Origin of the sequence: Microcoleus sp. w2-18bC1, assembly GCF_036700365.1 — a bacterium.
In the GTDB taxonomy this organism is placed as follows: domain Bacteria; phylum Cyanobacteriota; class Cyanobacteriia; order Cyanobacteriales; family Microcoleaceae; genus Microcoleus.
The window spans coordinates 1-57,671 of sequence record NZ_JAUBOS010000007.1 but is presented as its reverse complement, the minus strand read 5'-3'; the positions used below and the strand labels follow the sequence as shown (position 1 = coordinate 57,671).

The 57,671-nt window shown below is 46.2% G+C and carries 50 protein-coding genes and 3 pseudogenes (1 of these 53 running past the window's edge); 30 read left to right on the top strand and 23 right to left on the bottom strand.

What is annotated here, in order from left to right; genetic code table 11:
* The 4 genes from QT979_RS06850 to QT979_RS28985 form a co-directional block, all read left to right on the top strand.
* Positions 1-2,107 carry the 3' portion of an amino acid adenylation domain-containing protein gene (locus QT979_RS06850; RefSeq protein ID WP_333308854.1) on the top strand. It extends 1,700 nt beyond the left edge of the window, so 2,107 of the gene's 3,807 nt are visible here — the last part of the coding sequence; its start codon lies beyond the left edge, outside the window; it ends in the stop codon at positions 2,105-2,107.
* Between the two features lie 68 nt (positions 2,108-2,175).
* The gene (gene panD / locus QT979_RS06845) at positions 2,176-2,676 is read left to right on the top strand and encodes an aspartate 1-decarboxylase (protein WP_333308852.1); all 501 of its coding nucleotides are present in this window, start codon (positions 2,176-2,178) and stop codon (positions 2,674-2,676) included.
* A gap of 115 nt (positions 2,677-2,791) precedes the next feature.
* Positions 2,792-5,365 carry an ATP-grasp domain-containing protein gene (locus tag QT979_RS06840; RefSeq protein ID WP_333308850.1) on the top strand — a complete coding sequence of 858 codons (2,574 nt, stop codon included), beginning with the start codon at positions 2,792-2,794 and terminating at the stop codon, positions 5,363-5,365.
* 72 nt (positions 5,366-5,437) lie between these two features.
* Positions 5,438-5,695, top strand: a complete 258-nt coding sequence (locus QT979_RS28985; protein ID WP_445304755.1) for a phytochelatin synthase family protein — start codon at positions 5,438-5,440, stop codon at positions 5,693-5,695.
* A 120-nt stretch (positions 5,696-5,815) separates the two neighbouring features.
* Here QT979_RS28985 and QT979_RS06835 read toward each other — a convergent pair whose 3' ends face one another.
* Entirely contained in the window at positions 5,816-6,355 is a 540-nt protein-coding gene (locus QT979_RS06835) for a hypothetical protein (protein WP_333308848.1), read from the bottom strand.
* A gap of 71 nt (positions 6,356-6,426) precedes the next feature.
* Here QT979_RS06835 and ruvB point away from each other — a divergent pair, with 71 nt between their 5' ends.
* The 7 genes and pseudogenes from ruvB to QT979_RS06800 all read left to right on the top strand — a co-directional run bounded on the left by ruvB (position 6,427) and on the right by QT979_RS06800 (position 17,903).
* Positions 6,427-7,524: a Holliday junction branch migration DNA helicase RuvB gene (ruvB, locus tag QT979_RS06830; RefSeq protein ID WP_333308846.1), complete on the top strand. Its 1,098-nt coding sequence runs from the start codon at positions 6,427-6,429 to the stop codon at positions 7,522-7,524.
* 3 nt (positions 7,525-7,527) lie between these two features.
* Positions 7,528-8,094 (top strand): annotated as a pseudogene (locus tag QT979_RS06825) (Uma2 family endonuclease).
* 154 nt (positions 8,095-8,248) lie between these two features.
* Positions 8,249-10,003: a DNA repair protein RecN gene (gene recN / locus QT979_RS06820; RefSeq protein WP_333212319.1), complete on the top strand. Its 1,755-nt coding sequence runs from the start codon at positions 8,249-8,251 to the stop codon at positions 10,001-10,003.
* 596 nt (positions 10,004-10,599) lie between these two features.
* Positions 10,600-13,785, top strand: a complete 3,186-nt coding sequence (locus QT979_RS06815) for a GAF domain-containing protein (protein WP_333308844.1) — start codon at positions 10,600-10,602, stop codon at positions 13,783-13,785.
* 453 nt (positions 13,786-14,238) lie between these two features.
* Entirely contained in the window at positions 14,239-14,787 is a 549-nt protein-coding gene (locus tag QT979_RS06810; RefSeq protein ID WP_333212323.1) for an inorganic pyrophosphatase, read from the top strand.
* 160 nt (positions 14,788-14,947) lie between these two features.
* A complete protein-coding gene (locus QT979_RS06805; protein ID WP_333308842.1) occupies positions 14,948-16,255 on the top strand; it encodes a serine/threonine-protein kinase in 1,308 nt (435 codons plus the stop codon).
* A gap of 142 nt (positions 16,256-16,397) precedes the next feature.
* The gene (locus tag QT979_RS06800) at positions 16,398-17,903 is read left to right on the top strand and encodes a serine/threonine-protein kinase (RefSeq protein ID WP_333308840.1); all 1,506 of its coding nucleotides are present in this window, start codon (positions 16,398-16,400) and stop codon (positions 17,901-17,903) included.
* A 35-nt stretch (positions 17,904-17,938) separates the two neighbouring features.
* On the opposite strand, the gene QT979_RS06795 is transcribed toward QT979_RS06800, so the two are convergent.
* Positions 17,939-18,118: a hypothetical protein gene (locus QT979_RS06795; protein WP_333308838.1), complete on the bottom strand. Its 180-nt coding sequence runs from the start codon at positions 18,116-18,118 to the stop codon at positions 17,939-17,941.
* A gap of 31 nt (positions 18,119-18,149) precedes the next feature.
* Here QT979_RS06795 and QT979_RS06790 point away from each other — a divergent pair, with 31 nt between their 5' ends.
* From QT979_RS06790 to QT979_RS06780, 3 genes are all read left to right on the top strand, one after another.
* The gene (locus QT979_RS06790; RefSeq protein ID WP_333308836.1) at positions 18,150-18,662 is read left to right on the top strand and encodes an inorganic diphosphatase; all 513 of its coding nucleotides are present in this window, start codon (positions 18,150-18,152) and stop codon (positions 18,660-18,662) included.
* A gap of 513 nt (positions 18,663-19,175) precedes the next feature.
* Complete coding sequence (locus QT979_RS06785) at positions 19,176-20,084, top strand: MBL fold metallo-hydrolase (RefSeq protein WP_333212328.1); 909 nt, start codon at positions 19,176-19,178, stop codon at positions 20,082-20,084.
* A 20-nt stretch (positions 20,085-20,104) separates the two neighbouring features.
* Entirely contained in the window at positions 20,105-20,671 is a 567-nt protein-coding gene (locus tag QT979_RS06780; protein WP_333308834.1) for a diheme cytochrome C, read from the top strand.
* A 112-nt stretch (positions 20,672-20,783) separates the two neighbouring features.
* On the opposite strand, the gene QT979_RS06775 is transcribed toward QT979_RS06780, so the two are convergent.
* The 5 genes from QT979_RS06775 to QT979_RS06755 form a co-directional block, all read right to left on the bottom strand.
* Positions 20,784-22,097: a hypothetical protein gene (locus QT979_RS06775; protein ID WP_333212332.1), complete on the bottom strand. Its 1,314-nt coding sequence runs from the start codon at positions 22,095-22,097 to the stop codon at positions 20,784-20,786.
* A 40-nt stretch (positions 22,098-22,137) separates the two neighbouring features.
* Positions 22,138-22,293, bottom strand: a complete 156-nt coding sequence (locus tag QT979_RS06770; RefSeq protein ID WP_333308832.1) for a hypothetical protein — start codon at positions 22,291-22,293, stop codon at positions 22,138-22,140.
* A 217-nt stretch (positions 22,294-22,510) separates the two neighbouring features.
* A complete protein-coding gene (locus QT979_RS06765; RefSeq protein ID WP_333308830.1) occupies positions 22,511-23,071 on the bottom strand; it encodes a Uma2 family endonuclease in 561 nt (186 codons plus the stop codon).
* Between the two features lie 46 nt (positions 23,072-23,117).
* On the bottom strand, positions 23,118-23,312 hold the full coding sequence (locus QT979_RS06760) for a hypothetical protein (protein WP_333308829.1): 195 nt from the start codon (positions 23,310-23,312) through the stop codon (positions 23,118-23,120).
* Entirely contained in the window at positions 23,309-23,530 is a 222-nt protein-coding gene (locus QT979_RS06755) for a hypothetical protein (RefSeq protein ID WP_333212338.1), read from the bottom strand. The genes QT979_RS06760 and QT979_RS06755 overlap by 4 nt, the downstream gene beginning before the upstream one ends.
* 462 nt (positions 23,531-23,992) lie before the next feature.
* Here QT979_RS06755 and QT979_RS06750 point away from each other — a divergent pair, with 462 nt between their 5' ends.
* Positions 23,993-24,550: an HPP family protein gene (locus QT979_RS06750; protein ID WP_333308827.1), complete on the top strand. Its 558-nt coding sequence runs from the start codon at positions 23,993-23,995 to the stop codon at positions 24,548-24,550.
* Between the two features lie 142 nt (positions 24,551-24,692).
* On the opposite strand, the gene QT979_RS06745 is transcribed toward QT979_RS06750, so the two are convergent.
* The 4 genes from QT979_RS06745 to QT979_RS06730 form a co-directional block, all read right to left on the bottom strand.
* The gene (locus QT979_RS06745) at positions 24,693-25,100 is read right to left on the bottom strand and encodes a phosphodiester glycosidase family protein (protein WP_333308825.1); all 408 of its coding nucleotides are present in this window, start codon (positions 25,098-25,100) and stop codon (positions 24,693-24,695) included.
* Between the two features lie 20 nt (positions 25,101-25,120).
* Complete coding sequence (locus tag QT979_RS06740) at positions 25,121-25,972, bottom strand: hypothetical protein (RefSeq protein ID WP_333212344.1); 852 nt, start codon at positions 25,970-25,972, stop codon at positions 25,121-25,123.
* Positions 25,973-26,106: 134 nt separating this feature from the next.
* Positions 26,107-29,232 (bottom strand): phosphoenolpyruvate carboxylase, encoded by a 3,126-nt coding sequence (gene ppc, locus QT979_RS06735; RefSeq protein WP_333308823.1) that lies wholly within the window; start codon positions 29,230-29,232, stop codon positions 26,107-26,109.
* A 419-nt stretch (positions 29,233-29,651) separates the two neighbouring features.
* Positions 29,652-29,894, bottom strand: coding sequence for a hypothetical protein (locus QT979_RS06730; protein ID WP_333212348.1), 243 nt, complete (start codon positions 29,892-29,894; stop codon positions 29,652-29,654).
* A 318-nt stretch (positions 29,895-30,212) separates the two neighbouring features.
* Between QT979_RS06730 and QT979_RS06725 the strand changes: the two genes are divergently transcribed.
* On the top strand, positions 30,213-33,737 hold the full coding sequence (locus QT979_RS06725; RefSeq protein WP_333308821.1) for a hypothetical protein: 3,525 nt from the start codon (positions 30,213-30,215) through the stop codon (positions 33,735-33,737).
* A 106-nt stretch (positions 33,738-33,843) separates the two neighbouring features.
* Positions 33,844-36,717 (top strand): zinc-dependent metalloprotease, encoded by a 2,874-nt coding sequence (locus tag QT979_RS06720; protein WP_445304757.1) that lies wholly within the window; start codon positions 33,844-33,846, stop codon positions 36,715-36,717.
* Positions 36,718-36,962: 245 nt separating this feature from the next.
* Here QT979_RS06720 and QT979_RS06715 read toward each other — a convergent pair whose 3' ends face one another.
* From QT979_RS06715 to QT979_RS06705, 3 genes are all read right to left on the bottom strand, one after another.
* Positions 36,963-37,397: an HNH endonuclease gene (locus QT979_RS06715; RefSeq protein ID WP_333212353.1), complete on the bottom strand. Its 435-nt coding sequence runs from the start codon at positions 37,395-37,397 to the stop codon at positions 36,963-36,965.
* Positions 37,390-37,803 carry a hypothetical protein gene (locus QT979_RS06710; RefSeq protein WP_333212356.1) on the bottom strand — a complete coding sequence of 138 codons (414 nt, stop codon included), beginning with the start codon at positions 37,801-37,803 and terminating at the stop codon, positions 37,390-37,392. The genes QT979_RS06715 and QT979_RS06710 overlap by 8 nt, the downstream gene beginning before the upstream one ends.
* A 122-nt stretch (positions 37,804-37,925) precedes the next feature.
* On the bottom strand, positions 37,926-38,126 hold the full coding sequence (locus QT979_RS06705) for a hypothetical protein (RefSeq protein ID WP_333212358.1): 201 nt from the start codon (positions 38,124-38,126) through the stop codon (positions 37,926-37,928).
* On the opposite strand from QT979_RS06705, the gene QT979_RS06700 reads away from it, so the two are divergent.
* Positions 38,125-38,304 (top strand): hypothetical protein, encoded by a 180-nt coding sequence (locus QT979_RS06700; protein ID WP_333212360.1) that lies wholly within the window; start codon positions 38,125-38,127, stop codon positions 38,302-38,304. The two genes, QT979_RS06705 and QT979_RS06700, sit on opposite strands and share 2 nt — an antisense overlap.
* A 2-nt stretch (positions 38,305-38,306) precedes the next feature.
* Here QT979_RS06700 and QT979_RS06695 read toward each other — a convergent pair whose 3' ends face one another.
* The 5 genes from QT979_RS06695 to QT979_RS06675 form a co-directional block, all read right to left on the bottom strand.
* Positions 38,307-39,053, bottom strand: a complete 747-nt coding sequence (locus tag QT979_RS06695; protein WP_333212362.1) for a uracil-DNA glycosylase family protein — start codon at positions 39,051-39,053, stop codon at positions 38,307-38,309.
* Between the two features lie 186 nt (positions 39,054-39,239).
* Positions 39,240-39,476 (bottom strand): DUF433 domain-containing protein, encoded by a 237-nt coding sequence (locus QT979_RS06690; protein ID WP_333308817.1) that lies wholly within the window; start codon positions 39,474-39,476, stop codon positions 39,240-39,242.
* Positions 39,477-39,599: 123 nt separating this feature from the next.
* Positions 39,600-39,839: a DUF4926 domain-containing protein gene (locus QT979_RS06685; protein ID WP_333212366.1), complete on the bottom strand. Its 240-nt coding sequence runs from the start codon at positions 39,837-39,839 to the stop codon at positions 39,600-39,602.
* 10 nt (positions 39,840-39,849) lie between these two features.
* Positions 39,850-40,185, bottom strand: coding sequence for a DUF6883 domain-containing protein (locus QT979_RS06680; RefSeq protein ID WP_333212368.1), 336 nt, complete (start codon positions 40,183-40,185; stop codon positions 39,850-39,852).
* Between the two features lie 165 nt (positions 40,186-40,350).
* Positions 40,351-40,485, bottom strand: a complete 135-nt coding sequence (locus tag QT979_RS06675) for a DUF433 domain-containing protein (protein WP_333212370.1) — start codon at positions 40,483-40,485, stop codon at positions 40,351-40,353.
* Positions 40,486-40,518: 33 nt separating this feature from the next.
* On the opposite strand from QT979_RS06675, the gene QT979_RS06670 reads away from it, so the two are divergent.
* A complete protein-coding gene (locus QT979_RS06670; protein ID WP_333212371.1) occupies positions 40,519-40,857 on the top strand; it encodes a DUF433 domain-containing protein in 339 nt (112 codons plus the stop codon).
* Positions 40,858-40,995: 138 nt separating this feature from the next.
* Here QT979_RS06670 and QT979_RS28980 read toward each other — a convergent pair.
* A pseudogene (locus tag QT979_RS28980) lies at positions 40,996-41,163 on the bottom strand (GNAT family N-acetyltransferase); the annotation flags it as partial.
* A 60-nt stretch (positions 41,164-41,223) separates the two neighbouring features.
* Between QT979_RS28980 and QT979_RS06665 the strand changes: the two are divergent.
* Both QT979_RS06665 and QT979_RS06660 read left to right on the top strand, forming a co-directional pair.
* Positions 41,224-41,994, top strand: coding sequence for a CPBP family intramembrane glutamic endopeptidase (locus tag QT979_RS06665; RefSeq protein WP_333212373.1), 771 nt, complete (start codon positions 41,224-41,226; stop codon positions 41,992-41,994).
* A gap of 6 nt (positions 41,995-42,000) precedes the next feature.
* Positions 42,001-42,549: a DUF1349 domain-containing protein gene (locus QT979_RS06660; RefSeq protein WP_333308814.1), complete on the top strand. Its 549-nt coding sequence runs from the start codon at positions 42,001-42,003 to the stop codon at positions 42,547-42,549.
* A gap of 151 nt (positions 42,550-42,700) precedes the next feature.
* Here the strand turns inward: QT979_RS06660 and QT979_RS06655 are convergent, their stop codons facing one another.
* Together QT979_RS06655 and QT979_RS06650 are read right to left on the bottom strand one after the other, a co-directional pair.
* Positions 42,701-42,979: a Photosystem I reaction center subunit PsaK gene (locus tag QT979_RS06655; RefSeq protein WP_333212376.1), complete on the bottom strand. Its 279-nt coding sequence runs from the start codon at positions 42,977-42,979 to the stop codon at positions 42,701-42,703.
* Between the two features lie 299 nt (positions 42,980-43,278).
* The gene (locus tag QT979_RS06650) at positions 43,279-43,491 is read right to left on the bottom strand and encodes a chlorophyll a/b-binding protein (RefSeq protein ID WP_333308812.1); all 213 of its coding nucleotides are present in this window, start codon (positions 43,489-43,491) and stop codon (positions 43,279-43,281) included.
* Positions 43,492-44,069: 578 nt separating this feature from the next.
* Here QT979_RS06650 and hflX point away from each other — a divergent pair.
* Positions 44,070-45,665, top strand: a complete 1,596-nt coding sequence (hflX, locus tag QT979_RS06645; RefSeq protein ID WP_333212377.1) for a GTPase HflX — start codon at positions 44,070-44,072, stop codon at positions 45,663-45,665.
* A gap of 580 nt (positions 45,666-46,245) precedes the next feature.
* Here the strand turns inward: hflX and QT979_RS06640 are convergent.
* Entirely contained in the window at positions 46,246-46,440 is a 195-nt protein-coding gene (locus tag QT979_RS06640) for a hypothetical protein (protein ID WP_333227966.1), read from the bottom strand.
* A gap of 518 nt (positions 46,441-46,958) precedes the next feature.
* On the opposite strand from QT979_RS06640, the gene grxC reads away from it, so the two are divergent.
* The 8 genes and pseudogenes from grxC to QT979_RS06600 form a co-directional block, all read left to right on the top strand.
* Complete coding sequence (grxC, locus tag QT979_RS06635; protein ID WP_333308809.1) at positions 46,959-47,222, top strand: glutaredoxin 3; 264 nt, start codon at positions 46,959-46,961, stop codon at positions 47,220-47,222.
* 67 nt (positions 47,223-47,289) lie between these two features.
* Positions 47,290-48,249: a glutathione synthase gene (gene gshB, locus QT979_RS06630; protein ID WP_333308807.1), complete on the top strand. Its 960-nt coding sequence runs from the start codon at positions 47,290-47,292 to the stop codon at positions 48,247-48,249.
* 222 nt (positions 48,250-48,471) lie between these two features.
* Positions 48,472-49,611 carry a Gfo/Idh/MocA family oxidoreductase gene (locus QT979_RS06625; protein ID WP_333212384.1) on the top strand — a complete coding sequence of 380 codons (1,140 nt, stop codon included), beginning with the start codon at positions 48,472-48,474 and terminating at the stop codon, positions 49,609-49,611.
* 108 nt (positions 49,612-49,719) lie between these two features.
* Entirely contained in the window at positions 49,720-51,558 is a 1,839-nt protein-coding gene (locus QT979_RS06620) for a CHAT domain-containing protein (RefSeq protein ID WP_333308805.1), read from the top strand.
* Between the two features lie 166 nt (positions 51,559-51,724).
* The gene (locus QT979_RS06615) at positions 51,725-52,321 is read left to right on the top strand and encodes a hypothetical protein (RefSeq protein WP_333308803.1); all 597 of its coding nucleotides are present in this window, start codon (positions 51,725-51,727) and stop codon (positions 52,319-52,321) included.
* 902 nt (positions 52,322-53,223) lie between these two features.
* On the top strand, positions 53,224-55,725 hold the full coding sequence (locus QT979_RS06610; protein WP_333308801.1) for a glycosyltransferase family 2 protein: 2,502 nt from the start codon (positions 53,224-53,226) through the stop codon (positions 55,723-55,725).
* Between the two features lie 457 nt (positions 55,726-56,182).
* Positions 56,183-57,173, top strand: a pseudogene (locus tag QT979_RS06605) (IS701 family transposase).
* 111 nt (positions 57,174-57,284) lie between these two features.
* The coding region (locus QT979_RS06600; RefSeq protein ID WP_333308800.1) for a transposase at positions 57,285-57,671 on the top strand (387 nt) is incomplete at its 3' end.

Below are 57,671 nucleotides of genomic sequence, written 5' to 3'. Positions count from 1 at the left end.
ATCGGTAATTCATGGGGATGCCACCCAAGTGCAACTCCCGGAAAAAGTCGATCTGTGTGTTTCAGAACTGATTGGCGCGATCGGTAATTCAGAAGGAGCGGTTTCGATTCTCAATGATGCCAGAAGGTTTCTCAAGGAAGATGGAATGATGATTCCCCAGCGCTGCGTGACTAACATCGCTGCTGTTCATCTTCCTGAAACGTTTGCCAGTCAGCCCCACTTTTCGGAACTATCGGGTTATTACACTCAGCAGATTTTTAACCAGCTCGGAGGGAAAATACCCTTAAGGGTATCTTTCCGAAATTTTCCTCAATCAAACATCATCTCCACTGTAGATGTTTTTGAGTACCTGGATTTCAATCAAGTCTCTAATCCCGAATATGACCGACAGATAAGCCTTACCATCAATCAAAGTGGCCAAATTGATGGGTTTTTGTTATGGCTTAATTTACACACGGTTGAGAATGAAGTCATTGACAGTCTAGCTTATGTCGGTAGCTGGCTACCTGTTTATTTTCCAGTGTTTTATCCGGGTATTGAAGTGGCGGCTGGAGACAAAATTGAAGCCGTTTGTAGCGCTCGGTTGAGTGAAGACCAGTTAAGTCCTGACTATCACATTCGAGGCTATTTGCTCAAACAGAGTGGAGAACGCCTTGAATTTGAATACGATTCTTTTCTCTACAAAACTCCCTCAAAGAGCAACTTGTTTTACGATCGCCTATTCGCTCAAGAGTTGGTGTTAAACGAGCAACCGACTTCCGGAGAGCTATGCGATAAAAGCCTGAGCACCTACTTGAAAGAGCGCTTACCAGCTTATATGCTCCCGGGAGGGTTTACGTTCTTGGAGTCCCTGCCACTGAATTCTAATGGGAAAGTTGACCGCAAAGCACTACCCACTCCAAGGGACAGCAGACGCATTGAACCAACTGCATTTATAGCTCCCCGTGACACTTGGGAACTTCAGTTGGCTCATATTTGGGAAAAGGTGCTGGGTATTCACCCCATTAGCGTGAAAGACGACTTCTTTAACCTGGGCGGTGACTCTCTATCGGCAGTACGCCTGATGCTGGAGATTGAGCAGCATTTTGGACAAAAGTTATCGCTAGCGACGCTTTTTCCCAGTTCGACGATTGAGCATCTGGCAAGCATTCTGCGTCAGGCGACGGGTTCTCTCTTGAGTTCTCCTTTAGTAGCGATTCAGCCAGATGGCACAAAACCTCCCTTTTTCTGCGTTCATCCCATCGGGGGCAATGTGCTTTGTTACCTGGATTTAGCTCGTCATTTGGGTGAAGACCAACCTTTTTACGGTTTGCAAGCGTCGGGGATTGATGGGCAAGGGGAGCCAAAGAGACAGGTTGAAGATATGGCTAGTTATTATATCGAGGCAATCCGCGAGATTCAACCGCAAGGTCCGTATTTGCTGGGAGGTTGGTCTTTTGGTGGAGTGGTAGCGTTTGAGATGGCTCAACAGTTGCATTCGTCAGGTGAGCAAGTGGCGCTGCTTGCTTTGATAGATAGTTCAGCACCCCAGCGTAACAGTCAACCGATGGAGGTTGATACTGCTGCCACACTAGCTTGGTTTGCGAAGGATTTGGGCAGTTATTTTGGAAAGGAGCTTACTGTATCGGTTAGCGCTCTCCAGTCTCTTGCGCCGGATGAGCAGTTGAGCTACGTGCTGGAACGGGCAAGGGCGGTTAACGTTGTGCTTCCTGATGCTGGAGTGGTTGAAATTGGCCGTCTGCTAGAGGTTGTTTTGGCAAATCGTCAAGCTGAGCGCAGCTACACGCCAGTTGTTTATCCAAACCAGATTATGGTATTTCGTGCGGAGGAATTGATTGAGCCAGGAAAATCAGACCCCACAATGGGCTGGAAGCAGTTAACGGACGGTGGAGTAGAGATTCACACAATTTCTGGCGATCACTACACCATTGTCAAGGAACCTCATGTACGAGTTTTAGCGGAACGGCTAAGGAATTTTCTTGAGCAGGCACAGAGCGATCACTCCTTGAGCCAGTTTCCCCATACTCGTCCTCGCGCAACAGGTTCAGGGATAGCTGCACTATCTTCGTGCAGTTCCTATCTGAAAGACGATCACTCCTCAGCCTAATTGGATTCAGGAGTCAGGGGAGCGATCGCAATAACTAAGGACTAACTATGACTACCAAAAGGAGTAATATGGCTACAATCAGACTGATGCACGCTAAACTTCATCGAGTACGTGTGACCGATGCTAAGCGCGATTATGTGGGCAGTATCACCATTGACCAAGAGTTGTTGGAGAAAGTCGGAATACTGCCTCTCGAAGAAGTGGAGATAGTCAACATCAGCAACGGCAACCGTTGGTCAACCTATGCTCTGCCAGGAGAGGCAGGAACGGGTTGCGTCTGTCCCAATGGCGGGGGAGCGCTTATGTGCCAGCCTGGAGACATCCTGATTATATTCTCCTACGAGTGGTGCGATCGCACTGATGTTTTACGCACAGGGCATACAGCGCGAGTTATTGTTGCAGATGAGCAAAATCGCTGTAAAGAATTTTTCCACCAAACCTTAACCCCTAGCGATAACAAACTCCTATTCGACCCTTCGCAAGCCCTTACAGTTAAGAGTGATAGTCAAAGCGCCAGCTTTGATTTGAAGAACTGCTTTCAGCATAGCATCGGCAGTCCGAAACAATAGAATTAGCAACTCTGGAATCTGGAATAATCTAGGGAGTTTTAACAAGCTTTTTAAAATTCCCAAGAATTCCTCGGTTTGATTAGCTAACAGCCACTTCATAAAAGTATAGTCAAATATGTTTGAGACACTCAACTCAGTTCTCCAAGCTTATAAGCTGAAGTCGATTAAGGAAGCTCCGGCGGAACTAGAATCCGATGAAAGCAAACCCTGTCTTGTTTTCTTTACTTTAGCGGACGAAAGGCTTACATTACTCCTGGCTGCAAGTAGAATTTTACCTGAAAGTGCTTTTATAGTAACTGAACCGACTTGGGTAAAAGTTCTGCAAGAAGGGAATAAATCTGTATTATACCTCCTTGAAGGGATTACCATGAACGAATTTGGTCAATGTTTTCACACCAAATTCAAAACTCCTCAGAGGATAACTTTTTTATGTAATTTTTGTACCGAAGCAGCTTTCAGTTTTTATGAACCAGTCCACCAAGAGAAGGCTCAAAAATTTCAGTTCTATGAAGGACTGACGGACTGCCCGATGTCAAGTGGTATAGAACTAGAAGAATATACCAATGACAAACTGCATACTCGCTTACTTGCTGCTGCAAAAAATGTCAATGTACCCCAAACGATGGTTTTTGGCTTTTCTTTGGAAAAATATAGCCATCATCCCGTCACTCCAAAAATTCAATTGATTTCCCTATCTAGAAATCTTTCTAATGATGAAATCCAAGAATATCTGACGGTATTTCCGGCTTCTCAATTTGTGATTAAGCCTTCGGGAGTAAGGTGGATGGGAAGCAGACTCTGCACTATTGAGTCAAAAGATAATCTGGATAGGGCTGTTGAAAACTTTAAGAAATGTATGGATTCACTCCAGGACAATGATTGTCTGCTTGTGGAGGAATTTATCGATTCAAGTATTACTGATAACTGCAACCTGGGAGCGAGACTGAGAGTGTTGGTAACCCGCCGCCCCAATAATGTTGCCGAAACTTCTGGTATTATCTGCACTTTAGGCTACCTTGACAAACCAATCAATGGAGATACTTCCGAAAGTTTTTCAATTGACTATCTGTGTAACTTGCTTCAGTTGACGAACGAGGATAAGAATCAACTAATTGATAAGATTAAGCAATTAGGTGAAGCGGTACTAGAGTCTATTATTGGCTACGAAACACAATATTTAACCCATATTCCCCAAAACAAACAAACTGATTTTATTGGTTTAGATGTTTTTTTGAGAAATCATAAGAGTCCATTAGAACCGTTTCTAATTGAAGTCAACGATCATGATTGCATTAGCACCTTACAGATATACGAAGTGCAACATTCCCCTAACAGGTCTGACTTCCTAGATAAATGGGTGGAAACGATGTTGTACCGCTCCTATCAATATATGCTAAAAGGCAAGAATATATTGATGATTGGAGGTGGAGGATACTCAAAGCTGAATATTTTTGAGTTTGCCAATCAAGTAGGTATCAATATTATTTTAGTTGATAGCGACTCTCAACATTTCGCTACCAGTTACAGTAGCCAGGTTTTCACTATTGACATTGACGACCATACCAAAGATATTGAAAATGCCCTAGCAATTGTGGAAGTTGTCCGCAATTCTTGCATCACTGTGGACGGTGTAGTTACGTTTTGGGAAGATAATGTACCTTTGTCCTCTTTAGTAGCTAGCTTTTTAGGTAAACCAGCCAACAATTATCAAAGTGCAAGCATCGCTAAAAGCAAATTGTTGACTCATAAAAAAATTATAGCTGATGAGTACAATAAACTCGCTTGTGAATGTCGAGACTTCTCCAATGGCGTAGATTTTAGGGTTTTAAATAATGTAGCTGATGTCCATAATATTCCACGACATTACTATCCTTTAGTAATTAAGTTAGATACTGGAAGTGCTTCCTTTGGTGTAGAGGTAATTCAAACAGAAGAAGAATTATTAGCTAAGTTTGAAGACTATAAAAGCTATATTCAAGCCGCCACACAGTATGGTGCTGGGTTAAGTTTTAAGTATCAAATATTTGTCACGCCATACCTGCAAGGGTCTGAACATGATGTTGACCTAATCATGTTTGATGATGAGTTGGTAGCTGGTTATGTAACTGATAATGGACCCACTCTGCCTACTCTTTGTAAGGAAATGACGGCTATTATGCCTAGTTTACTGGACAAAGAAAAGCAAGAGAATTTGATTCATGCCGCCTGGAAAGCCTGCCGCAGCGTTGGCTTAAAACAGGGTGTTTTTAATGTAGAGGCAATCTACACACCACTGGGAGTGAAAATTTTAGAAATCAATGCGAGGATGGCTGGTTTTTATTTTCCTAAATGGGTATTTAATGTATGGGATATTAACCTGATCCTGTATTCCTACCTGATTGCTTGCGGTATCAAACCGTTTGTTAATAAAAACAGCTTACCCCGCATATACCACAATGGTTTTCTCTGTTACGCCTCATTGCATAAGCATACGATAGATGCCGCAAAGCTGAAAGAGTTGTCATCCGAGTCAGATTTCTATGTAATTGTTCTAGAGAAAGAAATACCTGCTGAAGAAAAATATGAAGTTCCCTATGCTTCTGTAGCGATTTGCTCTCAAAATATTGCAGAGGGAAAGCAGAAAATGAAGAGGTTTTTAGAGGAGCATTCTCTTATAAGGGAAGAATATAGGTTTATATGTGAGGACTAAATTATTGGCTCTACAACTAGGAGCTAGGAATCTATTTACTTGCAAGCGCCGAGAAGCAAGGAAATCTGACAAATGAGACAGCCAGCGATGATCGCAGGTACATTACACTCTGTCAATGGTTTTTCTGATAAAGACCACAGCTACGCTCGCCAGACCAAGAGCCCACAGGATTTTCAACCGCTTAGCGCTCACATTGAAACCCCAAAGCGTCCCGCCTATTGTGGCGCGGCTAGCAGTGTAATGGTTCTGAATGCGCTCCACCGCCTGTACGGCCGAAGCGTGCAGCTTGAAAGTCATCGGGCGTTGCTGATTTACGGTATGAAACGTTAAATATGCCCCTCATAGAAACCAGTATCCACAAAGCTTTTGGATTTTAAAGTTATTTTTTTCATACCCTGATTAAGCAACGCCCTTCCTTCTTTCTTCTTTCCTCTTCCTTCGGAGGTTATTTTAGCCGATCGCACCCCGCACTGCCGAACCGATCGCCCGTTTTTGCTCGTCGTCGTAGCCCCACCGCCGGAAAAATTTTTCATACTCGCCGTTGGCACTGTGCAAACTTTCTAGCATTTGCGACGCTATAGTTTGACACGCTGCCATTTGCAGCATTTGAATTAAATTGCGCGATCGCTCCTGCACTCTAGCAGAATCGGCCGCCATTTCCTCCTTTTGCTGGCGCGAATGATGTACAACCATTGCCGCCGACATCGCCAAATTTTTCACCAGCAGTTCTGCTACGATCTCAGGAGCCGATCGCAGTGCCTCGACTACTCCGGGTGACGGGTGATCTGCCTCCGGTCGATCGTCCGTTAGATAGGTGACAAAAAACCCCCTAGCACCGTTCTGTGTTTTCACCAGAGATGTAACAGCTTGCTGGATGTCGGCTTGTAAAAGTCGATCGGCCTCAATGAACGACAGTAAAGATTGAGTCAGCTCGATCGCTCCCTCAAAAGTTATGCTTTCCGATGCTAACAAAGAAGATGGAATACTCATAACGAACTCAATAATTGTCAAGATTCTGCCAATAATTGTAAACAATTCCCGCTGCCCGATCGCAGATAAATATGGCTATTATCTCCTCCAAACAACAGCCCTCCGACCAAAATCTACCCGAAGACATAGCCCCAGCCCGTCGCAAAAAAGCCGCCAAACCCCAGGCGGAATCTCTGGTAGAAGCGCAAGAACTACCCGACGAAATCAATAGCAAACAAGACGACAAAATCCGACCCCAGCGCTTAGCTGAATACATCGGGCAAAAAGACTTGAGAGAAGTTTTGGCGATCGCAATTGCAGCAGCCAAATCTCGCGGCGAACCTATGGATCACCTGTTACTCTACGGGCCTCCAGGGTTAGGAAAAACCACAATGTCGCTAATTTTAGCAGCAGAAATGGAAGTTGAATGCAAAATCACCACCGCCCCAGCCTTAGAAAAACCGCGAGATATTGTCGGATTGCTGATCAACCTCAAAGCAGGCGACGTGCTGTTTATCGACGAAATTCACCGCTTATCTAAAGTTACAGAAGAAATCCTCTATCCGGCGATGGAAGACTGTCGGTTAGATATTACGATCGGTCAAGGCAAAAGTGCCAAAATCCGCAGCATTCCCCTAAAACCATTTACCTTAGTAGGAGCAACCACAAAAGTCGGATCGCTGACATCTCCATTGCGCGATCGCTTCGGCTTGATCCAAAGATTACGCTACTACGAAATAGACGAACTTAGTCTAATTGTCCAAAGAACCGCCCAAGTTCTTGACACTCAAATCACCCCAGAAGGAGCCACAGAAATTGCCCGCCGAGCGCGCGGAACCCCCCGGATCGCTAACCGCTTGCTGCGACGAGTTAGGGACTACAGCGAAGTCAAAAATTTAAAGCCAATTGATGCCGAAGTTGCCTCACTCGCCCTGGAATTATTCAACGTCGATCCGCTAGGTTTAGATTGGACAGATCGGCGGATTTTGACAGCAATGATTGAGAACTTTAACGGCGGCCCAGTGGGCTTAGAAACCCTCGCAGCTTCCACAGGAGAAGACACTCAAACAATTGAGGATGTGTACGAACCGTACTTAATGCAAATCGGATTTTTGCAGCGGACAAATCGCGGGAGAATGGTAACGGTTGCTGCTAGAAAACACTTAGGTTTACTCGATGAAAAGGAGTAAAAAATGGTACAGATCCAACAAGCAAAAATACTAACTTTGTCAGAGTTTCTAAAACTGCCAGAAACAGAACCGGCTAGCGAATATATCAACGGTCAAATCATCCAAAAGCCTATACCACAAGGAAAACATAGCCGGATTCAATGTGAATTAGTCCCCGCCATCAATGTCGCAGTTAAAAATCAGAAAATTGCTTTAGCTTTTCCTGAATTGCGGTGTACTTTTGGCGGCAGATCAATCGTGCCAGATGTCACAGTATTTACTTGGGAAAGAATACCACTTGATGAAAATGGGGATGTTGCGAATGTATTTGAAACTTACCCTGATTGGACAATTGAAATTCTGTCTCCTGGCTAGAGTCAAACTAAAGTAACAGGGAATATTTTACACTGTCTGAAAAACGGCACTAAAATGGGTTGGCTGATCGATCCGATGGTGCGATCTATATTAATTTATCCCCCTGGAAAGCAACCGGAAATTTTAGCAAAACCAGAAGAATTGTTGCCGGTTCCAGATTGGGCAGCAGAATTGCGGGTGACGGTAGGAGATTTGTTTGGGTGGTTGAAACTATAGCAGAAGTCAGTTGACAGTTGACAGTTGACAGTTGACAGTTGTTATTGGAGACCAATAATTTTCCGGGCTGTGCCTCCAATTAAAAAGTAAAAATTAAAAAGTAAAAATTCCAATTACCAATTACCAATTAACAATTCCCTATTCCCCATTCCCCATGTTAATATCCCTCAGAATAGAAAACTTTGCCTTAATTGACTGTCTGGATCTAGAATTTGGCCCGAGTTTGAACGTATTTACAGGGGAAACCGGCGCTGGTAAATCGATTATCCTAGATGCGATCGATGCAGTTTTGGGCGGGAAAGTCGATCGCCGATCGATTCGCACCGGAGCAACGCGGGCAATACTGGAAGCTACCTTTGAATTGGACAAAGCCGCAGCTTTGTGGCTGGGCGAGCAAGAAATTGAACCCATAGACGGAAATTTAGCCGTTTGCAGCCGGGAAATTAACGCATCAAGCGGTGCTCTACGCACCAGATCCCGGTTGAACGGAATTCTCGTCAACCGCCAGTTAATGGACCAACTGCGCGATCGGCTTGTCGAAATTACTGCCCAAGGCCAAACCGTCCACCTCGGACAAGAAACCCTCCAGCGAGAATGGCTCGATTTATACGGCGGCAAAAAGCTCACTGAAGCCCGATCGATCATCGCCTCCGCGTGGCTGGGAGCCAACAGCGCAAAAACCGCCCTCAAACGCAGGCGTCAGTCGGAACAGCAGCGACTGCAAAGACTTGATTTGTTAGAATACCAAGTCCGAGAACTCGGCGAAGCCCAGATCGAAGACGCCGACGAACTCGAACAGCTAGAACACGAATCAATCCGGCTGGGCCACGTAGTCGAATTGCAGCAGCAGAGTTACCAAGTCCACCAAGCCCTGTACCAAAACGAGGGCGACAGCGCATCAGCCGCCGACTTGTTGAGCAAAGCCGAAGGAATTTTAAGCGACATGGCGGTTTACGATGTGCAGTTGCAACCAATCCTAGAAATGGTCAGCGATGCTTTAGCTCAAGCCACAGAAGCCAGTCGGCAAATTAGCAGCTACGGCGAACAATTAGAAGCAGATCCCGAAAGACTCGAAGAAGTAGAAGATCGGATTCGCGAACTCAAACAAATTTGTCGCAAATACGGGCCGCTCAAAGAAGCGATCGCCTACTACCAAAGCATTCAAAACGAACTAAATGAACTTTTAGAAGGAGGCGAGTCAATGGAAGCCTTAGAACTCGCATATCAGAACGCTTTAGAGCAATTAAAAGATGCTTGCAGCCACCTCACCACCCTGCGACGCGAAGCAGCCCTCAAACTAGAAACGCACCTCGTAGGAGAACTTAAGCCGTTAGCAATGGAAAAAGTGCAATTTCAAGTCGAGATATCGCCTTGTACCCCAACCGCTACTGGTGCCGACCAAATCGCCTTTTGTTTCAGCCCGAATCCGGGGGAACCTTTGCAACCCCTGGGGGCGATCGCCTCCGGGGGAGAAATGAGCCGCTTTCTACTCGCTATCAAAGCCTGTTTTTCCCAAATAGAAAGTGCCGGTACGCTGATTTTTGACGAAATCGACGCCGGAGTCTCCGGGAGAGTCGCCGGGGCGATCGCCAAAAAACTCTACCAACTCTCGGACAAACACCAAGTTCTCTGTGTCACCCACCAGCCGCTGATCGCCGCGATGGCTGATTTTCATTTTCGCGTCAACAAACAAACGATCGAAGCAGAAGCAAGTATCGGCGAACCCGCAGTCAACTCCGAACCAATGGAACGCACAGTAGTCAGAGTTGCCGCCCTCAACAGTGAGCAGCGGCGGGAAGAACTCGCCCAACTCGCCAGTGGCCGCTCAGCAACAGAAGCCATCGCCTTCGCCGAATCCCTGCTTGTAGAAGCCGCCGGATTGCGCCAAACTCAGTCCGCCAAACCCTGATGACACACTTGAGCCGATCGGGGGGTTAAAAGGCGGAGTTTTTTCATAGTCGAAGGTTACACTAAAAATATCAACCGCAAATTTTACAAAAAAAAGCTGAAAACCCCGTGAATTTAGTGGGATGAAAGCTAACAGCAGCAAAATAGAGAGAAATTCTAGTTAAAAACCACAATTGTGTAGAGAAGGGCACACATCACTAGCAACTGGTAGTGTCACAATTGCGGCTAGTCCCACAAGGCCACCCCTCTTTCAGCAGTCCTTCCGCCAGTACGCATTCTTCTGCGGGCGATCGGCTCAAAGCTCGGTAGAACATACTTAAACCAGGCACGCACAATGTCAAAATCAGTTAATAAACCTTTTAAACAAGATTGGCGCTCTGTAAAAAGATTGCAGCACTCCCACCGCCTCGTTACTCTCCCACCCTCCGTTCAGCAACAAGGTCAACTGAATTTCCCTTGTCTTGTGGCCGGAGTTCTGTAAACTGGGAAATACTTTCACACATACTTGAGTCTTGTGCGACAAGTGACTCACTAATCAACTTCCCCGCTCTCTTGGCTTAGAGACTAACCCTTACACTTAAGCTTCTGTAAAGGTCTATGAAATCTGCATCTTCCACCAATTACTCTTCTCTGGACAACGTGATTGATGTCGCTGTTGTCGGCGGTGAAAATCATCATCAGGAACATTATTCTCCCCCGGAAATTAGGAGCAGTGCAATTATCCCGCGCCAAGGAAACCTCTCTGGCATTCTTGACCTTCTAAATAAGCAAAGTTTCACAGTAGTAGTTAAGGAAGTAGAAGACAAACTTAAGGTTGTCAATCAAACGCTGGGAATGCTCGACAATATCCTGGAGAGCGAGGGATTTGATGCCATACTCAACGAGATGTTGCAGTCGATTACCCTCAAAACAGGGGAATTGCTGAATGCCGATCGCACCACGATATTTTTATTAGACGACGAAAAAAATGAACTCTGGGCGATCGTTGCTAAAGACGAAAATGGCAAAAACCTAGAAATCAGAGTTCCCGCCCATGTAGGCATTGCCGGAGAAGTAGCCACGTTCCAAAAAGTGGTTAATATCCCTTACGATTTTTACAACGACGAACGATCGGCTAATGCCAAAAAATTTGACGAAAAAACGGGCTACCGCACTTATACAATGCTGGCAATGCCCCTGATTAATGAAGACACAAAAGAGTTAGTAGCAGTTGTTCAACTGATTAATAAATTAAGACCAAATCACGAAAAATACCCAACTTTAGACGAACAAATAGACAGGCACGGATTTACTAAAGAAGACGAACAAGTTTTTAAAGAATTTGCTCCCTCGATTCGCTTAATTCTAGAATCGTCCAAATCTTTCTACGCAGCAACTCAGAGACAACGAGCAGCAACGGCGCTGATGAATGCCGTAAACGCTCTTTCTCAGAGCAGTTTAGACTTAGAAGATACCCTAAAAAGGGTGATGGATCAGGCCCAAGAACTCATGAACGCCGATCGCAGCACCCTGTGGCTGATCGACGAAGAGAAAGACGAACTGTGGACGAAAATCCCGATGGCGGGCAACTTGAAAGAAATTCGCATACCCAGAACCGCCGGTTTTGCAGGCATCGTCGCCCAATCTAGCGAACCGCTGCTGATTCCCTTTGACGTGTACGACGACCCCCGCGCAGCCACTTCCAAAGAAGTAGATCAAAAGTCGGGCTACCGCACTTGCAGTATGCTTTGTATGCCAGTCTTTAACTCGGACAAAAAATTGATTGGCGTCACCCAATTAGTTAATAAAAAACGACAAGGAGAATTCCCCCCCTACAACCCCCAAGATTGGCCTCACGCCCCCGAACAGTGGAAAGCGAGTTTCAATCGCAATGACATGGAATTTATGAAGGCGTTTAACATCCAAGCAGGAGTCGCGCTGCAAAACGCCAAACTGTTTGCCGAAGTCAAACAGCAAGAACAAAGACAAAAAGATATGCTCCACGCCTTGACTAACGGTGTGATTTCTACAGATAAAAAAGGCAATATAGTAGCGACAAATCCCAGTGCCAAAAAATTACTGGGTGTCAGCGATGCTGAATTAGCCGAAGGTCAATCTTTGCGCGAGTTAATTAAGTTAGAAAAAGGTGATTTTGCCAAGTGGTTTGATGCGTCTTTGTCTCCAGAAGACGATAACGACCGCCAGCAGTATTACCCAGATCAAGTTTTGCTTTCCTTTGAAGGAGAATCGCAGAGTATCAATCTCTCGATTAATTCAATGACTGACGCTACCGACCCCAACAAGGTCAACGGTGCGTTAGTTGTCATGGAAGATATTAGCAGTGCCAAGCAAGTCAAAAACTTGATGTACCGTTACATGACTCCAGAAGTAGCCGAAGCTTTGTTAGCTTCAGGGGATACTGGATTGGGCGGTAAGCGCAAAAACGTTTCGGTGCTGTTCTCAGATATTCGCAGCTATACCACACTTACGGAAAAATTGCAAGCCGAAGAAGTGGTAGTGATGCTGAATAAATATTTTGAAGTGATGGTAGATGTCGTATTCGAGTACGGAGGGACTCTCGACAAATACATCGGCGACGCTCTGATGGCAGTTTTTGGCTCTCCAGCGCCCCTAGAGGATCATGCTTGGTGCGCCATGCAAACGGCGGTGAAAATGCGGGAAAAACTGGCTGAGTTTAATCGAGAGCGTATGGCACATGGCGAACTGCCGATCGGCATCGGTATGGGCGTACATTCCGATGAAGTTGTTAGCGGCAACATCGGTAGTAGCAAACGCATGGAATTGACTTCGATCGGAGACGGCGTAAACCTCGCCTCTCGCTTAGAAGGCGCCAGCAAGCAGTACGGCACCGACTTGATCATCAGCGACAATACTTACAGAGATTATGCCGATCGGCTGTACGTGCGAGAACTCGATTTTATTACTGTCAAAGGCAAAAGCGAACCCGTAATCGTTTACGAACTCGTCGGCATCCGCGAGGGATACTCCCCAGTGGGCAAGTCACTAACCGAAACACAGCAACAAGTTATAGAACATTACACCAAGGGGCGCGAACATTACAAAACTCCAGTCCACCAAAGACTCTCTGAGAGTGAGGTGAAAAATATCTTAGATAATGTCGCCGAAATGCCGGAGGCAGAGATTAAGAACCTCTCCAATTACAAGTTAGAGCAACAGTTGGAACACGAACTCAAGAACCTGTTACATCAACTGAAAAAGCTGTCAGAGTACGACCCGAAAAACCTGTCCGAAGCAGACAAACTCATCGTACTGTTGCAGCCAGAAATCCAACTGCTGAAATTGGAAGGCATCAAAAACCTCTCCGAAGACGAAGCCAAAATGCTGCTGCAAGCAAAAATCAAGCCCTTATCAGCAGATGATATTAAATACTTGCAAGAAGGCGATGTCAAAAAGCTGTTGGAAGCAGACATCTTAGAACCATCAAATCCTCAAATCAAACGGCTGAAACCAGCAGAGATCAGGCAGCTATTGCAGGCGAAAATTAAAAGTCGGGCCTGCGAGACAGTTGCAGAAATGTTAGATGAGGAATTTGAAAACCTGGGACTCGATCGGGTGAAAAAACTGCTGAGCGAGTTTAAGAAAGCTTTAGAACCAAAAGCCAAGCAAGCCTTTAAAGACGCTGCAGGCGAATTTGAGGTCGTTCTGAAAGTTGACCCGAAAAACAAGGCAGCTAAATTGCACGTCGATCGCTGTATGTTATTTCAGCATAGTTTTTCAGACGTACTCAACTGGGATGGTGTGTGGAATCTCACAGAAAAATAGCAGTAGCCCACAGCAAATCCTCGCGGTGGCGTCAGGGTTCGGGGCGGGGGCGATCGCGATCGGGGGTGCGCCTCCCATCCCACCAGCAATTAACCTGAATATCCTATTGAGGTAATTGTAAATAAGCTCCAACAGGTATTATGGTTATATAACCGGATTTGAATTTGCAAGCGAGATGCCGGGGTTTCGCCCTACGTGTTTCGTTCGCACTACCTACCGCAACAAACTTAGCACTTCTATTATTTGAAGCGCTTAAAAATAGTTAGGACTGGCGGCAGCGTTACCCGGTTTCTGAGAAAAATCTTGGAGAAAGCCGACGAAACATCCGCTCAAAAACCGGGTTTCTCACCCCGCCCGCGTAAGTCTTAATAGCGTTACCGGCTCCTAAAAAGAGCTTCGTTCGCAGATAGTCAATGTTCTAGTCTTAGATATAGAAAACCACTAGCGTCAGTTATGAATAATTGGAATTCGCAATCGGGAGATGTTGAGTGGGTAGATCAGGTTTACCAACTATTGCTGGAGATTGCTCGCAGCTCCCTGTCAGATATCCCCAGAATCCCGGAAAACATCACTGTTAAGGCTATCCCTCTGATCCAGAAGGTACAAAGCATTCAGCAAAGACCTGACGGGCAAGTGTTCAAATCTGGTTCCTTTTCAGTAAACGATCACGAATGGGTCGATCGAGTCTGCCAACTATTGGTAGAACTAACCAGCGCGTCTTTGTCCGAACAGCCCAAAATGCCGGAAAACCTTGCAGGCAGATCTTTAGCCCTGGCAGATCGAGCACAAAAAATTAAAGAAGATATCGAAGAAAATGCAGCCCAAACCCCAGCAGATGAAGATGACAATTCCGTACAGTCTCCAGACGCGCTGCTTTCCCTCTTGCACCACAGTTTGAAAACTCAGCGCGCCAAAAGCTACAACCCCGATGCCCCCGAATGGCAGCAAGTCTTGAGCCTGCTCGACGTAGTGCAGTCAATTTACAAGCAAATCCAAAATTAAATTCAAGCTTCACTCAGGGGCATCTTTATTGTGCGAGATTGATCGCTCTTAAAGACAGGTGCTCTTTGACATAAAATTTTTTTTGCCGTAGCCCGAACATTTCCGATTATTGCACTTTTGTCAACTACACTAGGTTTAATCGGTTCTAGGGCAAGAGAACATGAGCGGAGAAAACATCGGCGATTTGTCAAAAGAAATATTAGCCGATCGCTATCAGTGCGATCGGCGGCTCGGCAAGCAAGCAGGAAGGCAAACTTTACTCGCCCGCGACTTAAAAACCCAACAGCAAGTAGTAGTCAAACTCCTCTCATTCAGCAGCGACTTTAACTGGGAAGACTTAAAACTGTTCCAGCGAGAAGTCGAAACCTTAAAATCCCTATCCCATCCGGCAATTCCCCGATATCTCGACTCCTTTGAAATCGACACGCCCAAGCGCAAAGGATTCGCCCTAGTTCAGACTTACATCGAAGCCAAATCCCTACAAGAATATCTCTCAGACGGCCGCACCTTCAGCGAAAGAGAAGTCAAACAATTAGCAACAGCATTATTAGACATCCTCGCCTACCTGCACCAGCGACAGCCCCCCGTCATTCACCGCGACATTAAACCCAGCAATATTTTACTCAAGAATCGATCAGGAAACAGCGTCGGCGAAGTCTACCTAGTCGATTTTGGTGCAGTTCAAACCCTAGCAACCCAACAAGGAAAAACAGTCACCGTTGTCGGAACTTATGGCTATATGCCGCCCGAACAATTTGGCGGGAGAGCAGTTCCAGCTTCCGACTTGTACAGCGTGGGAGCAACATTAATCGCCTTAATTACCAAGCAGCATCCTGCCGACTTGCCGCAGCAAGATTTGCAGATCGAGTTCGAGCAATTGACCAAACTCAGTCCCGGTTTTACCAATTGGCTGAAGTGGATGACGCATCCGACTTTAGAATGCCGTCCCGCCTCAGTCCAAATAGCAAAAGAAGTTCTAGAAAAACCACAGGAAATAAATAAATATTCCCAGACATTGAGACTGGGAAAAACGCTAGATACCTCTAGGTTGTTCAAGAATGCGATCGGGCGCAGCACTTGGATGGGAACTCTAGGCGTAGGATCTTGTGCAGCAATTTACGGAACCTTTATTTTTCCGGTAGTGGCGACAATTTTAGGAGGATTTATCGGTCTTTTTCTCGGCTTGCTGCTGGGGTTGGGGAACGGAATAATCGTAGGAATTGTGACGCGCTTGTGGTTTTTTCCCCTAACTAATCCCAAACTTCACCGACAGGTTTTAACTGCAATTAGTATTGTACTCTGTACCTCGATAAGCATCGTCTACTTTCGGATAATGGGTTGGAATAAGCTAAACGATTTGAGTTTTGAGATTATTTTCGTGCTAGCACCGTCGCTAATTGCAGGACTGTCAATGGGGGCAAGTAGCAAGTCTATTGCCCGGTGGTATCAAAAAGAAAGTGGACTGTAATCTAAAATTTACAGTTCTGGACTCACTCCGAGCAAATAAACCGGGTTTTTACGAAAAGACGCATTACAACCGCCAGACTCGCTAAACAACCCGGTTTCTGAACCCCGACGCTCCCCTCACACTCAAATTCATGTAAAAAAATATGACTAGCAAAATATTAGCAGAACGCTACGAAGTGCAGCGGCAACTAGGAAAACAAACTGGTCGCCAAACGCTGCTAGCTCGTGACTTACAAACTCACGAATTAGTTGTTATCAAACAGCTATTCCTCGGCAGCGATTTTGAATGGCAAGACCTCAAGCTATTTGAACGGGAAGCGGAAACTTTAAAAGCACTTTCTCACCCAGCAATTCCGCGCTACCTCGACTACCTGGAAATTGACGAACTAAATAGTAAAAGCTTTGCCCTGGTACAGACTTATGTAGAAGGAAAAACTTTGCAAGAGCATTTGCGATCGGGGCGTACTTTTAGCGAAAGCGAGGTAAAACAATTAGCTAAATCGCTGTTAGCAATTTTGAATTATTTGCACAAGCAAAATCCGCCTGTTATTCACCGTGACATTAAACCCAGTAATATTTTACTGCACAGCAGATCAGGTAACTCGGTCGGACAAGTTTATTTAGTTGATTTCGGTTCTGTGCAGAACCAAGCTGCAAAATTTGGCGGCACAATTACAGTAGTGGGAACTTACGGGTATATGGCACCCGAACAATTTGGCGGGCGCTCGGTTCCGGCTTCTGACCTCTACGGTTTAGGTGCAACTTTAATTTATTTGGTAACGGGTTTGCATCCCACCGAACTGTCGCAGCAGGATTTGAAAATTCAATTTGCCGATCGGGTACCGCAGGTCAATCCTAATTTAATAGATTGGCTGGAGTGGATGACAGAACCAAGTTTGTCCAAACGGTTATCTTCGGCTAGGCAAGCATGGCGAGGGCTTAAAAATCCCCACCTTATCAACAAAAGTCCTATGGTGGTGCTGCAGCCACAAGGCAGCGATATTAAACTTACAAAAAATTCGGAGTTTATAGAAATTGTAATTCCGGCAAAAGGCATCGGTTTTGGTTTAATTGCCACGCTTTCGGCTGTGGTATCTGCGAGTCCTGTCTCATTTATAGCAAGGGATATGTTGAGCGATGCGTTAAAGATAAATCCCCAATTTTTTATAATAATATCAGGAAGTTTGTTATGTATGGCAGGACTAAAGTTGATATTTGCACTATTTCGAGAAAGGCGCCTCAGAATCGATCGCCAGCAAATCTCCTGTAGCAGCCATCTACTGGGGTTGAGATGGAATCATGCCAAGCCATCTCCCAGAAACGAGATTTGCCACTTGGAAATTCAACAACGTGAATATAGAAACAGCGGTATTGGTGTAAAAGTTATAAAAGTTATGATTTTTGCTTTTTCAATCCCTAGAGAGTTATATCAAGCGGCATCATTACTTATGCAGAAGGGCCACTCGGAAGTGAGATTAGGGAAAGTCTATCAGATGATAGTTCAAGCAGGCAACCACAAATATCAGTTAGGAGAGAAGGAGGGACTAAGTGAATCAGAAATCAAGTGGTTAGCAACAGAACTGAGCCAGTGGTTGGGTTTGAAAATTAAAATAATTTTGACAGACGGTAAACAGAATAAATGGTTCTGAAAATATCTCCCTCGCCCAAACAAACCATTCCCCTCTCAAACTGTGGGATCGGCGCCCCGCCCGTCCCCTCTCTCTTGTGTGGGATGGGCGTCTCGCCCGAAAGCGTGTATTCTCCCAGCCGGCGACACACTCCCCCGCTTTCGGTCAATCTCATGCAGCATCGATCCCGATCGCCCGTAAAATGCTATCAAAGGGATTTGGCAAGTAGCACTCATCCCAATCATCTGTTAACTTGGAGATATTGTTGTGGACTTATCGCTAATTCCGGCACAGCCGAAACCAGGACTGCTCAACGTCCTCATCGAAATTACCGCCGGTAGCAAAAACAAGTACGAATTTGATAAAGACTTACAAGCCTTTGCTCTCGATCGGGTGCTTTCTTCCTCAGTCCAATATCCGTGTGACTACGGCTTCATACCCAATACCTTAGCCGATGATGGCGACCCCCTCGACGGCATGGTGATGATGGATGAGCCCACATTTCCAGGGTGCATAATCGCAGCCCGTCCGATCGGAATGCTGGAAATGATCGACGGAGGCGACAGGGACGAAAAACTTTTGTGCGTTCCCGACAAAGACCCCCGCTATGCTCACTATAAGTCCCTCAAAGACGTAGCCCCCCACCGCTTGGACGAAATAGCCGAATTTTTTAGAACCTACAAAAATTTGGAGAAAAAAGTCACGGAAATTCTGGGTTGGCAAGATGTCGATCAAGTAATGCCCTTAGTGGAAAAGTGCATCGCAGCCGATCGCCAATAAGCCCCTAGCCCGCACTCCTCGACTGCAACCCGACTAAAAACTCAGGGGGCAGAACTTAAGGCGATGCTGCACGTGAGGCGATGCAGTCGAGGAACAGATGGGTAGAATGTCAAATCAGTCGTGAATGCCGACTCACCGGAACAGCATTCCTGAAAACCCCGCCCCGGCCCCAATCTTGAAAAAAATACTACTCATAGAGTAAGATGAAGCGCAAATTCTACCTCTGGAGAATGAGTTATACGGCGGAGGAAGTTTTACCCGAACACTCTTATTCGGCGCTATCTTAATCTCAGAACACATAACACGGCGGGCAGCCCGCATGATGCAAAAAATAATCTCTTAAGCGTGACGTCTCCTACACGAATCGGTAAGGTTGAGAATTCTAACAGCCCAAGTATTAGGCACTCAAATAGTTTCCCGATCAAGGGCTTTATTATAGTACAGATTGCTAAAAACTAAAAAGTAAAAACTAAGATTTCAACTCCCAAGTTCCTGCCGCCAAAACTAAAAAAAATGCCAGATTCCGCACCCTCTCTACCCAATCCACAGCCTTCCGATCACAAACCCACTATGGAAAATAGTCCTTTGACCGAGTTTGTCGTTCAGTTTTGGGGCGTGCGGGGCAGCATCGCCACCCCCGGCACCAAAACACTGCGCTACGGAGGCAACACCTCCTGTGTAGAAATGCGCTTGGGCAAAAAACGCCTGATATTTGACGGCGGTACGGGCCTGCGAGTTCTGGGCCTAAACTTGCTGCGGCAAATGCCGGTGGAAGCCCATATGTTTTTCAGCCACACTCACTGGGATCACATTCAAGGGTTTCCGTTCTTTACTCCCGCCTTTATCCCAGGGAACTGCTTTCACATTTACGGTGCGATCGCCCCCAACGGCACTACAATCAAACACCGTCTTGCTGACCAAATGGTGCACCCCAATTTTCCCGTCCCCATCCAAGTCATGCAGTCCGACCTCAAATTCAACGATTTGACGCCTGGGGATATTATCGAACTCGACGATGTGAAAATAGAAACGGCACTGCTCAACCATCCTAATACGGCGATCGGATATCGAGTCACCTGGGAGGGACACACAGCCGTCTACTGCACCGATACAGAGCACTTTCCCGATCGCCTCGACGACAACGTGTTACACCTAGCTCGCAACGCCGACGTGCTGATTTACGACGCCAACTACACCAACGAAGAGTATTACGACTTCAAAACCCCAAAAGTCGGCTGGGGACACTCGACTTGGCAAGCAGGAGTAGAAATAGCGAAAGCTGCTGGAGTCAAAAAAATCGTGATGTTTCACCATGATCCGGGCCACGACGACAATTTTCTTGATCGTACAGAAGCAGAGGTGCAGGCAGCGTTCGCCAATAGCTGCTTAGCCCGCGAAGGCATGAGCATACCAGTAATTTAACCAAAAATAAATTCAGAATTATGAAACAGGAAAAACCCCGCAAACGTCGCAGAGTAGGCTTGCGGGGGCTTTACTCAACGTTGCTATTGTTGATAATTATCTGCTGTACCTGCGGCGGATGGGTTGCTGCTCAGACTGCTTACTCTCGCACTCCGGAGCGACTTGCTCAGGTGTCTTCGATCGAGGATACTGGTACGGTCGATCGCATCCCCGAACCCTACCAACTCGGACAGCAACTGTACCTAGAAAACTGCGCCACCTGTCACATCGCTTTACCGCCGCAAGTATTACCTACAGAAACTTGGCGCAGATTGCTGCAAGATCCCCAACACTACGGACAAACCATCAAACTGCTAGTAGACCCGCCCCGCCTGCTAGTGTGGAACTACCTGCAAACTTTTTCCCGTCCCCAAGCCAAAGACGAAGAACTCGCCTATCGAGTCGCCAGTTCTCGCTATTTCAAAGCACTGCACCCCAAAGTCAAGCTGTCCCAACCCGCAAATATCAGCAGTTGCGTTACTTGTCACCCCGGCGCGTCTCAATACAATTTCCGCAAGCTTACCGCCGAGTGGGAAAACTCTCCGTAGCGAACACAGGACTTACCCACAAACTATTAACTAGGGGAGTTATGCGGGCTGATTGGGTCGTGGGTTTATCCGTCGAAAGCGGATGAGGAGGTTTTTTGATTAGTTAGCTGACTTAGCCTTCATCTTCCATCACAGTTCCCTTGAAATTTGGGTAAGGGTTCAAGTCGAATTCCTGTCCGTGTAATTGAAAAAGCTTTTCCTTGATTTCTTTGTGTTCTTCTTTTGCTTTTCGGCGCCCATATACCTGCTTATTTTGTTCAATTTGCTCAATCAAAAACACTATTGCCTCTTTATTAAAGAATTCAAGGTAAGGAGATATGGCTTCCTGAAATCGAGAGTTTGCCTCATCAAATCCTGTGCTAGCACAGTAATAACTAGATAGTATGCGACAAAATAAATGTTGCCACTCTTCTGTATCAGGTGTCTTAAGCAAAAAATTTAATTCTCCCTCCGTAAAATTGAAGTTAATATCGTTTTCTATCAAAGATAAGATGTCTTGATAGTGTACATCTAAATTATTCTTCACAAACCATCCAAAGATTTTGCTTGTGTTAGTAGTTTTAACATTATGCTGTATTTTAAGTATCGCCTCTACATTAAGAAGATAATAAATTTTATGATTTTGTGACAAATAAATTACTAAAGAATCCAAAGTGCGCGGACTCGATGAAACATTACTATAATAGTCTTTCTCTCCTTTTATTTGGTTGAGAATACTTTCGGGGTGCCGATTTCCGATTACCTCAAGTGTTCGCAAATTGATAACTCTGTTTTTTCTGCACTTTTCGTTGTCCAGCTTAAATACCAACTTCCACAAACTTCTATAAATAGAAAGTTCAACTTCAGGTTTAAGTTTACTTAAATATCGACTTTCTAGATATTTTTTTACTTTTTGTGTAGTCTTAAGTGCTGGCGCTGCTTCCGCAATATCCTCTAAAAGTTCGTCAATTATTTTTTTCGTGTAGAAAGGCGGCTTTATAAGCAAATCCTCCAGAGTATTTCTAATCAGCGCCCTCACAGTTTCTTTGTTAGGTGTATGTAATTGTCTATCTGAGTCTAATATAGGGTGAGCGGATAGATGGCGTTGCTTTTGAAGATATAGCAGATTTTCATATTCTGAGTTATCCAACAGATTTGTCTTTGCATGGGTATCCTCAATCAGTTTAACTTCCCAAGAGGATGATTTGGGATTATCCTTTTGTAATTTTGTAAGGTCATTAAGAATTGATTTGGCATCTTTGTCTTGATATAAATCAATAAGATATTCAAGTTTATAAACTATGTCACAAACAGCGACAGACCAAAGCATTACCACTGCGGAACGATAGTTGCCATTGTGGTACGAAGATAGAACTTCTTGAAAATAATCTTTTGTCTTGCCGGAATGTATTTTTTCGGAAAGATTTTCTAAAGAGAATTCTAACATTACAAATAATTTCCTCAATTATAGCTTTCTGGTGAAACAGCTAAGAGCATTTCACATTTTCTTCTTGCGCTTCTTCTTGTTCTAATAAGCTCATTAATTTCTGAGCAGCATCACCATAATCATAAGGCGACCAAACACGATAACCCGCGCCATTATCCAATGGCTTTAACATTTCTTCTTTCGCGAATTCAGCCATTAAGAACTGCATTGTTTGAAACTTCTCAGCAGGGGATAACTGCCGAAGTCGGTCTAATAATTCAATATTTTAAATAAAACGCCATTGAATTCATTTCTCCATTTTACCACGACTTTGAAATTTAAACCACTCCCAAAAATCTTGGTTTTAACTCTTTATCTGCGTCCATCTGCGTTTGTCTGATCCCATCTGCGGTTAAAGCTCAAAAAAACTAAAACTAAACAGGCAAAAACAGTTCTGAAAAACTAATTTCAATCTCAGGAAAAGCTAGCATTCTAATCACAGCATTATCTGCAACAACTATCTCAGATTGATAGCCTCCCGGTGCAGGATTCCGGTAAATATATGCCTCGCGCGCAGCTACATCTAAAATCCAATATTCAGGGATATTTGCTCTAGCATAAATCGGTGCCTTTTCCCGGCGGTCAATTTGTAAGGTCGAGTAGGAAACTTCAATTAACAGCAAGATTTCGCTAGGATTTGGGTGATGGTCGCGATAATCTCCCGGATCGATACAAACAACTGCTATATCTGGTTCCGGTTCCGAAGTTGCTAAAGTAATTGGCAACTGCACGCGAATTGCTGCTAAATCTCTTAGCAGGTGTTGTAGATATCGATCGCTGCGTTGGGTTGTAGCAGCATGGGGTGGAGTTTGTGCGCTCATTTCAACAATTCTCCCATCTAGCAATTCAATCTTATCACCTTCAGTGAGAATGCCAGCTTCAATCATGCGGTGATATTCTTCGACTGTCCAGGTTCTTTCTTTTGTTGCTGTCATAATCTTTGCCTGCAAAAGCTTACTTCCTATTATAGTAATTGCCGATTCAATTAAAAAACACTGATTTGTCCGGTGTTGGTCGAGAACCCTTTTGAAAGCGTTCCCAAGACTGTTTTAATTGAGCAGGATCTGGATATTCGCGATCGTAAACCACCAGGACATTCGTCAAATTCCGTCCCGGCGGCCATAAAATCTGCCCTTGATGAGCCAAACCTACGGAAGCACCACCGTCCAAATTCATCGCTTCAAAACAGCCGTAGCACGGGCGAGGGCGGGACGCATCGCTTGCATAACCTTAGCTTCTGCTTCCAAAGACAAACTATCAAAAAAAGTTACCAGAAATAACTTCTCTCTCGAAGCCGGAAAGCCGATCGCCGTTCTCGAACCCACGCCCACAACATGAGAATCTTTAAAACCTTCCGATAAAGGAGACAGCCAAACTTTCCCCTCTTTAACCAATCTCGGCCCGCAAGTCAAAGAAAACCAATATTGACTCCAATCCAGCTTACGCTTACTGGGCCTCGCACCTTACAAATAACCTCTAGCTTTACCCTCATCAATAACTCTGACGGCTAACGGTGAAGTTTTGCGACTGCCGATAACGTCTGTTGCCAAACCGACCAAACTCGCTAGTCAGTTCCAACTGAGATGTTGCACCATTGTCAATAAGCCTTTGATGAACGGGCTCTGGGACCCGTTCCACAAGAGGAAAATCTACTCTTTGTGGAACAGGCATCTTGCCTTTTCTTGAGAATGGTGCAAGATGTGAGTTCCAACCGAGTGGTTAGCGGCAGCTTGATCGGCATAGAAGTAAAAAATCTGTGCTTTTAACTACTTTTTGACCAATTGTTATGATATCTTAACTTTACCGGAGGCTAGTTCAGACAATTTAAGAAGCCTGGTTATCAAGTAACCTGATTTATGATTGACCCTAAAAAAATTCAACTGAAATGGGAAAGTTATTGGTTTAAAACCTTTGGAAGATGGCGATCGTGTCCATTGAGCTGCCCCATAGACAGACCTCATCCTCGGCATATTTTTTGGAGTTGGATTGGTAGTTTTTTGGCAATTACTGCAACGTCCTATCTTGCTATAAAAACTAATTCTCCTTTACTAATGGCTCCGTTTGGCGCTACAAGCGTTCTGATATTTGGTGTCCCTGACAGCCCCTTGGCTCAACCCCGGAATGTCATTGGGGGGAATTTCTTAGCTGCTCTCACCAGTTTAATCATTCTGCATTTTGTCGGTTCTTCTCCCTGGGCGATGGGAATGGCTGTTTCTAGTGCGATCGGAATTATGCAGATTACCAGAACTCTACATCCCCCTTCGGGAGCAGTTGCCTTAGTTGTCATGATGACCCAACCAGACTGGAAATTTTTGCTAACACCTGCTTTTGAGGGCTCAATAATCTTGGTCTTGTGCGCCGTCATCTTTAATAATTTAGCCGCAGAAAGGACGTATCCCAACCACTGGTTATAGCATTGTCTCTAATTTTCTCATCCTCCCGAGGGTGCACTACCCAAAATCTGGATGCTCCCTCGATTCCTTCTTCCTTTTTCGTTCTTTCTGCCATCCGTTAGATCCCGATTCACTGCGCGTTGCCGAACTTCCTGCTGCTAGATCAATCAAAAAACACTGATTTGTCCGGCGTTGGTCGAGAGCCCTTTTGAAAGCGTTCCCAAGACTGTTTTAACTGAGCCGGCGCCGGATATTCTTTATCGTAAACCACCAGTACATTCGTCAAATTCCGTCCCGGCGGCAATAAAATCTGCCCTTGATGAGCCAAACTCACCGAAGCACCCCCGTCCAAATTCATCGCTTCAAAACAGCCGATCGCCTGCATAACTTTAGCTTCTGCTTCCAAAGACAAACTATCAAGAAAAGTCACCAAAAATAACTTATCTCTCGAAGCCGGAAAGCCGATCGCCGTTCTCGAACCCACGCCCAAAACACCAGCATCTTTAAAACCTTCCGATAAAGGAGACAGCCAAACCTTCCCCCCTTTAACCAATCTCGGCCCGCAAGTCAATCGATTTTAGATTTTAGATTTTAGATTTTAGATTGACTTGCGCGAGATAAATGCTCTTTCTTGAGGATTTTCGATTTTCGATTAAAGAATTGATTCCACGGATAAATCACGTGGCGGGTACCACCTTTGAAATTCTTGGTCAGAGAAAACCAATATTGACTCCAATCCGGCTTACCTTCAGTTCTAGCCGTCACCATTTCCAATTGATTTCCCGCTTTAATTCCCAAAGTCGTGCCGTAATTTTCCCATCTGCTGTATTTCATAAACTTACCCGCTGCCACCATATTTCCCAGCACAGATTTCTGCTCATCTTTACCAAAAAAAGTCCCGTTAGCAACAACAGCAGCCCGGTAACGCGACACCATATTTTCAAAAGGCTCGTCGCCCCGCGTTACTTTAGAAGTATTTGCAAAAGCTGCATAATTAGCTAACCCAATTGTGAGATAAATTTCCGGGTCTGCGAGGTCAATAGTTGTGAGATAAAAACTTGCGCCAGCTACATTTTGGCTGCTGACTTGTACGGGTTTTGCTTGCTTAGCAGAACGTTTGATAATTTGAGGTTGAGACGGTTGCGTGACCGGAGAATTTTCGGGCGATTTTACAATAGGATTACTCGGCAGAGGTTGATTGGTTTTTGCCGATTTTACAATGGGATTGGTAGGGAGAGGTTGAGGAGTTTGATTTGATTGTATACTTGATAAAAAAGCGAGTGACTTTTGCCACAGTTGAGCCGCCAGAGTCAAGAAAGTATCTCGGTTTTTGGCGATCGCAAAATAGTCAGCCGCAGCCCGCGCCAAAGCGATGCCCGTTAAAAATAAAAAAGTTCGCCGGAGCATCGGGCGACAAGCTTTAGACTGTTTGCGTTTAAACATACAAAAATCTCAGCTAGGATAGGGAACAGTTTCCTATGGCTGTGACTACAATGGGCGCGCGAATTCGGAAACTACCAGTAGCAAGGTGCTCCATCGCGCACCTCACCACTAATTCACAACTCAAAACTATTTGCCTAGCCCGTATTCCGCATCCCCGCAGCAATTCCATTAATCGTCAGCAGAGCTCCCCGCAACAATTCACCCTTGCTGTAACGCGAGTGAATCACCCCCGGAACCCCGCCACTACCATGCTGCCGCAAGCGTTTCAGCAGCGAAACCTGCAACAAACCCAAAGGCACAATCGTCGCATTTCGCAACTGCACCGATCGCTGCAGCGATGGATCTTCGTCCAACAAACGTTGGTGTCCGGTAATCGTTAAAACCAAATCGCGAATCAAGTGAAATTCGGCAGCAATTTGATCAAATAAAGCCTTAAAACGCTCCTTGTCAGCAGGCAAAGCTAACTCCTGCACGTAGTGTTCTGCAATCTGCAAATCCACCTTAGATAAAGTCATTTCCACTTTAGAAATTACCATTCTAAAAAATGGCCATTTTAAGTAGAAATACTGCAAAAGCTTCATGTGTTCTTCCGGTTCCTCCAGCAAAAACTCTTGCAAAGCTGTGCCGACACCGTACCAAGAAGGCAGCAAAAAGCGGCTTTGAGTCCAGCTAAACACCCACGGAATTGCTCGCAAACCGCTGATGTCTTTTTTGCCCCCGCGCCGGGCCGGACGAGAACTAATTTGCAACTGGCTGATTTCTTGAATCGGGGTAACTTGGTGAAAGAAATCAACTAAATCCGGCTGTTCGTAGATTAAATGGCGGTAGTGCGATCGCGATCTCGCCGACAACTCCTCCATAATCTCATTCCAAGGGTCGATGCCATCAAAACCAGTGTGCAGCAAACTAGCTTGAATTACCGCCGCCGCCACTGTTTCCAAATTGTAAAGCGCCAACTCCGGCAAAGAATATTTAGAAGCCAAAACCTCGCCTTGTTCAGTAATCTTAATTCGCCCACTAATACTCTTTCCAGGCTGAGCCAAAATTGCCTTGTAAGCAGGCCCGCCGCCGCGCCCTACTGAACCGCCTCGGCCGTGAAAAATCCGCAACTCTACACCGTGTTTTTCTGCCACCATTTGCAAAGCCTTTTGAGCTTTGTGTATTTCCCAATTGCTGCTGAGGAAACCCGAATCTTTATTGCTGTCGGAATATCCCAGCATCACCTCTTGCAATTTGAGAATTTCGATTGGGCATTTGAGATTTTCTGCGTTTTTTACCGCTAGTTCCTGCGCGTATCCTCCTGCTAGCAAGGCGCGATAAAGGGGTAAATCAAATATTTGCTGCATAACTTCCGGCGCTTTTTTCAAATCTTCCACTGTTTCAAACAGAGGAACTACTTGAATACTGCTAATTCCTGTCGCTGGATCGTAAAGTCCTGCTTCTTTTGCTAACAGCAAAACTGCTAGTAAATCGCTGACATCGTGGCTCATGCTAATGACATAAGTTTCGCAAATTTCCGGGCCAAACTCCTGCTGCATTTGCCGCAATATTCGGAAGGTATTAATAGTCTCGCAAGTTTTGGGAGAAAAAGGCAATTCTGCTGGAATTAAAGGGCGACGAGTTTGCAGTTCCGTTGCGAGCCAAATAATTCGATCGCATTCCGACATTTGATTGTACGGCTTGGGCAAAATTTGCAAGTATTCAGCAATTTCGCTCAAAGCGTCGGAGTGTACTGTTGACTCTTGGCGGATATCAAGGTAAGCCAAATTAAATCCGTAAATTTCTACTTGGCACAGCAGATTTTCCAAGTCCCGACAGCTCAAACCTGTTTCCACTAAATTGCGCTCGATGAGCTGCAACTCGGTCAAAAACTCAGTACCCGATCGATAAAGGCCGGTCATTCCGGGATTTTCCGACAAAGCTTCGCGTTCCCGCTGCAACTCGTCACCTTTGTAGAGCCGCCAATTACGATCGCGCGTATTTTCCAGTCGCTGCTGCACGTAGGCCAGCTTCAACCGATAAGGTTCTTGCCGGTAGCGGATTGCCCACTGCTCGTAAACATCCGGAAATTCCGATTTGTCGCGATCGAGAGATTCGAGCAATTCCGGCAGCACGTCACTCCAGTGCAGCGACAAACTCAAAAGTTCGTTCAGCCGCTTCACGGCGTTGATGTACTTACACAGCACCAAATGGCGCTGATAGCAAGCGGTTTGCCAAGTAACTTTCGGAGTCACAGAAGGATTGCCGTCCCTGTCCGAACCCACCCAAGAACCGAACTTGCAAAAATTGTAACTAGGCGGTTTCAGATAAGGGTAAGAAGCGTGCAGAGCTTGCTTTAAGCGGTGGTAGAGTTCGGGAATCGCATCAAACAGCACTTCATCGAAGTAGTGGAGAGTGTACTCCACCTCGTCAAGCACAGTCGGCTTGAACTGGTGCAGTTCGTCAGTGCGCCACCATAGGCGAATTTCTTCCATCAGTTGCTCTTGGAGAGCGGCTGCTTCCCAGCAAGACACCGGGTAGGGGCTTTGAGAGTCGGCCCCAAGTACCTGAAATTTCTCGTCAACTTGGTCTAGCTGTTGGAGAATCTTCGCCATTCGTCGCTGTTTGGTGCGGATCGTGTGGCGAACAATTTCCGTCGGGTGAGCGGTGAATACCAAGCGGATGTCTAACTGATCGATCAAGCGTTGGATTTGCTGGCTGGGCACGTTCAAGCGCAGCAGCATCGGGAACAGTTGGTGAAAAGTGCCGGCATCACGAGTGATCATCTCGTTGCTGTCTGCCTTGCTCAAAGCCATTTGGGCTGGGACTGGGCCTTCCCGGTGGCGTGGGCGATCGGGGGCATCAGTTGCTTGTCCTGGCAGCTTAGAAAACATCCGCCCACCAGCATCGTTGCTGCTAGCGTAAGCTAGCTGTTGGTCTCGCTGTTCGTAGTGCTGTTCGACAATGTTGATCAACTGAAAATACAGTGCAAAAGCCCTAGCGGCGCGGATGGCGGCGTTGAGGTCGAGCTTTTCGATTAGCTGTACGACATTCGACTCGCGAAAGTGAGTGGCCTGTCCCTCGGCGGAATTGACCGATCGCATTTGTTGGAGCAAATCCACCAATTCCTGCCCGCACTCCTGTCGCAGCACCGATTCCCACAAGTCCTCTACAACTTTGAGGCGATTTCGCAGAAACAGGTCTGATTTTGAGTAAGCGGGAGAATGGGAAATAGATGTTGTATCAATAGCCTGTTCTGAAGACTGGAGGACTGAACTCATCGGGCTGTTCCTCAATAGCTGCGGGTGTCAAGAAAATTGTATGGTTTAGTTTCGCCTAAAACACTTTTGTTTGCAGTCAAATTTGAGACAACTTATTGCAACGTAGAAAGTAGAAGGCACTTATGTACAAAGTATAAGGAAAGACCAATTCTCACAGCACGGATTGTACTTCTTGTCAAGCTTTCAGGTCAGTTAACTTGGAGTTTGAGATTTTAGACGATCGGCGTGAGACGAACGTCTTAGCGCGAGCGTCGAGTCGCGCTCAGTCGAACGATTTTAGATTTACTCCCAAGATGAATCTGGGAAGTTAAACTAGGGTCGAAAATTTTTATCTCTCCAAGACAGGAGTCGCGGGCTGGTATGCGTTGTTGGGCGGGGTCACAAAATTTAACTTCTAGCAGCATCCTTCCTTGGGCTTTCTAATCCTGTGATTGAGGAAAGTTGAGTACGGGAAGGCGCGAACCCCGAAAGACTTCTTCGCTTTCAACGCCGATCGACGCAACAAACTCAGCAGCAGCTTTAGCCGCCACCAACCCGCCCAGCATGGGTAAAGCGACCAAGCTCAACAAAATATCTGAGGGAACTGGCAACTTTGGACTCTCAGGTGTTTGAGTTTTGAGCAAGTCTTGGTTTTCCGACGGCATAAATTCCTCCTGTGTCAATCCATAATCCTCAGTTTACAAGCCAAATAATGATCTTGACCGCTGCTTTCTGACTAATAACTTCTGAGATCAAATCCGGTGACGAATAACTTGTGGCTTGGCTTAATTTGGACTTATCTGTGCCAAAATGTCGAGGTATTATCAAAAAAATATTCCCCAACGGCTCGAAGCCGAGGGGATACAAGGCAAGACTCTAAGTCCAGCATGGCTTAAACCAGACAAAACGGTTAGGCTCGGCAAATCCAATAATTGTCCGTAAAATCTGTAACTGTGCTATTTCTAGAAAACAAAACCAGCTTTGGCAAAATTTAGAGTTTCATGTTAAATGCGAACGGGAGCATATTGGCAGACAATCCATCAAGCGCCTCGCAGTGGGCGCAAGAAGCTTTAGGGCTTCCCGAAGTTCAAGTACAAGCGCGTTTGCGGGGAAATCATCTGCACATTTTGTGCGAAGCAGCGCAGTGTCCGTCTCAAGAATTGGTGACGGCGAGATTTACCAACGCCCTCGAACACACTGATTTAACGCGATTGCTGCCCGATCGACCTAAAATTTACCAGTTGTTTCTGTGCGGCCGCAAAATCGGTTCCCGACAAAATGACTGGACAGTCCGGCTCGATTGCAGCAGTCCCAAGCGACAGCAACAGCAACAGCCACAGCAACCGGAACCAAAAGTTGCCGAAGTGCCGCCGCCAGCGAGTTCCCCCGACGAACCGCCAGCAAGCCCTAAAAGAGGCGGATTTTTCGGCAAATTTAAGAATGACAACCAGAAACTCAAACAGACACCAAAACCGATAGAAACAGCAGCCCACCCGCCGCAAGTACGGGAAGAACTGGATTTTGACGCCGAAAGTCTGCCCATCGCCTCCCGCATTCAATACCCAGAAGCTTTTGAAACTTCCCCCGTGACGATCGACACTTCGGCTGCTGCGATGCGGGAAGTTGTCGGTTCCGCCGTTCCCCCGCAGCAGAAAGCGAACCGTGGCGCAGTGGCTTTGATTCAATCCCCGGAAGCTGACTCAGGCGAGGGCGATCCTGATGGAACATTGACGGTTTCGCCGGAAACGTTGGCGCGCCGGGGCTATCCAGATGCGATCGCCAGCTATCTCAGCGAAATCCTCGGGCCGATGGGAGTTTCTGTGAAAGTCAGCATTCGCGAAAAAGAACTCAAAAGCAACCGAGAAACCCTGCCGGTGAATGGGCCGGAAAATATCAAGCCCAAGGAACGGCGACTGCTAGTGCTGTGCGAGTCAGCTTACAGCCCCGACCCCTCCTTGCTGGCAGAACCCATCGCCGGCAGGCTGCGGAAACTGCAACTAGAGGATTTCCGGGAAGCCGTGATCGCCAGCCAAGTCAGCGGCGAAGCGAAACCGGACTGGCTGCTGCGGGTGGATTTGACTTCGCCGGACAAAATTCTCAAGGAATGGGCCAGATGGGGAGACGTACAGTCGATCGCCAAACTGCTAAATCAACACTTGGCAGCATCGAGAGTCGAAGTGCGGGCAACCCTCAAAGAAGCAACCCTCCACCTGTTTTGCAGCAAAACTGCCAAAAAAGGACAAAAGCCTAAACGGCAAGAATACCCAGACAAGCAGCAAACCACCGAGGCGATCGCCCCTTTGTTAGCCTCATTTGCGCCCCAAGGCATCCGCGCAGCTACAATCTACGGCGTAGAACCAGCCAAGGACTCTCAGGCGGCGCCGGAGTCCCCGGTGTGGATAGACTGGGTGGACTTGCCTGCCGCCCACCACCCCGACTTGGCGGCAAACGCTAGAACGCTGGCGATCGATGGCGACCAATTGGCTTTGACTTTTTTATTGAACAGGTTGCTCAACCCCAATCTCAGGCGCAAGCTGGAAACAGGAGGGATTCGGGCTGTCGTGCTGCAAAAAGGCAACGTGCTGCACGTCATGACAGAAGCTCTGACTTGCCCTTCTCAGTCGAAGGTAGGCCCGCCGGTGGCGAAATTTTTGCGGCACTTACAAATTTCGGGAGTGGCAGGGGTGCGAGTCTACGGACGTCGCGCCGGCCAGAAACTGCCCCTGTGGCGCTACGCAATCGACCTCAGAACGGTTGTTGACGAGGAATCAGCGGCACCTGCACCGGTTCCCTCGCAAGTGGCTGTGTTGGAAAAGGAACCGGTGCCGGAGTTTGCCCCGGCAGAGGATGGGAGTTTTTCGGGTTTGGGCGACAATTTGGTGTTCGATGCTCCGGCGCCCAACTCCTGGCGGCCCCGCTTCAAAATCAGGCTCCCCGGATACAATCTGGGCGAGCAATTAGTTCAAGCTGCGGTGCAACCGCTTGTCGCTTCGGGTTTGTTTGTTCCCAATGATGGTTTATCAACGAATGCTGCTGCGCCGGGGGGCGTGAGAGCCGATCGCGCGGCGCGAATGGCTTTGATTTGGGCGATCGCCGGCTGTCTGCTGGCTTTCAATACCGATTGGCTCCTCGGTCAATTTCTGCAATCTGCGACGGTCAGTCAAGCTCCTAGCGCTTCCGAAGTTTGCAGCGGCCCAAATTGTCAAAATTCATCCCCCAAGGCTGTGGACGATGTTACAGCCGCACTTCCGAAGGCAACCCCGAAACCAGTTCCCCCTGCTGAGGAGGTGAATTTGCCTCAAACTCCGTTGCAGCCGTCGCCGGAAGCCAACCGGGAAGAAGCTTTTAATGGCTCTGGGTTTACGAAACCGGGCAATACTAGCGTTCCTGTAGCTGATGTTTCTGCTCCTCCGGTGTTCCCGACTTTGAGGAGCGAGCAGCTTGACGACCAAATAGCGCGCTATCAAGAGTATATCCACCTGCACAAAAAACCGCCGGACATTTTAATTGTCGGTAGTTCGAGGGCTCTGCGCGGTATCGACCCGGCGGTTTTGGAAACCGCTTTGGCAGCTTCGGGCTATCCGGGGCTGAGGGCTTACAATTTTGGGGTTAATGGAGCTACTCTCCAAGTTGTAGATTCGCTCATCCGCCGGATTTTGCCGCCACAACAACTGCCGAAATTGCTGGTGTTGGCTGACGGGGCGAGGGCTCTCAACAGCGGGCGGCCGGATTTGACTTTTAGTGCGATCGCTTCTTCGGAAGGTTACAGGCAATTGAGCCGGGGTAGTTTTCTGATCCGCACCAATCAATTAGAATCCGAAACATCGAAGGAAAGCGCCAACAATCCGGTGGCGACTGCGACTGAATTGGTGAACAATTTGGGAGAAGCTCAAGCTAATGTTCAGCAATTGGTGAGTCAAAAGTTGGTTGAGGGTTCTGCAACTTACAAAAAACGCGATCGACTTAAAGGGTTTTTGCGATCGATCGTTAATCCCTCATTAGCCCCTGTTGCCACCGACAGCCCCCAAACCGCAGCCCTGGGTGAACAAACAACTGAAAACGTTCAGCCCACTGCTGCGAGTAAACCAGTTAGCGAGTATCAACCAAATGGCTTTTTGCCGATCGATATACGCTTCAATCCCGAAACTTACTTTCAGAAGCACCCCAAAGTATCTGGTTATTACGACTCCGACTATCAAAATTTTAAATTGGTAGGCGAACAAGCTCTAGCACTCAAAAATCTGATCGAATTTACCAAGGTTCGCAACATCAATCTCGTGTTTGTAAATATGCCTCTGACTGAAGATTATTTAGACCCGGTGCGGACAGGTTACGAACAAGAATTCCGGCAATATATGCAAGAATTATCAGCTCAAAGCGGACTAATTTTCCTAGATAAGAGTTTATTGTGGCCCCAGGCGCGAGAATCTTTTTCCGACCCCAGCCACCTCAACCGTTACGGTGCTGTTGCAGTTTCTAAGCGGTTGGCTCAAGATCCCATGATTCCCTGGCCAGCGAAACAATAGTTTTGAATTTTGAGTTGTGAGTTATTTTAGAAGTTAAATGATGCGAACGTTGCGAGTGTGGCGTGACTATCTCAAAACTATTCTTTCCTGCGGCTGGATACTGAAAATGAAAAGATTGATATTTCCTGAAAATAGCAAAAATCAACAGATAAAAATTCCGAGAAAAAATCTGCCTTTGATATTTTTTATATTATCTTTAGCATTTTTCTGTTTCAGTTTGTATAAAGGTTTCTTCTTACCTGTAGCTTTATCATCTGGGCCGCCCAGCAACGAACAAAGTAGCGAACAGCAAAGTCTGGCACCATTTGAAGAGGTTGTCAAAGACGCGAAAAAGTTAGAGGGACTATTTACTCTTTACCGCAATCAAGCAACTGATAAAGTATATCTGGAAATTAAACCGCAACAACTCGACAAAAAGTTCCTGTGCTTTGTGACATTGGCATCGGGTTTGGGGGAAGCAGGCATTTTGAGCGGAATGCCGATCGGCGATTTCTTGTTTCAACTGCGGCGCGTCCAAAATAACGTGCAGTTTGTGATCCCAAATGTAAATTTTCGCACAAGTCCGGGCGACCCGCAAGCAGGTTCGGTAGCACGGGGATTTAGCGACTCGATTCTCTATTCTTTGCCTCTCAAAAGCATTGATCCGCAAAGACAAACTCTGCTGATCGATTTAGGCGATTTGCTGATGAGCGAAAAACGCGATTTACCAGGGGTAAAAGCGATTTTGCCGATGCTTTTGGGTTCTTCTTACTCGATCGATGCAGACAAGTCTTCTTTTAAAGATGTTAAAGCGTTTCCGCTGAATGTGGAGATTGCTTCTGTCTATGGTTTTTCTAGCGATAATGACAGTGAGCTTAACTATTTACCTTCGATTCCTGACAGTCGGGCTTTTAACCTCCGCATTCACTACAGTTTCTCGGAAGTGCCGCTAAATAACGGCTACCGGCCCAGACTTGCGGACGAGCGAGTGGGCTATTTTCTCACAGCATATAAGGACTTTTCTGACAAGAGCAGCCGGGAGCCTTTTGTGCGCTATATCAATCGCTGGCATTTGCAAAAGCAAATCCCGACAGCGCCGATGTCGCCGCCGGTACAGCCGATCGTCTTTTGGATTGAAAATAATGTGCCTACCGAATACCGAAACGCAATTCATGAGGGCGTTTTGGCGTGGAACAAAGCTTTTGAAAAGGCAGGTTTTACTGAGGCAATTCAGGTCAAACAAATGCCGGACAATGCTAAATGGGATCCGGCTGACGTTCGCTACAATACTATCCGCTGGTCGAGTTCTTTTGAGCCTCAGTTTGCCGGCATCGGGCCGTCTCGTACTAACCCGCTGACGGGGGAAATTTTGGATGCTGACATTCTGTTGGATGCTAATGTTGTCCGGGAAATCAAACAGGGTTATCGGTCTTTGGTGGAACAAAATAGATCGCTATCTAAGAGCTTTCAAGGGCGAAACGGTTCTAATACCAATCCCTGTCAGTTCGGGATGTATTCTCGCTATTTGAATGTGCTAGAAAATGGGGATTTAGGAAAAAGCAGCGGGGAAAATGCTCAAGGTGGAATTGCTGATGATTTGCCGACTTTGGTAGAAAGATACCAAGAGCAGAAGCGCTCGCCTTTATCGCGGTTGATGTCGAGTTCGGATATGTGTTTTGGGTTGGAATCGAGTCGCCAGTTTGCGATGGGGGCAATGTCGATGGATCTGTTGGAAAATGCAGCCCCTAGCAGTGGGACGATTGACAATTATGTGAATGAATATATCCGATTTTTGACTGCTCACGAAGTCGGTCACACTCTCGGTTTGAGGCACAATTTTCACGGGAGTACGATGCTGCAACCGGAGGATTTGAACAATACTCAGGTAACTCGCACGCAAGGTTTGGTAGCGTCGGTGATGGATTATGTGCCGATTAATTTGGCACCCCAGGGAACTGTGCAGGGCGACTATTTTCCAACGATTGTAGGGCCCTATGACGATTGGGCGATCGAGTATGGTTACAAGGTGATTGGTGGCCGGGACCCGAACAGCGACTTACCAACGCTGCAACAAATTGCCAGTCGCGGTGCCGAATCCCAATTAGCTTACGCGCCGGATGAGGATTCTGTGGATATTCTCGATCCGGCTGCAAATACCTTCGATCTCAGCGCCAATATGCTGAAGTATTCGCAATGGCAATTGGATAATGGGAGGGCGATGTGGAAGCGTTTAGAAAAGCGAATTCCGGTTGGGGAAGACGGTTATAACGAACTGCGGGTGATGTTTGATTCGGTGTTCGGATATTATGTCAACCAAGTGATGAATGCTACTTTGTATGTGGGGGGACAGTCGTTTAGTCGGATTCGCCCTGGAGATACTAATGCGAAGTTGCCGTTTGTGCCGATCGAACTTTCTCAGCAGCGAGAAGCTTTAGCAACATTGGAGAAGTACGTTTTTGCCCCGGATGCGTTTAGTTTTGCGCCGGAATTGCTGAATAAATTGGCGCCTTCGCGCTGGGAGCACTGGGGAAGTCCGGCTTTGGTGTTTCCTCTAGATTACCCGATCGGCGATCGAATTACTTTTTTGCAGCGGTTTGTATTGCGGGTTTTGCTATCTCCGATGCGCTTGGCGAGGCTGCGGGATGCCGAGTTAAAATCGGCGCCGGAAACTGCTTTGAGGTTGCCGGAAGTGTTGAATACTGTGCAAAAGGATATCTGGCAAGAGGTTTTGCAGCCGGAAAAGAAGATGCAAATTTCAACTTTTAGGCGTTCTTTGCAGCGGGAACATTTGGCGATTTTGATCGGAATGGTGCTGCGAAAAACGAATGTTCCAGAGGATGCGCGGAGTTTGGCTTGGTACGAGTTGCGGCAGTTGCGGGAAGGTTTGAGCAAGAGTATTAGGAATTTGGATAGGAATGCTGATGCTTATACGCGGGCTCATTTGGAGGAAACGCGCGATCGTATTTCTAAGGTTTTGAATTCGCAAATTCAGTCGAATTAATTTGGGGGTTCAGAAACCGGGTTTTTGCGGAAGATATTTCGTTGCTGCCCGCAGATTTGGTCAAAAACCCGGTTTCTGAGAATCTCAGTCAAGTTAAAATAATAGCGATCGCCCATCAATTGACAAAACCTCCGCTTCTCCGTTTTACTGCCCGCGTCCTGGTTTGCAATCTACGAAACCTAACGATTCTGTGTCGAGAAAACTGGCGATCGCCATTTCGATCACCGCTGCGATCGGATATTCAATTACGAATCATTGTGAGGTGGATGTAGAGCGATAGAATGCAGGACTCCTCGAAGATTGACTACTCCTTCTCGGTTGAGTTGCAGCCGATCGATGGTAGCGCGTCCAGTCGGTGTTAAACCCAACATTTGAGTCGAATCGCTGCTCCAAGTAAAGTGTTCGCTCCAGTTATCCTGTCGAGGATGATAAAGTGGGACAGAGCTACCTGTAATAGGGTCGATCGCCTCACTATGACTGTATTTGAAATTGTTGCATCCTTGACAAGCGATCGCCAGATTATCCAAATCACTGGTGCCACCTTTGGAGCGAGGGATAATGTGTTCAATCGAGAAGGGATCTGGAGAGAATTTAGCTTGACTGAGACAATACTCGCAGCAACCATTGGCGCGTTGTTTAATGAATTGTCGTTGCTGCTGTGTGAGGCGGGATTCAGACATAATCAACGATATCGGGTTGAGGATGGATGCCAAGGGTTTGCATCAGATCTGTCAGAGGTTGGTTGCGGAAGGTTGCGAGTTGAATTAAGGCTTGAATGCGGGTAACGTTGAGTTTTTCAAGGCGATCGCTCATTTGGATCAGTTGCTTGTGTTCTTCGGGAGTCAGGGTTTCGGCATGACGCTTGGCGATGAGGGCATGGTATTCTTCCCAGGTTTGTGCACTAAAGCCAATGTTAATTTGTTGCAGCAAGTCGGCTTCAGTAGGTTGGGTAATTGGAAGTCTAGGCTGGAGGCGTTCTTGCAGGGCGTTGAGGATGTAGCGATCGGGTTCCACGCCCTGTCGAGATGCTTCAGTGCGGATCTGGTGTTCGAGTTCGGGAGAGAGGTTGAGGGTGATGGTGGTCATGGTTATCTTGGCAGCAACATCTATTCATCATTTTAGCGATCGGGCTTTCACCTTATCTCGAACTTCATCGCCTGGGACTTCTCGATTTTACTGCCCGCGTCCTGGTTTGCAATCTACGAAACCTAATGCTTCTGTGTCGAGAAAACTGGCGATCGAAATGCTTCTGTGTCGAGAAAACTGGCGATCGAAATGGCGATCGTTGCTGCGATCGGATATTCAATTTTCGCAGCACGCGCAATTAGAGCAGCTTTAATTCGTTCTGGCAAACGTCCCAAAATAACTTCGGCATCAGGAGAAAGTTGTTCTTGAAGTTTAGCTTGCATGACATTCACCTTTGGGTTGGAATTTGATAGATACATTCAAGCCACTACCCAACTCAGATTTAGCGGTCTAACGTTGCCAATCACCCGCCGCAAATTACCTCAGACTGCCACCGACAGGATTTCGACGGTGGGGTGCATTGGCGTTGTTCGAGTGCGCGCATCTCTTGCCGTATTTTGATGCTACCGCAAAAAAGCGCGTAACTTTTCAAGTTCATCACCCTGTAAACACTTAGCAAAAGAACGGTGAGTCCGAGCATTTGGATGGGGGAGAAAAGCAAAAAATCTTTCACGATTCCCTATCTCAACGAACTCGGATATTGAATTTTCTGTAGAGATATTGAATTGGCTTTGAATCACTTGCTTTGCGCGTGCCCCCAGTACCACTATCACTTTTGCTCTTGCTAGTTCTAAAACTCTCAACAAGTAGGCTTCCACACATTGCTCCTGTGATTCTTCTACACCAGTTTCGGCACGAGACTTACAATGCACTATCTCGGTAAGCGCATAATCAATGCCTGGACTAACGTTCCGTTGAAGTAGCTCAATCGCACGTTGTCTAACCGCTGCCCAAAATCGAGTAGAGCGACTATATTTCCCGTCTTTTAGCAAGGATTTTGTACCATCAATGATCCAGTGCTTACGTCCTCCTCCAAAACGGTAATTGAAATAATCGTGTACTTCGCTACATGACCAATCCCAAGTTGGGTAATCTTCATCAGAGCCAATTGATGGATTTGAACTCAGGAAGAGAATGGGTGCTTGCTCTATCTGTCCACTCCAAGGTTCAGGCACTTGAAATTTTTCTAACCCAATTGCATTTTGAGAGTCAACAATTTTACGACATGGATTTTCAACAGAAAGATCTTCTTGACACTCTCGTGCATGGGGACAATGAACAATTTCACTTAGCAGAGTTTTTTCAGACATTCCCGAAATATATCAACTGATTACGAGTTTACGAAAATCTAGCAGTCGAACTTATAATTGTATCGCAGTTGCGGTACAATACCCAATAGAAGAGAAAAATACCGCAGATCGCTGATGTATTTCACCAAAGGTAGCCAGTAATCCACACATCAATTGCTGGCGAGCGATGAGAATTCAACCAAATAGTCATGTGGCTAAAACCGGACGATCGAGTTTGCGGAGTGCATAGAGAAGCGCAGCTTTGAGATCGTCAACTTCCAAGTCTGGCAATTCTTCGATAATTTGTTCAAAACTCAAACCAGCAGCTAGCAACTCTAGGATATCGATGACTCGAATCCGCATTCCCCGGATGCAGGGACGATCGCCACATTGTCTTGGGTTCACTGTGATTCTGTTAAACAGATAAGCAACGGATGCTGGCATTGGTTAAAATTGTTTGAAACCTTTGTCTATAGCTTACTTCATTTATCGCCCCAAACTCACACCGCGAAATAATTCCTCGATCGCAATTTCCAGCTCAATACTCTATAAAGTATTATTTGTAGGCTAGGCGTAGGCAGGAAGTGGCTCATAAACGAGTTGCATGAGTTTTTCTGAGGGAACGGTTTCCATTGCATAGGTATTGCCTTGAGCATCGGCAAAATCTACTAGATAAGCGCGATCGTCAAAGCTCATGAGAATAGTGCCAACTTGTCCGGCCCGGAGCAAAATCGGCCCAGAGGTTTCTTTATGGATGGCCTGAATTTCTGCGGTCAAGGCAACAACATCATATTCGTGTAACGTCATTATAGTATCCTCACTTATTGACAGGATAGGTATTAGTTAATCTGGGAAAGTCTTCATCGGTGCGAATCATCCAACATGACAGCACCCAAGAGCTTCCTATTTCGGTAGTCATGAAAAATTTGATATCATACTGGGTTCCATAATTGTCTGTTTTGTAAATTTCCGCCTCCTGATTGACCGCACATTCTAGTAGAGCGACTTCTAAAATAGCTTTGTTTTCTAGTGTGATTCCCAATCGATTTCTAAACAGGATGGCTTTGTCTTTTCCCTTGGGATGTTGCATATTTAGTGAGTATCGCTCAAGCTTGTCGCCAAGCAGTGCCTTATCTCCGTTGGGTAGTTTCATCTGTCGAAATGGTTAAGTCACTGGGTGGAAAATTTTCATTTGCCAGAAACCGCATTAACTTGCCTCAGCAAACAGTAAAGGCGTGTAAAATACGTCTACTTTGAGGCACTCCGCCGCGAAAGCAAATACAGCTTGTAGAGATTCAGCATTAAGCGTTGGGTAATTTTATAGAATTTGTTGCTGCGTCCAACCTTCTGAAAATAGCCCTAGAACGAACTCCACTGATATTCGTGTCCCCTTAATTACAGGCTTGCCAAGCAGCATTTTAGGATTTGAGTGAATGTGTGCTTTCCAGTTCATAACCAGTGCGCCTCTATAGGGTTTTCATCTACTATGAGTATAGTTAAAATTCTAAAATTTATCACCGCAGTAATATCTATTGACATTGGTACGCTCATTGCACGCCCTCCCGGACTGCATGGTGGATGTCCCCACATCCTCGGTAAAGGCGTTACCGTTCGCCGGATTGTAACCTGGTACAAGCGAGGATTGAATGCTGAAGAGATTTGCGATCGCATTTCTCATCTCACCCTCGCCCAAGTCTACGCCGCACTCACCTACTATCATGCCAACACCCAAGAAATTGAAACTTATTTGCTCAATCAAGCAGCCGAAGCCAAGCGTCTTGAAGCTTTGCACAGCAACTTTGGTAAATATGAAATGCTAAGATAATAAATCATACGTCGCCCACAGAAAAATCTACTAGATAAGCACTATCCTCAAACTGGGAAAGAAAAACTGATTTTTACCGGATAAATTTAGGGGGTGTAGGAGGAATAGCGGCAATGAAGTAAAGTTTTATAACAAGACTCAACACTTGTGATCCTTGACTAAACTGTAAAGTTCGAGCTCTTCAAACTGCCCTCGGTGAAAAACACGCTGTTTTTGGCTACCTTCCTGCGTCATTCCCAGCTTTTGTAGCACCTTAGCCGAGGCTATATTCCGTCTGAGACAAGTTGCATAAATGCGATCGAGCTTTAATGTTTCAAATACTCAAGACTGATTTAGTGTAATTGATGCGTTTTTTTCTCAAAAATTATGTCTGCTAACACTGCAAAAAATCATTACTTCCGATTGGCATTGTTCTGGGCGTTTCTGGGTAGTTTGGGAAGCTTGGCGGTGTTCCCTTATGCGCTGTCTCTCAATCCGGCAGTAAGTCAATTGCCTGCACCGCTACCTGTTTTGGCGATCGCCTCCGCCCTGCAAACCGGAATTTTTCTAATTCTCCTTTGTTGGATTGGGCTTCACCTCGGTAACTCGATCGGACTTGATACGCCCATAGCTCGTGCTTTGGTATATCGACAGCCTTTCGCGCCAATATCTAAATCTGCCCTTAACACGGCGCTAATTGTAGGCTGCATCGGTGGAATCGTCCTGATTGGATTGAGTTTAGCTTTCCAACCTTGGATGCCGCCAATGGCAACTCCAACAACGCTAGAAATTGCTCTCTGGAAACGCATATTAGCTTCCTTCTACGGAGGCATCACCGAAGAACTCTTGCTGCGACTGTTCGGTATGACATTGATGGCGTGGCTACTTTGGAAGATTTTTGAGCGAGACAAACCGCAACCCTCTACATGGATTTTTTGGCTGGCAATTGTGGCGGCGGCGATTCTGTTTGGTGTGGGTCATTTGCCTGCGGCTGCCAATGTCTGGGCATTAACCCCGATCGTCATTCTCCGCACCATTACACTGAATGCCCTGTTAGGGATTCCCTTTGGTTTTCTTTACTGGCGTTGGGGATTAGAATACGCTATGTTATCTCATTTTTTGGCGGATTTGGTACTGCACGGAATTGGAGGAAGTTAGCAGGAGATGGAAACAATGCAATGGTATAACGAACCTTTACAATGGCATGAGGATAACGATGTTATCCACATTACCGCAGGCGCAAAGACTGACTTTTGGCGGCAAACTCATTACGGATTCATTCGCGATAACGGCAACTTTTACTACCGTCAAGTCTCAGGCGACTTTACAGCCGAAGTCAAAATTACTGGTTGCTATCGATCGCTCTACGATCAAGCAGGATTGATGATTAGAGAGAGCGAAAATATCTGGCTTAAGTGCGGTATTGAGTTTGTTGAGGGAGTGCAAAACGTGAGTGCGGTTGTGACACGAGACTATTCGGATTGGTCTGTTATGCCACTTGAAGTGCCGCCTGTTTCCCTGTGGCTGCGGGTAAAGCGCCGAGCTGAAACGGTGGAAGTGCAATACTCGTTGAATGGGTCAGACTATTCAATGATGCGACTGGCATATCTAACTGAGTCACCAATCGTTCAAGTTGGGTTAATGTGTGCGGCTCCCCAAGGTGAGGGCTTTGCAGCCGAATTTGAAGGGTTTAAGCATAGTAAGCTGATCTAATGTGGATGGTAAAACAACCGATTTCTGTGCCACTCCCTATATAAAATTAAAATTAGGGGTGAGTGCTTTTCACTTACCCCTGCCATTTTTTCTCCGCCTTTTAACAAACCAATTGCAGCAAAAAATCACCCCAAAAGCGAGGCAATTTCTCCTAAGAATACTTGTCGATGTTGAGGGTCAAAATCAGGAATGTTCCCAGCAAATGACCGGCGCTCATGCAAGCCAGAAATGCTGGTACGCTAACATTGTTGAACAAAGACGGGAAGGGCAAAGGCATTTTCGGCCCGACGTGGGGATACCAAATTCGGCGGCTGAGAACTAGCAATGCTAAGATATTGCAAACAAACATCACCAGAGGCTTTTGCCAATTTCCTGATGCTGTGTCAGTCACTGTTGAGGCTACTACTGCCAGTAAATTTGAGTTAATCATTGTTGATGCTCCTATTTTTCATAAACTATTCAGAAATGCTCGATGATATTTCTTGCCAAAAATACAGCAGGGGCGATCGCCTTTACGCAATAAATATCTGTTGCTATTAATATTCACCGCGCCAGTGACAGCGCCCCCACCCATAATCATCGAATCACAGCAAGAAATCTTTTAATGCCATTCAAAAGTAACGAAAGATACAAAGGGACACAACCATACTCGCTGCTATTTGTAACTTTTAGCCTGTCTGACAGTGGCGGCATTTAGTCAGCTTGCCAGACAGGAAAGACTGCTCGTCATTAGTGAGCAATGTAGGTAGGCAGAAAGTGAAGTATGTCACGTAGAATGCTATATCCAGCGGCATCCCAAAGCAAATAAGCTAAGAAACCGATCATCGCTAAGCGACCGTTCCAAAGTTCTGCTTGCGGGTTGAAGCCAAACAAGAAGGCATTCCGATCTTTGCCGTTGTAAGCATTAGCCGTAGGAGGCAGGTTAGTAGGACGAGTTTCCATGTTTTTACATTCCTTAACAATGTTCGCTTCTCATGGTAGCGACCTAATTTCTGCTTTGCTATCTGTCTCTAGGCTCAAGATACACACAAGTCTAAAGGAGGATTTTGAAACAAAAAATAAAGTGTTAACTTTTGTTGCGCGAGTTTTTTCAGCGATCGCCTGTATCTGTAAATACTAAATACAACTGCAAGTTGAGAGGGCCGCTGTGAAAGGCTCCATCGCCCCGTAGCGACAAACGACGGCGCTGGTGACTCGACAATACTGAATCCGCGCTCTGATAGAGGCAAGAAAATTTAGTAAATTGGAACTTAAAACCAGAACACGATCGCCCTTGAGTTAACTAAAATAGGAGATAAACAGATCGATCGGGAGAAACAGTTATCGAAACCATCTACGGCCATCTTCAAGGTTTAAAGTCCAGCCAGCTCAAGCAACTCGAAAAGCTTTACCACCAGCGACTACCGGGCGATCGCATCACCACTGCAGAATTCGCCCAGCGCGTCGCCGCCATCAGCACGGAAATAGACAAACCAATCTGCACCTACATCAACCGCCGCGGACAAGTAATTCGCGTCGGCGTGGGTACACCGCGGCAAACGCAGATTGCGCCCTTAGAACTGCCCCGCTACGGGGGAGGTCGCCTCAGCGGCATTCGCTGCATCGCCACCCACCTGAAGCCAGAAACCCCAAGCGAAGCAGCCCTCACAGCAATGGCAATTCAGCGCCTCGACGCCCTGGTTTGGCTGACACTGACCGGCGGAGGATTTCAGCGCCGCGGGGGCGGTGCGACTGGTTACATCCAAGAAACTTATCTCGCTCACCTGATACCCCAGGGAAACCAGCCAAATTTTGAGTTCTCTGTTTTGAGCGCTCAGTTAGAACCAGATGCAACTGATGAAATAGAAGAGCCTTCAATTCCCAAGTCACTAATTCAAACTCCACACTTTCCCTGGAAAATATCAGAACCGCTGAATTTGGACGAGCTCGCCGACCAAGACTTTCTGGATTTGGTGGAAGGACTCGAAGCAGACTTTCAAGCAGAGTTTGTCGCTAAGCAGGTCGATGCAGACCAAGACAAAGTGCTGTTGGTAGGTGTAATGACTCAGCACATGACTCAGTTGGAGTTTGAGGACGGCCTGGCAGAAATCACGCGGCTGGTTGAAAGCGCCGGGGGTCAGGTTCTGCAAACCGTGCGCCAAAAACGATCGCGCCCCAATCCGCAGACAGTCGTCGGCGAAGGCAAAGTTCAGGAAATCTCCCTCACAGCTCAGACGGTTAGCGCTAACCTCGTTGTATTCGATCGCGACCTGTCGCCGGCACAAATACGGAACTTGGAAACTCAGATAGGTATCCGCGTCGTCGATCGAACAGAGGTAATTCTCGACATTTTTGCCCAAAGAGCTCGATCGAGCGAGGGTAAATTGCAAGTCGAACTCGCTCAGCTAGAGTACGCCCTGCCCCGGCTCAGAGGTCGCGGTCAGGCAATGTCGAGACAGGGTGGCGGCATCGGTACCAGAGGCCCAGGGGAAACCAAGCTAGAAACCGAACGGCGGACGATCGCCAAACGCATTTCTCGGTTGCAGCAAGAAGTAAATCAACTGCTGGCGCACCGCTTCCGGCTGCGGCAGAACCGCCATCATCACGATGTACCCTCAGTGGCGATCGTGGGCTACACCAACGCGGGTAAATCGACTCTGCTCAACCTGCTCACAAATTCCGAAGTCTATGCCGCAGACCAGTTATTTGCCACCCTCGACCCTACAACTCGGCGGTTGACCATTCCCGGCACTGTCACCAGGGAACCCCTGTCGATCGTCCTCACAGATACAGTGGGCTTTATTCGCGAACTGCCCCCCGCCTTGATAGACGCTTTCCGGGCTACCCTGGAAGAAGTCACTGACGCCGATGCTTTGCTGCACCTCGTCGATCTCTCCCATCCCGCGTGGCAGAGCCAAATTCGATCGGTCATGAATATTTTGACAGATATGCCCGTAACTCCCGGCCCAGCCCTTGTAGTCTTTAACAAAATCGATGCCGTAGATGGAGAGACTCTCGCCCTCGCCCGAGAAGAATTTCCTCAAGCAGTATTTATTTCGGCCGCCAAAGGTCTTGGGATGGAAACTCTCCGCGACAGACTTGTTCAGCTCATTCAATACGTCCTCTACCCTCGGTAAATACTTAAATATTCCTTTTGAATAGTTGACATCGGGGAATATACGTACATATACTGAGGACAGATCTAGTCGAACTATGAGATTATAAAAGAGTAGTCAGATTGTGCATTGCAAAGTACAATACAGCATCTCTATTTTGCGCTCGGTTAAATAAATAATTGCCCGAGACCGCGGTCAAGGTAAAAAGACTCTTTGTTAATGGCTGTAAAGGCTGTTGCTTCAGAGGTTGCAAAAAGATGTTGCTTCACTCTGGTCCAACCACGGTACGGAATGTCAAGGTGAAAGAGAATAATATTATTAAAGTGTTTGGGCACTCATCTCAAGCGCTATACTATCTTTTACAGGCGTCCGCGAGAGAATACATCCATTTATTGTAAGAACTCTAAAATCCTTGCCCGTCGTACAGCGCTAATCTCTAGGACTATTTCTATTTTTCGATTTTACCACTGTTTAACTAAATAGTTATGTGTACGCCACTGGCAAAACTAGCAATTGGACTCTCTGCCACAATGGCAACAGCGTTTTACTATCTAGCTGCCGCCCCTCCGGCAGCAGCAGTAGATGTCTGCGGTCCGGGAAATTATTCTACTGCCTGTGCCTCCAGCCAGACATCAACAGCAACGACATCCGACCCGCAATTAGCGACCGAGGGGAGTTTGTCCCAAATATACATCACACCTTCGAGAAGCTCAACTTCTATTCCTGAACCGGGTACTGCGATCGCAGTCCTACTAACAGGTGCAGGAATGATCTGTTCGTGCAGAAAGCGAAACAAGCAGGTTGGTCCGCAGCGCTAGGCAGGCTGATGACCAACCTGTTTGCCTTTACAATGTCTCCGTTTTTTTAAGCATGGGTATTTGTTTACTTAAATTTATATAAAAAATAAAAAATTGTATAAAAAATAACTTGACACCTCGCTTCGGTTGTGCGCTGCAAATAGAGCCGGATGTTGAAGGAAGAAAGCGATAGCGACTTCAGTCAGGGTAAAAAAAAAGAAGAAGGCAAATGCACTTCCCGGCAAGGGTTTCAGCAGTGAATAACCTCCGGTGTAAAAGATAAGGTTGCTAGATGTTGCTATATATAATAAAAATTAAAATATAAAAATTAAAATAAGATTGGTTAAGATCAATCCTTCGGACAGTTTTTTATAGGCAACCGTAGAATAAGGGTTTCAAGGCTCCAAGGCAAGTTGGCTACCAACGAAAAATCCAGGGTTTCAGCCTAGGAACTAAAAACAGTCCGCACTATGGTTAAGATTACAATTAAAAAATATTGTTATTGTTTGAGCGTCCCATGACCCCTAAAGTAGAAATTTACACTTGGAGAACCTGCCCGTTTTGCATTCGTGCTAAAGCACTGCTGAAACGAAAAGGGATTGATTTTACAGAGTACGCGATCGACGGAGATGAAGCAGCACGGGCTCAAATGAGCGATCGAGCCAACGGAGGCCGCACCCTGCCCCAGATATTCATTAACGACCAACACATAGGCGGCTGCGACGACATCCACAAACTCGATGCTCTAGGCCAGCTAGACCCCCTGCTAGCAGCAAAATGAGCCATTCCCTGTCGAATTTTCCGTTAGCCCAAATTTTTCTGCGACCAATCCTTAATTTTAATTGACAATGAAATTTGCATTCATCATCGATCCCCTCGCGCGACTAATTCCAGGACACGATACCAGCGTAGCGCTGATGGAAGCCGCTCAAGAGTTGGGTCACGAAGTCTGGGCGACTCAAGCCAAAGAACTAAGCGTCATCGGCGGCAAAACTTGGGCAATGCTCAGTCGGGTAGCCCTCACCCCAGTAAAAGTGGTAGATGGACGCTGGGAGGCGGCTGAGGCTTGGTACCAGGTAGAACAGCCTACTTTGCAGCCTCTGGAAGCAATGGACGCAGTATTTATGCGGACAGATCCCCCAGTCAACATTCCTTACCTCTACGCTACTTACCTTCTAGACGGCATCGATCCGGCTAAAACTTTGGTAGTTAACAGTCCCAAAGGATTGCGGGCGGCGAATGAAAAGATGTATGCTTTGCAATTTGAGGGAGCGATTCCTGAGACAATTGTTTCTCAAAACAAGCAGGTAATTCGGCAATTTGTTGAGAAAAAAGGAGCAGCAGTTCTTAAACCCTTGGGTGGCAAAGCTGGCGAGGGGATTTTGTTTTTGGAAGCGGGCGATCGCAATCTCAACTCCCTGGTCGAAATTAGCACTCAACAAGGGCAAATTCCAGTGATGGTTCAGACTTATCTGCCGGAAGCAAAAGAGGGAGATAAACGGATTATCTTGTTAAACGGCAAGCCCATCGGTGCTATCAACCGTATTCCCACGGGCAATGAATTTCGCGGCAATATGGCCGTCGGCGGCAGAGTCGCAAAAACCGAAATTACCGATCGCGAACTGGAAATTTGCACTCAGTTAGAACCCGTGCTGCAACGGGACGGACTGTACTTTGTCGGCATTGATATCATTGGCGGTTATCTGACAGAAGTTAATGTCACCAGCCCTACAGGGATCAGAGAAATTGACTTGTTTGACGGGGTTAGTTTGGGCAAACAAGTAATTGAATGGGTAGTGAGTCAGTAGTCAGTAGTCAGTAGTCATTAGTCATTAGTCATTAGTCATTAGTTATGAGTTATGAGTTATGAGTTATGAGTTATTGGTCATTAGTTATTGGTCGCAGCTAAAAAATAACAAATAACAACTAACAACTACCAACTACCAACTACCAAAAGCCAACTATCAACAGCCAACAGCCAACAGTCAACAGTCAACAGTCAACAGTTAACAATTAACAATTATTAAATTATGTCAAAAATTGGCGTTGCAGTAGTCGGTACCGGTTTCGGTCAAAAAGTACATCTTCCCGGATTCCAGGCCCATCACCGGACAGAGGTTGTGGCTGTTTACCACCGGAATTTAGACAAAGCAAAGGCGATCGCCTCTACCCACAATATCCCCTACGCTTGCGACTCGATCGCCGATATAGTAGCTATCCCAGAAGTGGCGGGCGTCAGCATTTCCACGCCGCCATTTTTGCATTATGAAATGGCAAAAACCGTCTTGGAAGCAGGCAAGCATTTATTATTAGAAAAACCCACAGCCCTGACAGCAAATGAAGCCAGGGAACTTTACCGATTGGCAAACAACGAATCTCCAACCGATTTTAAAAATGGTGGTTCCAGAGCAATTGCCACAATGGACTTTGAGTTTCGCTTCATCCCCGCATGGCAAATGCTAGCAGAATTATTGGCAGCAGAATATGTGGGAGAAAAGCGTTTAATTAAGATTGATTGGCTGGTTTCGAGCCGCGCTGATGCGAGTCGCCCTTGGAATTGGTACGCGCAAAAAGATCGAGGGGGCGGAGTTTTGGGCGCGACTGGTTCTCACGTTTTTGATTATATTAGCTGGCTGTTCGGCCCGCCCCAAAGGCTCTCTGGGCAATTGATTACAGGAATTTCGCGGCGGCCCGATCCGAATGATTCGGGAAAATTAAAATTAGTTGATGCAGATGATTCGTGCACGTTGATGTTGGAATTAGCCGGGGGAACGCCTTGTCAAGTTTGTTTGAGTTCTGTTACTTATCAAGGGCGGGGACACTGGGTGGAAATATACGGGAGTAAGGGTACGTTGGTGTTAGGAAGCGACAACCAGCAAGATTACGTCCACGGCTTTCGCTTGTGGGGTTCCCAAGGTGGAGAACCTTTAGCTGAAATCAAAATTCCTCAAAGATTGGAGTTTCCTCAAGTATATCCAGACGGGAGGATTGCAGCGTTTATTCGAGTAGTAGATAGGTGGGTAGAGGCAATAGATGCGGGCGAATCGTTGATACCGTCGCTGAGGGAAGGGGTTTACTCGCAGTTGTTGATGGATTTGACCCAGGAGTCGAATGCTACGGGAACTTGGGTAGATTTACCTAATATAGATAATTTTTTGGGCACTAAGTAAAAGTAAAAACTGCCAAAGCAATCTCACGCACTCGATCGCACCCCAAACCCGATAAACTACAAATAGAGAAACTCAATTCAACCCTATATCCAGAGTCGGTAGTTGTGAATGGCGCGCCCTGAAAGTCCTTGCCTCAGTATAGCGATCGCTCGCCTGAGAACCGCTGGGGCAAACCATTTTGCCACTTGGGTTCTACAAGCTCCTTATCCCAGCGGGTACGTTCACCACGACTGTATGTGGCCCGATACCCTCTCCCAATCTTGGAAAGCTTGGCAGGAAATGTTTTCGCCCTCCGGGACAATTCACGAATTGCCCCTAAATCCTGATGGCAGTTTCGTCTCGCCAGAAAACAACCAGAATATACTGGCAGAAACTGAACAACGAAGCCCTCAGTCGCTAGACCTCGCTCCAGCGACGCCCTCTGTGCCGCTCCACCTCGGTCAACGGGGGTGGGGCAACAAGGGGGATCTGCATCCGCCTCGGCCACCGGCAAGCTACAGCAGTCGCCTGATGCAGCATTTGGGGATTAATCTTTGGCAGTGGCTGTTTGAAGGGCCGATTCAGGGTAGTCTCCAGGAAAGTAAAGGTATCGCGATCGGGCAAAATCTACCCCTCCGAGTGCGCGTAGACTTGCGCGAACCGTATTTAATTGCTTTACCTTGGGAAATTATGCAGCCTCAAGCCGGTCAACCGGCAATTTCTCTGTCGCAGCAACTGCTGTTCAGCCGAACTACCAGCAATGTTGAACCTTTGCCACCCCTGCAGCCTGCGGAGTCGCTCAACATTTTGCTAGTTTTGGGACAAGCAGAAACCGGCGGCGGTGCTAATTCTCAATTTTCCAAGAGTAATAACGGTCATTTGCAGTTGGGAGAAGAAGCACTCGCCTTAGCTGGCGTTCTGGAAAGTGCTTTTCAAACCGACGACAGTGACAAATATTTTGACATCAGCGTTCCGACTCGCGTCGATACTCTGATCGAACCTACCCCGGCGGAACTCATTTCTCGGCTGGAAACGCAAGCTTACAACATTCTGTTTTACGCCGGCCACGGGATACCGGGCCCCGACGGCGGTTTGCTGTTTTTGGGGCCGGAAACGGCGATTAATGGGACTGAACTGGCTCAGGTTTTAGTTCGGTGCCGCGTGACTCTGGCGGTGTTTAATGCCTGCTGGGGAGCTCAGCCGGCGGTGGAGAGGCTGCACTCAACTAACGGTCAGCAACAGGCAATCGCCCGCAGCAGTTTGGCTGAGGTACTGATTCATCACGGGGTGCCTGCAGTGTTGGGGATGCGGGACTCGATCGCCGATCGCGAGGCCCGGAGTTTTATCCAAACTTTTGCCCAAGCTTTGGCCGGGCGGATGTCGATCGATCGGGCAGTCGCCGTCGCCAGACAGCAGTTACTAACGCTCTACAAGTTCAATCAACCGGCTTGGACGCTGCCTGTGCTGTATATGCACCCTGAGTTTGACGGTCAGCTAACTGAGCCGGTAGATGACCTCAAAACTGAGTTGCCTTTAAATTCTTCTACTTGGTTGGGACGGTTGCCGTCTTGTGCTTATTTGCGGGGGCGCGATCGACCAAATGCCAAATCCACCGAATCGATTAATCAGGTTTGGCCGATTCGCGCAGGTATGGTTCGAGTCGGACGCTGGGAAGAAAATGACGTAGTGATTCGAGAACAGTGGGTTTCTCAAAAACACGCCGAGATTTTCTGCCGGAACACTATCGGAGATAGCCGGGAAGAACCTAGCTACTTCCTGCGCGATTTTTCTCGCTACGGGACTCTAGTTTTGGGATCTGAGGGATGGCAGAGAGTTCACCACCAAGAATTTCTGCTACGCAGCGGGACTCAGCTAAAATTTGGCAGTTCTCAAGGTCAGATTTTTGAGTTCACTATTGAGGTTCCTAAAACTTCGGGGTACAGTGAGACTGATTGCGGAACGAATTAAGGTGCGGGTGTAGCTAATGAAGGCAAGCGGCTACTGGCACAGCAAAGTTCTGGGCGTTGAGTGTCCAGTCTGAATTTAAAAGAGTTACTCACCACTGATAGCTCGCAACTAGCTCTTGGCACAGTCCCCCTTCTGTCTTTTCCTTTTCCCACCTAGGTATTACATCATGGCTACCCAATCTACTGATTCTGAATATTTTCGCGACTCACAAACTCAAGCCCAGATGGAACTTCTCGCCACAATTGTTCAGACTGATGTTGCTTATCCCTGGAATCCTGCACAGCTTGAATCGGAATCTTATTTAGCTGCCCTAGAGCAGGAATTTGCGCTATCTGATTCCTTCAGCGACAGCGATATTGCCCTGAAGTCGCAAGTTTTATTCTTGCAATTAGAACAAGTTTGGCTGACCACTGCTCTGCACAAGTCTTTGCGCGAGAAATTTGCTCGCGTTCCTCAAGATTTTCTGGCCAGCATCGCTCAAAGCGTGCAAAACGCCACTGTTAAGTATCAATCTTTAGCTGACCAAATGGTAGAGTGCGTCTTAGATATTTTGCCTCAGTGGGCTGAGGAAGATTTGCAGGTGTTGGCACGTCCTTTGGCTTATGCCATGCGAGATGTTGATTCGGAAGGGGGGGAATTAGTCATGGCTACTACAAGACCTTGGGCCCAATTGTCGGAAATAGAACAAGCCAGAGTTAGTTTGGCTGTCGCCCGCTATGCAATCTCGCAATTAGAAATGGCTGATGAGTTTTTGGATGGCTAAATTTTTGTGCTGCGAACGCGGTAATTTTTTTAAATTAATATAAAATCAATCTACCTTTAGTTAGATGTCAAATTCATCTAATTGCTAAATTTTCTGGATTGCTATAGTTTGATATAGCAATCCTATTTGATTTGTAGACAAGATATAGCCTTGCTCAGTAAGGATCGCGAATTAAATAACTTACAATTTTAATTGTTATTGTGGGATGGGCGTCCCGCCCGTCCAAAAAGGACGGGCGGGACGCCCATCCCACTTTCAAGAGTGGAAGTTATTTAATTCTCATTCCTAACATGAGATCCACGCTTGATAAGCGGGCATAGGCCTCCGTGGGCATAGGCCTCCGTGGGCATAGGGCATACCTCACCAAGATTGAGAACTGCTGTAATTTTTTTTGAACTATAGCAAGCGCGCCCGACGTTTATGACCCAGATGTGGCAGTATTTTCAATCAGCTTTTTATGGGCGGCGTCGCAGAAACGGCCCACAAGAATTATTTTTTATTATGGAATAGGCCCGAAACCCTGTTGCCGACATTGCTGAAATCCTTGCCGAAGATTGCTTCTGATATCTTTTCCGGTTGAGTGGGAATGATAAAGTCAAGGTCAATAATTCCACATTCCCCCACTCCCCACTCCTCATCATTCCAGTGTTACCGGAATTCATATAACTTCTCTCCTGGGTAACTCAAACCTTCTTCCTTCTTCCTTCTGCTATATTTTGCGAGGTTTGGACTCGCTAAGCAGTTTGGCAACAGCAAGCAAGATGAATTATCATACAATGGTCAAAATGTTAAAAAATGTAAATATACTAATGGGGGTGTGTCGGAATTTTCAACAGAATTAAAAAGTGGACAGCAGGACACCCTTACTGTTGCATGCACGATCGGGACTTTAAAATTATTTTATGACAACTTCAAGATTTGATTTTCAAGACTTGAAACGCCGCTTTGGGCGGATTTCGCGGGTGCAGACGGCAACGCTAGTCGTGTTGGGGGCGGTTGCTTTCGCAGGTGCGATCTCCGCAGCCTGGTTTGGAAGTGAAGGTACAGTCAGCGGTATTTTTGCCACAATCAACACTTGGCAGCAAAACCCGCCTGTGTGGCTGCAAGTGCCTGCTACGAGCAAGATGTATTTGTTAGTGCCGACGATCGCACTTGTCTCCGTTGCTTTAGCTGCAATTAAAATTTCGCCTCAACCGCAGAAATGGTCACGCGCTGTGGTAGTTGCAATTGTTCTGGCTTTAACCATTCGCTACGTTTTATGGCGATCGCTCGCTACTCTAAATTTAAACGATCCCCTCAACGGTATCTTTAGTTTGGGGCTATTTTTCCTAGAAATGTTACTGGTTTTCAACACCAGTATTCAACTGTATTTAATGCTGAGAATCAAAGACAGGCGTCGAGAAGCCGATCGCATGGCAGTTGCAGTTGAAGCTGGAAACTTCACCCCGCCAGTAGATATTTTTATCCCAACCTACAATGAACCGGCTTTTATTTTACGGCGCAGTGTAATCGGCTGTCAAGCATTAGATTATCCCAACAAAAAAGTATATTTGCTTGACGATACTAAGCGGTCTGAAATCAAGTTGCTGGCCAAAGAACTGGGATGCGAGTATATAACCAGACCCGATAATATTCACGCCAAAGCTGGAAACATTAATCATGCCACAGCCATTACAAATGGAGAACTAATTGTAGTTTTCGATGCGGATTTTATTCCCACTAAAAACTTTTTAACTCGCACAGTTGGATTTTTTCAAAATCCCGAAATCGCCCTCGTTCAAACACCGCAAAGCTTTTACAATCACGACCCCATCTCTCGTAATTTAGGTTTAGAAAATGTGCTGGCGCCGGAAGAAGAAATCTTTTATCGGCAAATTGAAATCATCAAAGACAGCGCCGACAGCGTGGTTTGTTGCGGTACATCTTTTGTTGTGAGGCGGAGTGCTTTAGAAGCAGCGGGAGGCTTGGTCACAGATTCAATCTGCGAAGATTATTTTACCGGAATTCGGCTGTCAGCAACCGGATATCGGTTAGTTTATTTAGATGAAAAATTGAGTGCTGGTTTGGCGGCTGAAAATATAGAAGCTCATCTAAATCAAAGACTACGCTGGGCGCGAGGCACGCTTCAGGCATTTTTTATTGATTCCAATCCTTTAACAATTCGCGGTCTCACATTCGTACAAAGGCTATCTCATTTGGAAGGATTACTGCATTGGTTTACCAGTTTAACCAAGGTTTTATATCTGTTAATACCTTTAGCTTATTCATTTTTCGGCATCATTCCTTTGCGGGCAAGTGCGCGGGAATTGCTGTACTTTTTCCTGCCTTACTATTTGGTGCAACTTACTGTGTTTTCTTGGCTGAACCGCAGATCTGGATCGGCTTTGCTTTCCGATGTTTATTCGTTCGTCCAGTGTATTCCTTTAGCGGTGACGGTGGTGAGTTCCATGCTGAATCCCTTTGGGAAAGGGTTTCAGGTGACACCAAAAGGAATGGCGAGCGATCGCTTTCGTTTTAACTGGAATTTAGGATGGCCTTTGATTGTATTGTTCGCAGCTACAGCAGTCAGTTTGTGGCACAATTTAAACATTAATTTAGTTAAAAATGTTGGCACCGTACAGTCAATATCCGAAAGTGTACATTTTTCAAAAGGAATGAGTTTGGGATGGATTTGGAGCGGGTACAACCTGCTGATGATCGGGATTGCATTGCTGATTTTGGTGGATATTCCTAAGCCGGACATTTACGAATGGTTCAATTTACGCAGGGTTGTACAATTGAATATTGGCTGTCAAAGTTTTTGGGGTATAACCACTGTAATTTCGGAAAGTGGCGCGGAAGTTGCTTTGACGCAGTGGCCAAGTTTTGCGGTGAAAAATAAAGGCAGTAAAGAAAGTTTTACAGCAGCAGAGATTTCGCAAAAATATGCCTTTGAGACAAGTTTATCCCAGGGTAAAATGAAACCACTCTCTCGCAGTGTGGCAGTCAAACCAAGAAGATCGGTAGCGCCGTCTGTTGTTGAGTTGGGCACAGAGCGTGGTTTAGCCAAAGGTTTAATTGATTGCGATTCTGCGACTCTGGAAATCATGGAAGAGAACTGTTTTATTCCTGTGGCTAAGATGGAGTTGGTGAGCGATAAATCTCAGTTGGAGTCAAGTTTTTGGGATGGAAAAGAGTGCAGTTCTGTGGAATTTCCCACTGTGCGAATTGCGTTCGATCGCCTGAACATTAGCCAGCACCGCTGTTTGATCGAAATGCTGTACTGTCGGCCGGGCCAGTGGCAGCGCCAGGAAACTCCCGGAGAATGCCGAGCGCTGTGGCTATTGTTGAGAATTGCTTTGAAACCGAGGGCTGTTTTTGAGAGGAATAGGTCAGTTAGACCGATCGCAGTTTCGCAACTTTAGCCATATCTCGCTGTTAAATCCTGATTAAAACATCACAGTATGAATATTGGGGTAACATAAAGTTAGTTATTTTTCTCTAAGTTACCCAATCCGTCAAACTCCACTCATCTTTGTTTTATAAAGCGGTTTTGGTGGCAAATTTGCTCCTAGCATCTGTCACCGGTGTGAGTGTCGGTGTTCAAGCCGAAACCAAAAACCATCCTGAGAATTATCGCTCTAAATGCAGTTTTTACGGACAGAATCACCGACAAGCACAAACAATAGGCCGTTCAGTCAAGCAGAATCCCAACAAAATTACAATTGTCTGGGATGATGGGTTCACAACTAATCTAAAGTTTTCAAAAGATGGTGTTTGGGAATCAATGCCATCTCGAGCGAAAGCAGGAATATAGGAGTTACGCATTGACAGAATAACAAAATAGTGAATTGATAAATATATGTCGTCTACTTTCTAGGTATCGGACAATCAGAGAAATCACGCTTACCCTCCACAGCGCAATGCAATCTAGACCTATACACCTTATTTTTACTGTCAGAGCCAAAGTTTGGAGGTTGTAGCAGGTTATCAGAAATATTGGGAGACGTTTCACGTTCAGGGTGTGAATCGCTTTTTATTGAGAGAGCGATATGAGCCGAAAGATTTATTCAAGATAATAGAGAAAATTATTAATTTGATAGGAGGAATACTAAGTGTAGACGATACTGTTATAGAAAAGATTTACAGCGATCCGAAAAATGCCGAGTTAATCAGTTATTTTTGGTCATAAAAAGCGAATAAAACAATTATTGGCTTGAATTTAATTACTCTATATTACAGCGATATTAATGGTAACTCAGTGCCAATAAATTATAGAATATATAACAAAAAGGAGGGGAAAACAAAAAACGATTATTTGAGAGAGATGGTAAGTGAAATAATAAGCTGGGGAGTCAAGCCAAGAATAGTGACAGGAGACAGTTGGTATTCAGGAGTAGAAAACTTAAAATTTCTAAAAAACAAGAAATTGGGTTTTCTATTGGGAATTGAAAAAAACAGAACTGTCTCAAATGAGCCGCATAAGTATTGCCAAGTAAGGAATCTGGTAATTCCAGAGTCAGGATTGAGAACTCATCTGAAAGAATTTGGATTTGTCAAGTTGTTTAGGAAAGACTTTAAAAAAGAAGACTCTAGACATTATATCTTCTATCTTCCCGATGAGGAAAAAATTAAAGATATAACTAGAAATGAATTTCTGATAATTCATGATACTCATTGGGGAATTGAAACCTTTCATTGAGCCATAAAACAAGTCTGTGGAATTTGTCGGTTCATGGTTAGAGATACTCAGGCAATCAAGACTCACATCTTTTGTTCACTTCAAGCTTTTGTTAGGCTGGAGTTTATGCGCGTTGAAAAAATAATTAGCAATTGGTATGAAGTACAACGGAATCTATTTAGGGCTTGCTGAATATATCGATCGCATATTACGTGGGCTGGGTTAAGAGAGCGTGCGATCGAGAGTCATCGCCGTGAAAAACAGGTAAAATAGGTCAAAAGCCGTGCATCACCACCTGCGAACGTGTACAGAAAAGCTGAGCTTGCTCCCCTCCAACCCTTAGACTTTGAACTAGCCAACGGGTCTAAATTGTCAGCCCTCAACCGTTGGGTAAAAATGGCCCAAATAGTCCCGTGGTCTGAATTTGAATCAGAATATGCGGCCAACTTCCCCGCAGCGCATGGTGCACCTGCCAAATCCTTTCGGATGGCATTGGGGGCATTAATTATCAAAGAAAAACTGGGAATCAGTGATCGCGAAACAGTAGAACAGATCCGGGAAAACCCCTATCTCCAATACTTCATCGGTCAATCAAGCTACAGCAATGAACTACCATTTGACCCATCTTTATTAGTACACTTTCGCCAAAGAATTAGTCCCAACCTAATTAATAAAGTGAACGAACGCATG

Excerpts from the sequence above, each read along its gene's own strand:
- QT979_RS06760 (WP_333308829.1), bottom strand. The coding sequence starts at position 23,312 with ATGAATTTGGACGGTGGTGCTTCCGTAGGTTTGGCTCATCAAGGGCAG.
- QT979_RS06725 (WP_333308821.1), top strand. The coding sequence starts at position 30,213 with ATGTTAAATGCGAACGGGAGCATATTGGCAGACAATCCATCAAGCGCC.
- QT979_RS06710 (WP_333212356.1), bottom strand. The coding sequence starts at position 37,803 with ATGACCACCATCACCCTCAACCTCTCTCCCGAACTCGAACACCAGATC.
- QT979_RS06775 (WP_333212332.1), bottom strand. The coding sequence starts at position 22,097 with ATGTTAGAATTCTCTTTAGAAAATCTTTCCGAAAAAATACATTCCGGC.
- QT979_RS06835 (WP_333308848.1), bottom strand. The coding sequence starts at position 6,355 with ATGAGTATTCCATCTTCTTTGTTAGCATCGGAAAGCATAACTTTTGAG.
- QT979_RS06780 (WP_333308834.1), top strand. The coding sequence starts at position 20,105 with ATGAAACAGGAAAAACCCCGCAAACGTCGCAGAGTAGGCTTGCGGGGG.
- QT979_RS06665 (WP_333212373.1), top strand. The coding sequence starts at position 41,224 with ATGTCTGCTAACACTGCAAAAAATCATTACTTCCGATTGGCATTGTTC.
- QT979_RS06765 (WP_333308830.1), bottom strand. The coding sequence starts at position 23,071 with ATGACAGCAACAAAAGAAAGAACCTGGACAGTCGAAGAATATCACCGC.
- recN (WP_333212319.1), top strand. The coding sequence starts at position 8,249 with ATGTTAATATCCCTCAGAATAGAAAACTTTGCCTTAATTGACTGTCTG.
- QT979_RS06625 (WP_333212384.1), top strand. The coding sequence starts at position 48,472 with ATGTCAAAAATTGGCGTTGCAGTAGTCGGTACCGGTTTCGGTCAAAAA.
- QT979_RS06815 (WP_333308844.1), top strand. The coding sequence starts at position 10,600 with ATGAAATCTGCATCTTCCACCAATTACTCTTCTCTGGACAACGTGATT.
- QT979_RS06650 (WP_333308812.1), bottom strand. The coding sequence starts at position 43,491 with ATGGAAACTCGTCCTACTAACCTGCCTCCTACGGCTAATGCTTACAAC.
- QT979_RS06805 (WP_333308842.1), top strand. The coding sequence starts at position 14,948 with ATGAGCGGAGAAAACATCGGCGATTTGTCAAAAGAAATATTAGCCGAT.
- QT979_RS06705 (WP_333212358.1), bottom strand. The coding sequence starts at position 38,126 with ATGCAAGCTAAACTTCAAGAACAACTTTCTCCTGATGCCGAAGTTATT.
- QT979_RS06700 (WP_333212360.1), top strand. The coding sequence starts at position 38,125 with ATGACATTCACCTTTGGGTTGGAATTTGATAGATACATTCAAGCCACT.
- QT979_RS06685 (WP_333212366.1), bottom strand. The coding sequence starts at position 39,839 with ATGACGTTACACGAATATGATGTTGTTGCCTTGACCGCAGAAATTCAG.
- QT979_RS06655 (WP_333212376.1), bottom strand. The coding sequence starts at position 42,979 with ATGATTAACTCAAATTTACTGGCAGTAGTAGCCTCAACAGTGACTGAC.
- QT979_RS06690 (WP_333308817.1), bottom strand. The coding sequence starts at position 39,476 with ATGCCAGCATCCGTTGCTTATCTGTTTAACAGAATCACAGTGAACCCA.
- QT979_RS06840 (WP_333308850.1), top strand. The coding sequence starts at position 2,792 with ATGTTTGAGACACTCAACTCAGTTCTCCAAGCTTATAAGCTGAAGTCG.
- QT979_RS06770 (WP_333308832.1), bottom strand. The coding sequence starts at position 22,293 with ATGGCTGAATTCGCGAAAGAAGAAATGTTAAAGCCATTGGATAATGGC.
- QT979_RS06670 (WP_333212371.1), top strand. The coding sequence starts at position 40,519 with ATGAGTATAGTTAAAATTCTAAAATTTATCACCGCAGTAATATCTATT.
- QT979_RS06795 (WP_333308838.1), bottom strand. The coding sequence starts at position 18,118 with ATGAGTGCTACTTGCCAAATCCCTTTGATAGCATTTTACGGGCGATCG.
- grxC (WP_333308809.1), top strand. The coding sequence starts at position 46,959 with ATGACCCCTAAAGTAGAAATTTACACTTGGAGAACCTGCCCGTTTTGC.
- ppc (WP_333308823.1), bottom strand. The coding sequence starts at position 29,232 with ATGAGTTCAGTCCTCCAGTCTTCAGAACAGGCTATTGATACAACATCT.
- QT979_RS06810 (WP_333212323.1), top strand. The coding sequence starts at position 14,239 with ATGAATAATTGGAATTCGCAATCGGGAGATGTTGAGTGGGTAGATCAG.
- QT979_RS28985 (WP_445304755.1), top strand. The coding sequence starts at position 5,438 with ATGAGACAGCCAGCGATGATCGCAGGTACATTACACTCTGTCAATGGT.
- QT979_RS06720 (WP_445304757.1), top strand. The coding sequence starts at position 33,844 with ATGAAAAGATTGATATTTCCTGAAAATAGCAAAAATCAACAGATAAAA.
- QT979_RS06660 (WP_333308814.1), top strand. The coding sequence starts at position 42,001 with ATGGAAACAATGCAATGGTATAACGAACCTTTACAATGGCATGAGGAT.
- QT979_RS06695 (WP_333212362.1), bottom strand. The coding sequence starts at position 39,053 with ATGTCTGAAAAAACTCTGCTAAGTGAAATTGTTCATTGTCCCCATGCA.
- QT979_RS06680 (WP_333212368.1), bottom strand. The coding sequence starts at position 40,185 with ATGAAACTACCCAACGGAGATAAGGCACTGCTTGGCGACAAGCTTGAG.
- QT979_RS06620 (WP_333308805.1), top strand. The coding sequence starts at position 49,720 with ATGGCGCGCCCTGAAAGTCCTTGCCTCAGTATAGCGATCGCTCGCCTG.
- ruvB (WP_333308846.1), top strand. The coding sequence starts at position 6,427 with ATGGCTATTATCTCCTCCAAACAACAGCCCTCCGACCAAAATCTACCC.
- QT979_RS06740 (WP_333212344.1), bottom strand. The coding sequence starts at position 25,972 with ATGTTTAAACGCAAACAGTCTAAAGCTTGTCGCCCGATGCTCCGGCGA.
- QT979_RS06615 (WP_333308803.1), top strand. The coding sequence starts at position 51,725 with ATGGCTACCCAATCTACTGATTCTGAATATTTTCGCGACTCACAAACT.
- QT979_RS06610 (WP_333308801.1), top strand. The coding sequence starts at position 53,224 with ATGACAACTTCAAGATTTGATTTTCAAGACTTGAAACGCCGCTTTGGG.
- QT979_RS06715 (WP_333212353.1), bottom strand. The coding sequence starts at position 37,397 with ATGTCTGAATCCCGCCTCACACAGCAGCAACGACAATTCATTAAACAA.
- QT979_RS06675 (WP_333212370.1), bottom strand. The coding sequence starts at position 40,485 with ATGAACTGGAAAGCACACATTCACTCAAATCCTAAAATGCTGCTTGGC.
- QT979_RS06750 (WP_333308827.1), top strand. The coding sequence starts at position 23,993 with ATGATTGACCCTAAAAAAATTCAACTGAAATGGGAAAGTTATTGGTTT.
- gshB (WP_333308807.1), top strand. The coding sequence starts at position 47,290 with ATGAAATTTGCATTCATCATCGATCCCCTCGCGCGACTAATTCCAGGA.
- panD (WP_333308852.1), top strand. The coding sequence starts at position 2,176 with ATGGCTACAATCAGACTGATGCACGCTAAACTTCATCGAGTACGTGTG.
- QT979_RS06785 (WP_333212328.1), top strand. The coding sequence starts at position 19,176 with ATGCCAGATTCCGCACCCTCTCTACCCAATCCACAGCCTTCCGATCAC.
- QT979_RS06800 (WP_333308840.1), top strand. The coding sequence starts at position 16,398 with ATGACTAGCAAAATATTAGCAGAACGCTACGAAGTGCAGCGGCAACTA.